Here is a 53,176-nt window from a genome sequence, read left to right on the forward strand (position 1 = left end):
TCCAACCTCCGCCTCAAGCCGAACTGCAAGCGAGCTCTTGTGAAAACGATGCGCAACGGCCCGTTTGCGCCCCGTCCAGTCGAGATTGTCTATGGTTGCGCCGGGCAGCAGTGTCGTGAACACCGGAGATAGACCGTGACTGATCTCGATCGCGACAGGCGCATTTTCAGCGCTTGCCCGTGCGCGAATTTCTTGTCCGAGAGCCCATGCAAAATCGTAGCCGAACCTGTCAAGCTCAAGCTCTTGTTGTTCGGTGGCGAGGCTCTCCAAAGTGTAGGTCATATAATCATCCGTTCACGAGGCATTGATAGGATACGCAACGAATGCAAAACGGGTGCAGTCCGGCGACCAACTGTTGACATTGATTGTCCCTTGCCCCCCGAAAAGACGGGCAACTGTTCTGGGTTTAGACCATTGATTGTCCTCCACCAACCTTAATTCAACCCACAGATCGGCCGGGTGGCCGCGCGTATTAGGAGGGCAGGCGAGGTACACCGCTTTCTGGCCGTCTGGGGAAATATGAGGAAACCAATCAACGGTCTCTTCGTAAGTTAGCCTCTCGGTATCGGTTCCGTCCAGCCGCACCCTGGCGATTTGTGCATGGCCGGAGAAAGCCTCGGTGTTGAAGTAAAGCCATGCGCCATCCGGACTGTATTCCGGTCCATCCGCCGGGACCCCACCAGACGTGATCTGCTGAAACCCTTTACCGTCAGCTTCGAGCTTGTAAATCTCCGCAGACTGAAACGAAAGCCGCCCATCAAATAATTGAGCCTCGACGCCCACGAACGCGAGTTGCCTCCCGTCGGGCGAAACGCCGTGTAGAAAATGTAGCAGGTTGACAGGACCTTCACGGCCGGAGATCTTTACGGCTTCACCGCCATTCAATGGTGCTCGATAGATTTGCCAGTCGTCATAAGTCGAAACGAAGATATGCTCGCCATCCGGGTCAAGCACATGGTCGTTATTCATGCGAGGAAGGCCACTCAGGGGTATGAGTTCCAGACTAGGCGAGGACACGGGTAAACGCCACAAATGCCCATCCCCATTCAGAATGAGGGTGTGACCGTCAAGGCTCCAGTTCGGGGCCTCCAGGAGGAGATTCTTCGTTTCGTACAGCAATCGATTGTTCCCGGTTGCCGTGTCATGGATCCAGACCTGACACATCTGATTTGCCGCTAGCTGTCGCAGTGGAACACTCATGGCAGGATACGTCCTCTCGTTTGCATGAGGCTTTGATCGAGAAGCTTCATCACGCTCAAAGTCAGATAATGGGGAGCAAGGGAACTCTCTTTTTGACCTTCCCGAAGGCAGTTGGCTGCTTTCTCGATCTCCCAGCGGTACCGCTCCCGGCTTGCAGGCTCGGTCAGTTCTTCTGGCTCCCTGTTACCCGAACTCAGAAGAGCCCGGCCTGGATTGAAAAGGTTGTCTGTCACAGAAAGCCAGCCGTCGTCGCCGATAGGCCTGAATGTAGAAATATCTGCGCCTCCGGCTCCCGGAACAAAACCTCCCGACATCACCGCATGCCCCTCAGCGTTACTCATCAGAATTGCTGATGCGCCGTCGACACCGCGATCAGTCAATCGGCCTGATGCCGTGATTTTGGGGGAAGAAAAAAGATTGGGAGCGAGTCCTGCAAGAGTGTTTAAGGGGTAGACCATGCATTCAAGCGTAAGGCTGCCGCCGAGGTCGGGGTCCGATACGCGCGAGTTCCTCGGTCCGCCCATTGGACCGATCAAGGCCGCAAAAGCGCGGGGCGTCCCAATGTCCCCCGCTTCAACCCGAGCAGCAAGTTTACGAAACAACGGATTGCACAAGGTCCACATGGCATCCCTCATGTGGAGGCCTCGCTCGCTTGCCAGTGTCAGAACGTCTTCTGCCTCTCCGGCATTCATCGCAAACAGCTTCTCGACCATCAGTGATTTGTCACCTTCGCGCATGAGCCGGGCATGCAGGTGATGATGGCTGTGCGGGTTGCAATATAAACAATGTCCACATTCGGGTCCGCTGCAATTGCGGCGTTGCCGCCATACGCTTTGTCGATGCCGTACTTCTCGGCAAAGGTCTTTGCTCTGCTAAGGTCACGAGACGCAACAGCAACACATCTTGAACCTGGTGCACACGCCAGATCTTCGGCAACCACGCCATCTATTCAGAGAGGTTTCCTTGAAAGGCAATTTCGATACCAAACGCAACTCGGGGTATAAGGATGAGATCGCCTTCCGTTACCATTTTCCAAAGCAATATAGGGGCATCGCTGAAGCGTTGGTCGGTGATTGGATCATTTCCGGGAGCCTCAACGCGACGGCGGGTGCAGGGCATATGTAGCAAGCGCAAAGGTCGTGACCTTGGAAAACGATCCTGTCAGTCCCGGCCATGACCATGCCGTTATGGAGTAATATCAAGAGTTGACTGCAGCACTACAACGCTGTGCGTCCGCATTCGTCATTGAACTACTGGCCACCGGCAACTGATGCCACTGCGTGGCCTCCCCCAGAATAGCCTTGCTTCAACTCAACGAGTGGCAGCCAGACCCAGTATGCACTAACACTTAACCCGGATTAGCCGACTGGAGTGCCCCCCGTTTCACCGACAGGGATAGACCACTTATTAGGCAATTTTCGCCTATCCAAGACTCTGTACATATTGGCGTAGACCGGTCCCTCGCCACCCTGTGGCGGCACCCAGTTGATGTTCTGGTTGGGATCCTTGATGTCGCAGGTCTTGCAATGCACGCAGTTCTGGGCGTTGATGACGTAGACTTGCCTGCCATCCTTCAGCGTGCCGAAGAAGGAGAAACCGAACAGCTGGTTCGTCCACATGTCCAGACCGCCGAGGCCAAGGCCGAGAGCCGTGCCGAATTTCGACCAGAGCGGCTTGACGTTCCTGACCCGCTTCAGGTCCTTGCCGATATCGCCGTCGCGCCATTCGGCTTCGATCTCGACCACCTCGTCATGGGCGCGGCCGGCAGAGAGGGCCGCAGCGATCTTTTCCGCCGCCAGCATGCCCGAAAGCACCGCATTATGGCTGCCCTTGATGTGCGGCACGTTGACGAAACCGGCGGAACAGCCGATCAGCGCGCCGCCGGGGAAGGTGAGCTTCGGCACCGACTGGTAACCGCCTTCGGTAATCGCGCGCGCACCATGAGAGATGCGCTTGCCGCCCTCGAAGGTGTCGCGGATCGCCGGATGCGTCTTGAAGCGCACCACAAAGCCGACGGCGACGAGGTTAGATCTTGAAATAGAGCAGCAGAATAGTGAAGTCTTGGCCTCAATGAATCACAGGTCCAACCTGCAGCTTCGCCTCCAGCACACGGTCGAGGGACTGTCGGTCGCAGCAGTTTCGTACTATGGGTCGGACTTGTGGGCTACTTCTCGAAAGGGATTGAGGAAGGCGGCCTCCATTTCAAGGCGGCCAGTTTCACGGTGATGTCGGTTCCGGTCTCTTTGTGTGTTGTCATTCGGACAATAAGGAAACGTCATACCGCAGAGTAAATCGCAAGATTTCCAAATTAACTCGTGAAGGGTGACTGCTTGGCCATGCGGAACTGCAAACACGCTCATAACCCGCGCTGGCTCATTCGTCGGAGGGGATGATCCGCAAACGGCAGAAGAAGCGGTTTCGAGGCTCAGTGTTCACCTGATATATTATGGCCAGACGCACCTCCTCTGGGTGATCATAAATGATGATGTTGCCGACGCTCGCCTGATTTGTTCAAACCCAATCTTTGAACGGAGAAGGCACGACCGGACCGTGCGGGTGGTTGCATTGTTGACCTAGGTGAGGCCACCCGGGCAACGGATGGTGAATAATTTTCTTATTTAATCGCGAACGTACATGCCAATTGCTTCTCGACAAGGCGCTCAGCACTTAAGAAGCTGCAGATACTACAGATTTGAGATTCCAGCAGTAAATCCATTCGCGTGTTGTTGGGGGGGGGCGATGCGATGAAGCGTGAAACGGACACTCCATCCTTTGGCGGCCGGGGGCCATTGTACTTTGCCAAGCTAGCCACTAATCTTAGTCCGATCGTTGGAATAATTTTTATAGCAATTTAAACAAGATATAGAACTAGATGGCGATCGGCGGTCCGATTCCCAAGAAGAGCGTTTAGCATGTACATTGCATAGATGTTTGCTGGAGCGCCTTATGCCGCCATCGCTACAGTTTAATGTCGTAGGTCACCCAGGTCGTCTTGCTGGCCACGCGGTCATAAACACCGCGACCCCGGTAATTGTTTTCCGCCGTTATCCAGCGCACAACGGACCACCCGTTTTTGGCCGCAATCTCGCGCACCGCTGCGATTAAGGCGTCGGCGACGCCCAGTCCACGTGCGCTGGAAGAAACGAAAAGGTCGTCCAAGAAGCAGCCCGTCGTCGCTGAAAGCGGACGAGCGAAGGGGCGGAAGTGGGTAAGCCCGATCACTCCCCCGTCTTCGTCAACGGCTAAGAGCCCACGGGATTCTTGTGTTTCGTCGAGCAGCCAGGACCAGACGGTGTCCCGCATTTCGGTCGTCTGGGTGACTTTGTAAAACTCGGCATAGCCCTGATAGAGGCTGTCCCATTGCGATCTGTCATCGACACGAAACGGGCGAATGAAAAATTTGGTCACAGGTTAATCCTAGTAAAAACTCATGGAGCCGCCGGCGCAACAGTTTTCTGTTTTCCGGCAAGACGGATAAGTGCAAGCGCCAGTTCGGCAAGCGTGAGCGACAAGACGACGGCAAGAAACCAGTGGTTGCCAATATGCACGATCAGCCAGCCGCCGAGCATGGGAAAACCGAAAATACCGAAGAAATATGCAATAACGAACCACGTCAGCGCCGCCGAGCGTAGTGGTGAAGGCGCATCATTTACCGCTTGCGTCTGGATAATGGAATAGACCAGCCCATAGCCGAGGCCAAGCGTGATTGCTGAGGCTAGCTGAACAAGGAAACCCGCAGGAAAACCGAAGGCCAAGACGACGCCGAGCGTCATTAAAACCAAAAGAAACACAGCCAAACGGTCCGGATCAGCTTTTGTCAGTGTTGGCGCCAGAAAGAAGCGCGAGGCGACGACCGTTATGGCGTAGGCGCCATAATAAGTTCCGGCCTCCAGTGTGGTTCCGCGGATCAGCGACGTCTGGAAGGTCATGAGACCTGTGAAGACCGAGGCGCCGAGCCCGACCATCAGGATAGGGAACAGCGCCCGACTGCGAACTAAAGCAGGGAGGGCGCGGACCCAAGCAGTCGATTCATGGGTGTTTTGCGCCACGCGCGGACGAGGCGAAATGATCTCGAAGGAAAACAGCATGACCGAAGCCAGGGCGCAGGCGCCAGCAATCACGTTGAAAGCTTCGGCGGTGCTCAGCCCGAGATTGTTGATCAGCGCCGTCGAAGCAATGGGGCTGAGGCCAATGCCGCCCATCTGGAACACGCCGAAGCGAAGAAACCAGAAGCCTCGATCCTGATCCGTCACGCGGCCAGACAGCGCCAGCGGGGCGGCAAGGTAGAAGGCCCCCCAGCCAAGCCCAATGAAGATACCAGCAATGGTCAATAACGGCGAAATGGCGGTCTGCGAGGCGATGACTGCATAGCCGATCGCCACCAGAAAGGCGCCGAGTGACGCCATACGCGCCGCACCCACTCGGCCGCCAAACCAGCCGACCACTGGAACGCCGACGAGCGTACCGACCATGGCGCCGAACAACGTCTTGCCTGTCTCAATCTCGCTTCCGCCAAGCGTGCGGAAATGTTCTGTCATCAAAAAGGTTGCCCCATAACCGAGAGCGGTCAGGAGCGTTGCGGTGAAAAGAAGATACGCATGGGACGAGCGCATGAGAAATTCCTGCTTATATTGAGTGGACCTTTCATTTCGTGTTTTGGGCGCATATTAAAGGTCCACTTCATTAAGGGGAAACGGACCACTCGGCAGGGGCAGATGACTTTGGATGTTACCAGAAGGCGCGAAAGCGCCGCTCACTTGGTCGATGTCGATATCGACCGTGCAAGCAATGTTACCATCGGGCGACAGATCTATCTCGCCTTGCGGCAGGCGATCGTTGCTGGGCGCACGCCGCCCGGCGCGCGACTGCCCTCGACGCGTGTAGCCACTGCCTTATGGAAGGTGTCGCGCGGAAGCGTCGTCGAAGCCTACGACATGCTGCTGAGCGAGGGGTATATCGAAGGTCGTCCCGGATCAGGAACCTATGTAGCCGAGGACGTGCCAATGCGCGGGCGAATCTGCAGGCAAAACAAAGCCACGGATGCGACCGTGGGGCGTGTATCCAGAGCCGCAGCGCTGATGATTTCTACATCCGCACTTGAGCCGCCGCCACAGGTGGCATTCGTTCCCGGGCGAGCAGCGCTGGATGAGAAATCCCGAGCGATTCTGACGCGGCTTGGTCATCGCCATGTTGGCGCCGCCTCGGGCGTCTACGGCGACCCTCGTGGATTGCCGCAGTTGCGCGAGGCGGTTGCGACCTATCTGTCGGCCGCGCGGGGGCTGCGTTGCGACCCCGAGCGAGTGATCATTACGTCGGGCGCACAACAGGCGATCGACCTTGCTGCGCGAACGCTCATCGACCCCGGCGAGCGGGTTGCGATCGAGGATCCAAGTTATCCGCCGGCACGGCTCGCCTTCAGCGCCATTGGCGCAGCATTGACGCCGATCCCGGTGGATGGCTCGGGAATCCGTGTAGACATCTTACAGCAGTCCGGCGTGGATATTCGCGCTGTCTATGTTACGCCGTCGCATCAATATCCGACAGGCAGTGCTCTTTCCATGGCGCGTCGGATGGCTTTGATCGATTGGGCAGCGACTACGAACGCATGGATACTCGAAGACGATTACGACAGCGAATTTCGCTACGATGAACGGCCTCTCAATGCGCTGCAGGGGATAGACGAGCATAACCGCGTCATCTACATAGGCACCTTCAGTAAGGCGCTGTTGCCGGGCTTGCGCTTGGGCTACCTTGTCGTGCCCGAAGCGCTGGTTTCTGCGTTTAGCAGCGTTAGGGCGGTGTTTGACCGTTTCCCGGCAACATTCCACCAGTTAGTGGTCGCTGACTTCCTGACCGAAGGGCATTTTTCCAGCCATCTGCGTCGGATGCGCGAGACCTATAGAACGTCGCGCGATATGCTGTTTCACTTTCTGCAGGTGCGTGTCTCGTCTCATCTGAAAGCGGAGCTTCCGAAGCAGGGCATTCATCTGCTTGCCGAGCCGCTCCATGACCGGGCCGACACCGAGATCGCCGAAACAACTCGCCGGGCAGGTATTACGCTGCTGCCGATCTCACCAATGTCGCTCCTCGAAAAGCCACGACACGGCATTCTACTTGGTTTTTCTGCCTTGTCAGAAAGGGACGCTGATATCGCGACGTTTCGGCTAGCCAAAGTCTTGAGCGCGATTTGACCTAAAGAGCGTGGCAGCCGCCTAGGCTCGGCACAGGTCGAAGAGTTGATTATGCTCAAGGTGAACCATCATTAGACACGGTTGTTTTTGCATAAACGCGTCGCGCTTGGACTGTACACTACAGACTTCTTTGCGGACACTCTTGGCGTGCGAGTGGTGAAAGGTGTGTCGACGGCAGACATTGTCTGGATCATGGCAACAATGAGTATTCCCAGGCGATCGGGCGTTGAGGGCTCCTGCTCATTTCGATTGCCGATCGACCCTGCCTCAGACGACTTGAGGCCCTCGCGAAACATCTCTCGATCGTCATGACCTTTGACGACAATCGCATAATCGTTGCGGGCGACGCTGTGCCACAGTTCGAGGGTGCCGGTCTTGCCGCTACGAGCTACCGTGTCGCGGGCGATCATCATCGCGTAGTCCGGATGCGACATGTCGCATCTCGGCACCTCTTGCGAGCTTACTATCGTCGCGACCGGAATTCCGACCGCGATCGGCAGGTTTGAATCACTGAATCAGACGATGTGTCCTGCCAATCCTTCGGACAGTATTCTCATCGATCCCGGCCTTGCTCGCGTATTGCGGCCAACTCGACAAGACGTCGCGAATACCAGCGACCAATGATTTGGCCCTGGTAGGCTTGATGGAGGCGTTCTCGGCGAATGCAAGAAGATCCTTGAGGTCAAAGCCATCTCGCTTGCCATTCAGACTCATCTGATGCTGTCCCGTCCATTCGCCGCCGGGATTATAGGAATAGTTGACGTTGAACGCGGGGGATAGTTTCCAATCGCCTTCCTGGTTCATCAGGAACGCTATGTTTTTGACGTGGTCATCCTGATTCCTCGCTATGACATTAAAAACAGCCCGAATGAATTGCTGTTCAAGAGCTGGCGCACCAAGACCAAGCTCGCGGATCGTCAGGATCGCCTGCTCGTAGGAGTATCCTCGAGGGTCGTTGAAATCGAAGTGCTGCAACGCGCATAGGGATTGCATATGTAGCTTGTGCGTCACGCCCCTCCTGTCGACCGGCCGGTCAAACCGCCGCGTCATGAAATGGCTTCGACCACCTTCATGGTGCAACCGGGAGGGCATCATCTCTATTCCTGCGTCTATCGCCATCAGGTAGTAAGCGTACTCAATCAACCCAAACCCCTGAGGGTCGGGCTCTTCCTTATCGCGGTTGCTGTCGATACCGTCGAATTTCATCAACCAATGCTCAAAGCCTTCTCCCGCATCGATCTGACCATGTCGGAATTCGCCGGTTTCCTCGTTCCATGCCAGGATCGCTTTGGCACGTGCCCCTCCAGCCGACGTACCAACGCGAAGGATATCGTCGATCGCGGCGAGGTCATTTTTGCCGGCCGGGATACCTTCAAGGTCTGCTTTCTCGCTGAGGACAATATTTGCCAGCCGTACGAGGTTCGCCACTTCGATATTTCGGGCTTTACGATTGGTCCCCAAGAGGGAAGGTCTGAATTCCAACGCTCCCATCCCACGTGTGCCAACGTAACAAAGCCGTTCCACGGGATTGAAACTTTCCGGACCACGACCCTGCTCAGCAAGCCACGTGTTGATGAGCCTGTCGCCATACTTGTCCGGCAGAGCATCGGCCAACATCCCAGGCAAACCCTTGAAGGTAGTCTTGGGAAGTGACGGAAATGAATACGGGTCAGCGCTGAGCGGCATGACAAGAGGGGAAAGCTCGATGCCAGACTGTGCGAACTCGGGATCATATTGAAAAACGGCATAGCCGCTATCAGCAAGCCACGAGACAGCAGCGACTTCCCGCCCCCAGAGAACCACGGAAGCGTCAGTAGATGGCTCAGCCATTTATCATTCCTTTTCCCCCCATTCCCATTTCTTCGGAGGCTTTTGTGAGCTTGTGGGGCGGGACCTTTGGCGTTCCATCCCTTGAATGCGCACGCGTTCGATCGGCCGTACTCGAGAATCGGGGACAAGCAGGTCCAGGTTGCCTTCAATCTTCAGGGCGGTCAGTACCCGGAGCAGCGTATCGAGAGTGGGATTGTCACCTGCCTCAAGCCTCCGGAGCGTTCGCTCGGATATCCCGGCATCAACCGCCAACTGGCCTTGGGTGATGTTTCTGGACAAGCGAAGACGTTCAACCCTTTGCCCGATCTGCTTCGCGAGCATCTCCGGCGATATACGAGTTAAAGCGGCCATATACGACCTCAAATCAAACTAAAGCGCTTTTAATAGGACTCAAATTACCGCCTAACAAGAAGCGAGTTAATATCGTTATAAGCGGACGCTTAGATCCTATTATTGACAATTTAAAGGATAATCGGCCATCAATGACCTTTACGAGTTCGATCCTTCCTGAAGTGTGTACGCGCACCCTTCCATGTCTGTGCGCTGAAGGTCGAAAAGCTGACACTTACATTGATCTTGTCGATCCAATCGTCCTCACATTGACTGGCCGACGATTATGATCACTCGCCACGGCGATGTTGTCGCCTACCGTAGTGCCTTCAAAGCCGGCATCCAGGACTTTCTCACAAAGCCGGTCGATGGCGAAGTTCTGTTCGAGGCGCTCCAGCAGGCCTTCGAAAGCCTGGATGCGCGGCTGGAGCGGTGCGAAGCCCAACGGCAGTTAGCAAAGTTGACGAACCGCGAACGCGAAGTTTTCGAGATGATCGCCAACGAATGGGCAAGCAAGGAGATTGCGGCAGCGCTCGGCGTATCAGTACGTACTGTCGATGCACCTCGGGTAAAAATTTCCGGAAAACCCGGTACCAGTTCGGTAGCCGAGTTCGTGCGGTTGATGCTCACCAGCAAGACGACGCAATAGGTAGTTCTACCTACTCTGTATGGTGGCAACGCGGATTCTGTGATGGAAGTCGATTAGGTACGACTTGGGCCGGGAAAGCCAGACGCTTCTCCAATCAAAAACAGGAACCACTCTGTGATCAAACGTTTTCTCGTAGTAGCATTCGCCTTCAGTTCCACGATCGGCGCGGCCCAGGCCGAACTCCTTACCGAAAAGAATATCCCTTCCGACCTCGCCGTTCAAATGGCCAGCAATGCAGTCGAAGCTTGCGCTGCAGACAACTATAGTGTGAGCGCAGCCGTCGTCGATCGTGCGGGTGTCCTTCGCGCGCTGGTTCGTGCAGACAATGCTGGTCCGCACACCGTTGACTCTTCGCGCGCCAAGGCCTTCACCTCTGCGTCGTTGCGGATACTAACCTCGAAGCTGGCAGAGAATGCCGCGAACAATCCGGGTTCGGCCCAGGTGGTGAACATTCCCGGCTTTTTGGTGCTTGGGGGTGGCGTACCAATCAAGGCTGGCGATGTGGTGATTGGCGCGATTGGCGTCGGTGGGGCTCCAGGGGCGAATCTCGACGAGGCCTGTGCCGTCGCCGCAATCAACAAAGCTTCTGAAGCGCTGAAATAGCCCCGCGCCAAGCGCAACGCTTGCTCCCCGGCCGCTGCCGGGGGGCGATCCTATTGTCCACCTTGCCTGTCCGCCGGTGTGAATTTTGTGAGGACGGCACTCTTTCACCGATAAGCCTTGCTATTGGCGCTGCGGCCGGGTCGCTGTGTCGTGCCGTGTTGACAGTCTCGGACTACCCGCGTTGCTCTCTGCCTACGCAACGGCACGTGGCTATCATGGCGTGGGATTCGGCGGTATTTCCGTTGGTGGCCTCGTTAACAATTACCGCGTCTTCCCACAAATCCCGGCCGATCATCTAAGGTAAACGCACGACCTTGCGCGCAACGCTTTCACGAAGGGAGAGCTTCCCGCGCATGGTGCGGAACTGGCCGACGATCTTGAGCGGCTGGTCGACTCCACGGCGCCGAGACCATTGCAGCCGTGATCTTAGAGCCCGTGGCGGGGTCGACCGGTGTTCTCCTCCCACCAAAGGAATATCTCGAGCGGCTCAAGGCAATCGCGGACAAACACGGGATCCTGCTCATTTTCGATGAGGTGATCAGCGGGTTCGGGCGTCTGGGCTCTCCATTCGCGGTTGATCACTTCGGAGTAACGCCGGATATTATCACCGCTGCGAAAGGACTGATGAACGGCGCCGTGCCGATGGGCGCAGTGTTTGCCAATAGCGAGGTTCACGGCGCACTGATGCAGGGGCCTGAAGGTGCAATCGAACTCTTCCATGGCTACACATATTCTGGCCATCCTGTTGCACGTGCCGCCGGTCTAGCGACAATCGAAATCTATCGCAAGGAACGCCTCCTTACTCGCGCGGCTGAAATCGCTCAGTATTGGGAGGGAGCGGTCCATGGACTGAAAGGATGCAAGAACGTTATCGACATCCGGACGATAGGTCTGGTCGCCGGCGTCGAACTCGCGGCGCGAGATGGAGCGGTCGGCAAGCGAGCCTTCGATGTGTTCGTGGAGTGCTTCCAGAAGGGCGCACTTATCCGAGTGACAGGTGACATCATCGCGCTGTCTCCCCCCGCTGACGATCGAGAAAAGCCAAATCGATGACCTCCTGTCGATTCTGGCCGAAGCGATCGATCACGCCGAATAAAGCAGATGCGGAGCGCGAGGTTGAAAAACGCCAGAGTCGCTTTCGCGCTCCCCCGCACCTTCCGCCGGAAATGGCATTCGGAGTTCTCCACCTAATTTAGGGAAACCGCTATCCGTCGAAATCGGCCCCAATCACCGACCATCTCTTAGGGGCTAACTTCAACCCGCCGGGAATTTTGATTTCGACGGTTGGAGTCGAGGTCCGCGCCGCCGCGGAGGAGGGCGCGGCGCTTCTCCAACATTTAAATCTGACTCACCCGCCTGCATTTTTCAATTCCCGGCACTCTCTATGCGGCGGGTCCTCAGCACCTTTTCCAGCCAGCCGAGTTCCATTTCCGGCACCGATTCCAAGAGCAGGTCGGTGTAGTTGTCGAATGGTGGCGACAGCACCTTGGACTTTGGCCCGAAACGGACCAGCTTGCCCCGGTGCATGACCGCGACCGAGTCGGCGATGGCACGGACGATGGCGATGTCATGGGTGATAAAGACGTAGGAAACAGCGGTTTCCTCCTGGAGCTTCAGAAGCAGATTCAGGATGCCTTCGGCCACCAGCGGGTCGAGCGCCGATGTGGGTTCGTCGCAGAGGATCAACTCCGGTTTCGCCGCGATCGCCCGAGCAATAGCAACGCGCTGCTTCTGCCCACCTGACAGTTCCGCAGGATAGCGGTCGAGGAATCGATCGCCAAGTTCGATCTGTTCGAGCAGTTCCTTTACCCGTTCCGTCTTCTTCGCGCCGTGAACGCCGTAGTAGAAGGTAATCGGTCGGCCGATGATATCGCGCACCGTCTGCCGCGGGTTCATCGCTGTGTCTGCCATCTGGTAGATCATCTGCACGCGGCGCAACTGGTCTTTGTTGCGTGAGTTCAACGCCTTCGACAGTTTCTTGCCATCAAAGGTGATAGTGCCTTCGGATGGCGGGAGTAGGCCTGTAATGACACGTGCGAGCGTCGACTTGCCCGAGCCACTTTCGCCGACGACCGCCAGCGTTTGACCCTTCGGCAGATGCATCGAAACATCGTGCAGTACCTTGAAGCCATTAGCGTAGCCGGCGGTAACGTGGTCGATCTTCAGGAGCGTGTTGCTCTGGTCGACCGCTTCCGTGCGCTTGGTTTGCCGTACGTTGACCAGCGCACGGGTGTAATCCTTCCGTGGCGCTTCGATGATCTGTTGCGTCGTGCCATATTCGATCGCCTTGCCGTGACGCAGTACCATGATGTCGTCGGAGATCTGTGCGACGACCGCGAGGTCATGAGTGATATAGAGAGCGGCGGTACGCGTCTCCTCGATTGCATGCTTTATGGCGGCAAGCACGTCGATCTGTGTGGTGACGTCAAGCGCTGTCGTCGGTTCGTCGAAGACGATCAATTCCGGCTTCGGGCAAAGTGCCATCGCCGTCATGGCGCGTTGCAACTGTCCACCCGAGACCTGATGCGGGTAGCGCTGGCCGAAGATGTCCGGGTTGGGAAGGCCCAGCACTTTGAACAGGTAGAGGGCGCGCTTTTCCGCCTCTTCACGGCTCATGATCTTGTGGCGCAGCGCTGCTTCCATCACCTGCTCGCCGAGTTTGTGAGCCGGGTTGAAGGCGGCGGCTGCCGATTGTGCGACATAACAAACTTTGCAGCCGCGAATGGTACGTACGCCATCACGGCTAAGCGTCAGAATATCCTTGCCGTTGAGTAGGACCTGGCCGCCGGTGATTTTCGCACCGCCACGGCCATAGGCAAGGGCGGAGAGGCCGATGGTCGACTTGCCAGCTCCGCTTTCGCCGATCAGGCCGAGCACCTTGCCCTTTTGCACGTCGAAGGACACGTTTTCCACTAGGGTCACCATTTTGGGCGGTTCCCCAAACGGATAGCTCGTCGCCTCGATCGTCAGATTTTTTACGGAAAGCAGATCAGGCATCGCCGCGTCCTCCCTTAAGGCTCGAGGTCCGTCTCATCAGCCAGTCGACGACAAGGTTGACGCATATTGCCAGGCCAGCAATCGCCCCGCCCGGAACAAGGGCAGCGGAAATGCCGAAGATGATGCCGTCCTTGTTATCCTTCACCATGCCGCCCCAGTCGGCGGCGGGTGGCTGGATGCCGAGACCCAAGAAGGAGAGGGTGGACAGGAACAGAATGGAAAAGGCGAACCGCAGGCCGAATTCGGCTAGCAATGGCGATAGCGTGTTTGGCAGGATTTCCCGGAAGATGATCCAGCCCGTGCCTTCTCCGCGCAGCCGTGCCGCCTCGACAAACTCCATCACCGCGACGTCGAGCGCCACGGCCCGGCCTATGCGAAACACACGGGTGGAATCCAGGATTGCCATGACGAGGATCAGGATCCAGAGCTGTTGCGGCAGAGCTGCCAGCACGACGAGGGCGAAGATCAGGGTTGGGATCGCCATCATCAGGTCGTTGAAGCGTGAGAACAACTGATCGACGAAGCCGCCGGTGACCGCCGCCGTGAACGACAGCAACATGCCGAGTGAGAAGGAGGTAACCGTCGCGGCAAGCGCTACGAAGATCGTTGTCCGCGCGCCGTAGATCAGACGTGACAACAGGTCGCGGCCGAGGTTGTCGGTACCAAGCAGAAAATCACCACCCATCGGCAACCAGATGTCGCCAACCACGTCGCGTTCACCGAAAGGCGCAATCCATGGCGCGAAGATGGCGCAGAACAAGGCCAGCACGATGCCAACGATGCCAACCCATGCACTTAGGGGGATAGAGCTTAATCTCATCGCGGGTGCCTCAATCTCGGGTTGGCAAGAATGGCGAAAATATCCGCAGCCATGTTGAGGAAAATATAGAAGGCGGCAAAGATCAGGCCGCAGGCCTGCACCACTGGCATGTCGCGCACCGTGACCGCATCGACCATGTACTGGCCCATGCCCGGATAGACGAATACCACTTCCACAACGACGACACCGACCACGAGATAGGCGAGGTTAAGCGCAATGACATTGATGACAGGAGCGACGGCATTTGGGGCGGCGTGTCGGGCGATGATACGAAAAGCACCTAGACCTTTCAGTTCAGCCGTCTCGACGTAGGCCGATGACATGACGTTGAGAATCGCGGCGCGGGTCATACGCATCATATGGGCGAGAACCACCAGCACGAGCGTTGCTATCGGCAGTGCAATGGCTGAAAGCCGGGCTCCAAAGCTCATTCCGTCATAAACGGTGGCGGGGAAGGTGGCTACGCCCATTTGCACGGCGAAGAACAGGATCAGGAGATAACCGACGAAAAATTCAGGCAGTGAGATTGCAGCCAAGGAAAAGACATTGATGATCTTGTCCGGCAACCGGTTTCGGTACTGAACCGAAAGCATACCGAGCCCGACGGCCAGCGGAACGGAAACAATGGCGGCGAAGAAGGCGAGAAACAGAGAATTCCCGAGACGATTGCCAATCTGTTCGCGGACAGAATTTTTGCTTGCCCAGGATTTTCCGAAGTCACCCGTCAACGCATTGCCGAGCCAGCTGACATAGCGTTCGGTTATCGGGCGGTCCAGACCGAGATCCTTACGGATGTTTTCAACTGCTTGCGGTGTTGCCGACTGGCCAAGATAGGTGGTCGCGAAATCACCAGGCAGAGCTTCAACGCCGCCGAAGATCATCAGCGATACGGCAAAGAGAAGACCAACGCTCAAGCCAAGCCGCTGGATAATGAGAGCTGCCAAAGGACGGCGCAGGCTGAAACGGCGCAAGAAAGTGCCAGTCACGACACTTGTCTGGGGTGTGGCGGCGGTCGCTGGAACTGGGGCGGGCTGTGAGAGGCTTTCGCCCCTCATAGCCGGTACCGAGGTCAGCGCCGGACCCTTGATCGGTCCAAGGCCAGCCATCAGGCGTTAAGCCAGACGCGGGTTGCGACATAGCCATTCGACAAGTCGCTGCCGATATCGTGAACGTAGCCCTTAACTGCTTTGGTCGAGGCGTTAACAAAGTCGTTGAACATGGGTAATATCACCCCACCTTCGTCACGGACCATCACTGCCATGTCCCGATACATATCCTTACGCTTGGCGTTATCCAGTTCGGAGCGTGCCTCAAGCAGGATTTTGTCGAAGTCCGGGCGCAGGAACCGTGTATCGTTCCAGTCAGCGCTCGACAGGTAGGCTGTCGAATACATCTGGTCCTGTGTTGCGCGTCCACCCCAGTAGGCGGTCGAAAAGGGCTGAACGTTCCAGACATTTGACCAGTAACCATCGCCCGGTTCACGCTTCACTTCGATTTCGATGCCTGCCTTTTTGGCACTTTGCTGATAAAGTACGGCGGCATCGACTGCACCGGGGAAGGCGACGTCTGACGTACGCAACAAAACCGGGCCGCTATGGCCGGACTTCTTATAGTGGAAGGTTGCCTTATCCGGATCATAGGCGCGCTGCTCAATGCCTTCGGGGAAGAACGCATAGGTGTCGTTTATCGGAAAATCGTTGCCGACCTTTCCGTAACCGCCGAGAATAGTCTTGACCATATTCTCGCGATCAATCGAATATTTCAGCGCCAAGCGCAGGTCGTTATTGTTGAGCGGTGCAGCGTTGCAATGCATGTTGAACACGTAATGACCACGACCTGAAGTCGACAGAATTTCAACGTTGGGTGCGCGTTTCAGCAGGTTTACAGTCTTGGGATCGACGCTGTTGATATAATGCACCTGATCGGAAGACAGCGCCGCAACGCGTGCCGTTGCATCGTTCATGTTGATGATTTCGATCGAATCCACATAACCACGATCCGTTCGCCAATCCTCGGTATTTTTCTCCAATGTTGTACGTACGCCCGGTTGGAAACTTGTCAGCTTGTAAGGGCCAGTGCCGATGCCGGCCCCCGGATCGTCGTATCCGCCGCCAGGTTGGATGACGAGGTGGTAATCTGTCAGCAAAAGTGGCAGGTCAGCATTACCTTCGCTCAGAACTATAACCAGATTGTCTCCATCAGCCTTGATTTCCTTGATAGACTTTAGGACGCCGAGCGCACCGGATTCCGACTTCGCGTCGGTGTGGCGCTGTAGGGTCTTTATGGTGTCTTCGATCGTCAAGTCTTTGCCATTGTGGAACTTGACGCCTTTGCGGATTTTGAATGTCCATGTGGCTGCGTCGGCAGACGGTTCCCAGCTTTCTGCAAGAGCAGGAACGGGTGCGCCCGTCAACGGCTCTGTTTCCACGAGCATGTCGCCCCAGCAGCGGCCAACACAAAGCATCACTTGCGAAAGAAATTTTGCTGGATCGTTCGAGTCGGTTGCTGCTCCACCTGAAAGGCCCAGCTTAAGGTGGCCTCCGCGTTTGGGTTGCTGCGCCTCGGCGTTAGGCGCAAAAAGCATACCCACACCTGACAATGCTGCGCCTGCGAGAAGAGTGCGACCCATGAATTCGCGACGGCTAAGGCCCGCGGCTTCAGGAGCGCTGACTGGCATGGTCTTATATTCCATTTTTGATCCTCCCTTGATATGTCAGCGCCGCATATTCCCACCCCCTCCCAGGGATATCACTCGCGGAAATCGCGAGATCGAGCGTTAACGGAGCCATTGGCATTCAAGATAGACGCAAAATCGAGAATGAAAGAACCAACAATAAAGATGCCTATGGCCATATTTATTTTATGAGTTCGGACAGGTTGTCACCACGTATCAATGACCTCAACATTCTCATGGTGTTAAAGCATTTCTGAAAATAGAAAAATCGTCCCGATTCAACCTATAAAAAAAATGCACCCTTAAGCCCAATTTAAATTTCTGGCCCCCGCTTATCCTTGCTCTTACTCGTGTTGCAGGAACGGGATGAACCGCGACTGCTTCGACGCCATCGTCAGGAAGACAAACGAGTCTTGATAAAAGCCAATTGAAATAACCCCCGGACAGTGTCCGATGGGAATGGAGGAAACGTATGACTCAGCCATCTGAACATTTGCCTCTAAAAGGCGTTCGTGTCGTCGATTTCGGTCAGCAGATTGCTGCACCTGCCGTTGCCATGATCCTTGGCGACCTCGGTGCCACAGTCGTTCACATAGATCCGCCGACCGGCCCTCAGTGGGATCATCCCGCAAACGCCATCCTGAACAGAAACAAGCGCGTTATCAATATTGATCTCGACACTGACGAAGGGCGCTCCCAGGCACTTGAGCTTATTGATAACGCAGACGTTGTCATCGAGAGCTTCCGTCCGGGCGTATTGAAATCACTTGGTATCGATTTCACGGACTTGCGTAACGGCAAGCCCGAACTCGTCACACTGTCAATACCTGGCTTCGCCAGCAATGACGACCTTCGCCGTGAATGGAAAGCGACCGAAGCGATTGTGGCGGCCACGGCAGGTGCCTTCACAGACATGGGCTTCAATCGCGTACTCATGGGATTAAACCCAAGCTTCTCGCCTCTACCACTGGGTTCGGCCTATGCAACTACTCTCGCAGCTGCCTCCGTAGCTCTTGCGTTGCAATCCCGTGTGTTGACAGGTCGCGGTGATGCGATCGAAGTGCCTATCATCGCAGCATTGATGGAGGGACTGTCATACAATTCTTACGTTATTGAAGGCCTTCCTGATCGTTATAAAACAATGCGGGAGCACGAGATCGAACATCGCAAGGCCAATGGTATTGAGATGGATTTGAGCTACGAAGACCTGCAAGAATATCTGGATCCGTTTTACCGAACCTACAGATGCGCCGACAACCGCCTTTTCTATTGCGTTTGCCCATCTCATCGAAACCACGCCAAAAGAGCGCTTACTGTCCTCGGGATTTACGACGAACTCGTTGCAGAAGGGCTTCCGGAGGTGAATGACCTTCACCTGCCCATTAAGGAATGGAGCGGTGAGACTTCTATCGGCGTTTATCCGCTCCCCAAAAAATGGGCGGACATTATCTCTGCCAAGATGAAGAAGGCATTCCTGACAAAGACTTCGGAAGAATGGGGACGTATTTTCGGCGAAGGCCAGATACCAGGGGCGCCGCACCGCACTACGGCCGAGTGGGTCAAAGACGAGCACACCAATACCGCAGGGCTGATGGTCAAGGTCGATGATCCGGTTTATGGCAGGATGACACAGCCTGGACCCGTTGTGTGGTTTGAGGCGAGCGCGGCCGCAATGGTAAATCCTACTCCACGGTCCGCTGTTTCGTTCATTGACGCCCTGGCAGCTTTACAGGCGGCGAGCGATGGAGAATCGAGACACTGTGCCAAGAAATCGTCTCAACCTGCAAAGGAACGAGCCGGTTGGCTTGACGGGGTAAAAATACTCGACCTCACCAATGTTATCGCGGGTCCGCATTCCACTGCCTTCCTGTCGCGCTTCGGTGCGAAGGTTATTAAGCTCGACCCTGTTCGTCCCCTTTATGACCCGCTGATCGGCACATTGTTCACGTTCCAGACGGGCATGGGGAAAAATAGCGCCCTCGTGGATATCATGAAGCCGGAAGGCCGTGAGGTTTTCAATCGCCTTGTGCGCTCGGTCGATGTGGTCGTTATCAACGCCCCCGAACGCCAGCTCGAGTCGTTGGGACTGGACGAAAAAAGCCTTCTGGCCATTAACCCTGCTGTCATCTTCAGCCGTCTCGATTGCTTCGGGGGACCCCTCAAAGGTCCTAAAACGAATTACATTGGTTATGATGACATCATCCAGGCAAACAGCGGGATTATGAGTCGTTTCGGTGGAACGGAGACGCCCGAAGAGCACGCCCATCTCGGTACGCTGGACGTCAATTGCGGCTTCGCTGGCGCTCTCGGCATTGCAGTTGCCCTGTATCACAAACACAAAACAGGAAAGCCGTCGCGTTCAAGAACTTCGTTGTCGGCGATAACGAACCTCGCACAAATTCCGTTTGCGTTCGATTATGAAGGGCGCGCGCCATTCGACGAGCCATCGGGTCGTGGTGTACTTGGATATAATGATCTGTCCCAGTTCTATCGTACGGCAGATGGTTGGATTTACCTTGACTCCACGAATGACGAAATCGGTAAACTTAACATCGTCGAGGGGCTGGAGGGCATCGATCTTGCTAATGATATCGGCGCATTCCTTAAGAATGCCATCAGGGCAGCGCCGTCCAGTGCATGGGTAGATCGTCTGACCGCCGTGGATGTTGCCGTCGCTCAACCGATGTCGATCGAGGAACTGCGGGATTCTTACAGCCGGGAAGCAGATGGGAAAGCGGGTACCGATCTTGGAAGTTTCGCATTTTCCGTGCATCGTGATCACCCCAGCGGCCACGTCCTCATTCAGATCGATCACTATGCTATTCGTCCGACAGACGCTCGAATTTCGTCGCCGTCTCTCCCCGAACGATGGGGTCACTCGACGCGGGAGGTTCTCAAAGAGGTCGGTTACGATGAGAGCGCCATCCAGTCGATGCTGGACCGTTATATCGCTTCTACCGGATGGGCGAAGGAATTCCTGCCGAGCTGAAGCCCGCTTGGCGTACTGCGGAATCAAGCGATGATTATCCGACGCGCCAACGAAAACAGGAGCTTCGGGCGGCGCGACCGCCCGGGAAAGTGGTGAGGAGGATTTTCGATGAAGAGCCAGTTTGATTCGGAATTCGATTACATCGTCGTGGGTGCGGGCACAGCGGGATGTATCGTCGCCAACCAGTTGTCGGCTGATCCGCGAAATCGAGTTCTCGTTCTCGAGGCGGGCGGTAGAGACAACTGGATCTGGTTCCATATTCCTGTGGGCTATCTGTTCGCCATCGGTAACCCGCGGGCAGACTGGATGTTCAAGACGGAGATAGAGAGTGGGCTCAATGGGCGAGCTCTCGCCTATCCGCGTGGCAAGGTAGTCGGCGGATCTTCGGCTATCAACGCCATGATCGCTATGCGGGGTCAGGCCGCGGACTATGACCAATGGCGCGACCTTGGCCTGCCGGGTTGGGGGTGGAGCGACGTTCTCCCGCTCTTCCGAAAAATGGAAGATCACTTCCTCGGTGAAAGCGAAGTGCACGGAGCGGGTGGGGGGTGGCGAGTAGAGCCCCCGAGATTGCGATGGGACATTCTGGACGCGGTCCGCCGGGCGGCGCAAGAAATGGGCATACCTGCCAGTGAAGATTTCAACACAGGCGATAATGAGGGCGCAGGCTATTTCCATGTCAATCAGAAGCGCGGGCGACGCTGGTCCTCCGCGAGAGGTTTTCTTAAGCCGGTCCTGAAAAGACCGAATCTCAATCTCGTCACCAACGCGCAGGCGGAAACATTGTTGTTCGAAGGCAATAAGGTTGTTGGTCTACGCTATCGCCAAGGTGCAAAAATTGTAACCGCCCGGGCACGCGGCGAAGTCGTGCTCAGCGCTGGCGCGATCGGTTCTGTGCAGGTTCTTCAAAGGTCGGGAATCGGACCGAAGGAATGGCTGGCTGCAGCGGGAGTGGAGACCATTCTGCACCGCAGGGGCGTCGGAAGCAATCTCCAAGATCATCTTCAGCAGCGTGCGATATTCAAGGTATCCGGTGTTCGTACCCTCAACGAAACATACTCCTCGTTATGGCGACGGGGAATGATGGGGGTTGAATATGCTCTGCTTCGGCGCGGACCTTTGACAATGGCCCCGTCCCAATTGGGCATTTTTACCAGATCAAGCCCTGAACACGACCGAGCGAATATCCAGTTTCACATACAGCCACTTTCGCTTGAAAAATTCGGTGAGCCGCTCCACCGATTTCCGGCGATAACAGTGAGTGCATGCAATCTTCGTCCGACATCCCGAGGCTATGTCAAATTGAGAAAAACAGACCTGGAAAGCCCTCCAATCATCGCTCCAAACTATCTGGCGACAGAAGCCGACCGCGTGGTTGCCGCCGATGCCATACGGGTCACACGAAAGCTGATGGCCCAGAGTGTGCTGAAGCGCTATTCGCCGGTTGAAGCTCTTCCAGGGCCATCGGTGTCAGATGATGCGGATGCCCTCGCAAAGGCGGCTGGCGACATCGGCACCACCATTTTCCACCCTGTTGGTACCGCGAAGATGGGCCGCCAGGACGACGAAACGGCCGTTGTTGATTCGCGGCTTAGAGTGATCGGGATTCAGGGATTGAGGGTCATCGACGCTTCGATCATGCCAACGATTACCTCCGGCAACACCAATACTCCCACAGCGCTCATCGCGATGAAAGGAGCAACCATGATGCTTGAGGATGCCAGGTCGAGATGAACATAGGGACATCGTCCTGTTTCTGAACTTTCAACGCGAATGAGGTACGCATGGTGCCTGTGGATGGCTACGCCGGGTCATTTTGGCCCGCCTCGACGGTAAGCCAATTCCAGAACGCTTCCATCTGCGGCGTCGAGTTTCGGTGAGTTGGACGAACTGCATAGAAGGCTTCGGTCGTCGGGACGCGTTCATCGAAAGGTGCTATCAGACGTCCGCTTTCTAGAAAATTAGCAATTAATGATGTTCGACCCAATGCAAACCCGTGCCCTAAGGCTGCCATTTCCAAAGCGCTGATCAGCGTATCGAACTGCAGGCCACGCGACACGTCAACGTCCCAGTATTCACGTTGCTTCAACCAGTAGCCCCAACCCTCTTCATACCCGATGACGTGCAAAAGGGTGTTGCGACCGAGAGCGACGGCTGCGTTCTCGAACGTGCCGTTTGACATGATCGATGGGCTGCATACTGGAACGAGCTCGTCTCTGGTCAGACGTTCGGCTAGGAGGCCGTTCCAGCGACCACTCCCGTATCTGATTTCGATATCGACTTCCCTCTTCTCGTCCTCAACCCAGATGTTGCTGCTGAAGTGTAACACGATATCGGGGTGCATTTGGCGGAAACGCATGAGTCGTGATGAAAGCCAGGTCATAAAGAACACAAGGTTGACCCGCACAGTCAGCACGCGTGTAAGTCTCCCGCCGAAAATTTCGTTTGTTGCGACGCTTAAACGCTCGATGCTTTCTCTTACCGCCGGCATATAGGCCCGGCCAGCATCCGTAAGTTCGATGCCGCGAGCCTTTCGCTTGAAAAGCGGCGTCCCGAGATGGGTCTCGAGCCCCTTTATTTGTTGGCTGATGGCGGCCTGGGTTAGATTAAGTTCGTCTCCGGCTATGGTAAAATTTAGCGAACGGGCAGCTGCTTCAAAGGAACGAAGCCAGTTTAGCGGTGGCAATTTTCTTTTCATCTGATGCCGGGTACCTTGTACTCTGTCTATGATGAAATCAGAAGAAGGGGACTATATGACGCTTTTGGTTAAGATATTGATGAACGGGATACGCCATATAAATTGAGCTAATTTAGTATCACCGTCCCCATTGGACGAAGTGTTTTCCACTATATCGTTCAAACACTCAGGGACTGAACTGCACCCCATTTCGACCGGACAGTTGAATAGCCCCGAGATTTGTAGACGCCTTCTTTCCTAAATTTGAGGCAAGAAGAGCATCATGAGAAAATCGAATTTCAGCGGAGAGTTCAAGCGCGACGCGGTGCGTCAGATCACGGAACGGGGCTATCCGGTTGCGGAGGTTTCGCAGCGGCTGGGTGTGACCCGCACTCGCTTTATGAGTGGAAGAAGAAGTTCTCTTTGGCGTCTGGGAACCAGGGTAACGACCAGTCCGAAGAGATCAGGCAGCTTAAAAAGGAGCTGGCGCGTGTCACCGAGGAGCGCGACATATTAAAAAACGATCACGGGCTTTGGTCCGCCTGTGCGCGGTAGAAACGGGTCGTGCTACGCTGCCGGTCGGAGGGGAGTTGCCGACTGCTTTTTGGAGGCGTTTACCCCGTTAAAAAACGTGGCACATGGGCTGTTGTGGACTTGAGAATGGTGACGCGGTTTAGGCGGCGATCCCGGTTAGGAAATTGACGAACTTGCTCGGCCCAGCCCCTCCCGATTCAAAGGAGGAGAAGCCGTGCCAAAGACAAGTTCATCAATGCCGCAGAACCTCACCCGCTTGAACCCTGGAGCGGCGGCCATCGACATCGGGTCCACGATGCATATGGCTGCGGTCAATCCGGATTGTGCCGATATGCCAATTCGTTCTTTCGGGACCTTCACCCACGATTCGCATGATCTCGCCGCTTGGTTCAGATCCTGTGGCGTCACCAGCGTGGCGATGGAATCGACTGGTGTTTACTGGATCCCGGCCTTCGAGATCCTTGAGCAGCACGGCTTCGAGGTGATCTTGGTCAACGCGCGTTATGCAAAGAATGTCCCGGGTAGGAAGACCGACGTCAGCGATGCGGCATGGCTTCGCCAGTTGCATTCCTATGGCCTGCTGCGCGGGAGCTTTCGGCCGAACGCACAGGTCGCAACGCTGCGTGCTTACCTGCGCCAGCGAGAACGGCTGGTCGAGTATGCGGCAGCTCATATCCAGCATATGCAGAAGGCTTTGATGGAGATGAACTTACAGCTCCACCATGTTGTCTCCGACATCACAGGCGCGACCGGCATGAAGATCATCCGTGCGATCGTCGCCGGCGAACGCGATCCCGACGTTCTGGCATCGTTGCGTGATGTTCGTTGTCATTCCTCTGTCGAGACAATCAGAGCATCGCTGATCGGCAACGATCGTGATGAGCACGTGTTTGCCCTGTCCCAGTCACTGGAGCTTTACGACTTCTACCAGGCGAAGATGCTCGAATGCGACCGCAAGCTTGAAGCGTCGATTGCGTTCATGACCGTGGGCCCTGAAGCGCCGCTCCCGCCGCGACCAAAGGTCCGGACGAAGACCAAACAGACGAATGCACCGTCCTTCGATGTAGGAGCTGCACTCTACGGTCTCACCCGGACAGATTTGACCCAGATTCATGGCCTGGGCTCCTCGCTTGCGCTAAAACTCATAGGCGAATGCGGAACGGATCTGAGAGCATGGCCCTCTGCCAAGCACTTCACATCGTGGCTCTGCCTTGCACCCGGCAACAAGATCTCCGGCGGCAAAGTGCTTTCGTCCCGGACCCGTCGATCCTCTAGCCGCGCGGCGGCGTTGTTGCGGTTGGCTGCCACCACAATTGGGCGAAGTGACACCGCCCTCGGCGCGTTTTACCGACGGCTGGCAGGGCGTATCGGTAAGCAGAAGGCAGTGACGGCGACGGCCCGCAAGATTGCAGTCCTTTTCTACAATACCCTGCGATTCGGGATGGCGTATCGCGATCCAGGCGCTGCGGCCTACGATGAACGGCATCGTGGCCGCGTCGTAGCCAACCTCCAGCGGCGCGCCCGGTCCATGGGCTACGAACTGGCACCCATAACGGCTGGAGACTGTGTTTCTTAGGAAGCAGCCGCGTATTTCGCCAGGGATGCAAAGTGAAGTACGCGTTCGTTGCCCAGCATCAACAGCGGTTTTCGGTGCGAATGATGTGCCGCCTGTTCCGCATCCATCCCAGCGGCTTTTACGCCTGGCTCCGGGTGCCCTTGAGTGAGCGGGCTTGTGAAGACGAACGGCAATCCGGCTTCTGCGGAAAGCCTGGGAGGAAAGCGGCAAGGTCTACGGTTATCGCAAGCTTCACGACGACCTGCACAATCCCGGTGGCGCAACCAGCCAACCATCGTGATCAGAGCACGAGCCGGAAAACTCCAGCTTCCGGCGATTCAAGGTTTGGTCTCAGAGCACATCTCTTCAAGACTCCCGTAATGTTAAATACGAAGGAAGATCTCCTGCGGCTCTCATCATTTGGCGGATGCGCTCGATTAACTCGTCAAGGACAGCAATTCTCTGCGCGCCAATTGGCCGTATCGCGTAGTAGGACACTTCGATCTTAGGTTCGAATGGTATCGCCACCACTTCGGCACCCGCAGAACGAAGGCTGGTATGATCCACGATGCCGACACCCATGCCCGCCGATGCAAAATGGCAGCAGTTCAGCATTGACGTTTCCATCGTGCTTATCGGCTGGTGGTCTTCGATTGAGAAGGCGCGGTCAAGTGCGAGCCTGAGCGGAGAATTGCGGCCGGGAATGAGTACTCGTTCATCGAGAAGGTCATTTGGCGTGACGACCCGGCGGGATGCCAAGCGATGATCTGCCGTCATTGCGGCGACGGCATAGGAACTGTGTAGAGGCGTGGCGTTCTTGTCCGCCATTCTGGGAGAACCGAAAACCAGCCCGAGATCGTAGCGGTTCTGGTCGACCATATCCCATATATGCCGGCTGTTTTCGACGTCGATCACCAGCGGAATATCCAGCCGGTCGCCAATGGTTTCGACAATCGCCCGGTGCAGATAGGGGCGAACCAGCGATGTCACGCTGCCAATGCGCAGAACGGTATTCTTGTGCGCGCGTATGTCATCGGCGGCCTGAGCAATCTGGTCGAGGCCGAGATAAAGCCGCTCGACCTCCCGATAAAACTGTGTGGCTTCGGCGGTTGGAACCAACCTGGCACCGACCCGTTCAAACAACCGCATCTGCACGATATCTTCGAGATCGCGGATGAGACGACTGACGGCCGGCTGGGTGACGTTCATGGCTTCGGCGGCGGCAGTAATGCCACCGGTCATCATCACGGCTCGAAACGCTTCGACCTGCCTCGGTTTCAGCCTCACTTGGTTTCCTCCATAACATTGCGGCATGGTTTAAGTACAAAATGCAATTTTTCTTTTGCCAGGTAAAACGTTAATTCGTCTTTTACCCGCAGGGAGCGCGGGTTGGACAACCCGGAGGAGTCCCCGTTATGAAGTTTTCTGTTTTCGCAGCCGCAGTGGCAGCGTCCGTTTTTGCCATGCCGCTAGCAAGCCAGGCGAGGGATCTGACCGTTGGCCTGTCTGCCTCAACGACATCCATGGACCCGCAATTTTATGTCGTCGGCCCCAACAGTGCGATGGCGCGCAATATTTTCGATGGCCTCGTCAACCAGGATGACAAGCAGCAGATCCAGCCGGCGCTTGCGGTTTCCTGGAAAATCGTCGACGACACAACCTGGGAATTCAAGCTGCGTGAAGGTGTGAAGTTCCACGACGGTAGCGATTTTACCGCTGAAGACGTGATCGCCAGCATCAGGCGCATTCCACTTGCCTCGACCAACAGCCCAAGCTCGTTTGCCGCTTACGTGAAGGCCATCACCGAGGTGGAAGCGGTCGATCCGCTGACGGTTCGTATCAAGACCGCCGGTCCGACACCGCTTCTTCTCAACAACCTCAGTCGTATCGCCATTCTTCCGGCCGAAATGGAAAAGGTCGCGACTGGAGAAATGAACACAGGCAAGGGTGTCATCGGCACTGGCCCGTTCAAGTTTGTTTCCTGGTCGCCGGACGACAATGTCGTTGTTGCACGCAATGATGCCTATTGGGGCGAAAAGGCCGCATGGGACAAGGTAACCTTCCGCGTCTTCAAGAACCCGAGCGCCCGCGTTGCCGCGATGCTTTCTGGCGATGTCGACATGATCGAAAGTATCCCGACGGCCGATACTCGCCGGTTTGAGGCGTCAGACAAGCTAAAGGTTGTCAATATTGCGGGCAACCGCATCATGTATCTGCACATGGATCAGGCCCGCGAGGAGTCGCCGTTCGCCAAGGGACCTGATGGCAAGAACCCACTTCTGAAACCGGAAGTCCGTCGCGCATTGTCGCTCTCGATCAACCGTGAAGCACTTGTTGATCGTATCATGGACGGACAGGGTGTTCCGGCCGGTCAGGTCGTCCCGGAAGGTTATTTCGGTTACGACCCGGCAATCAAGGTCGATGCCTATGATCCGACAAAGGCCAAGCAGCTGCTTGCGGATGCTGGTTATCCGAACGGTTTCTCGCTGACCTTCCACGCCTCGAATGACCGTTATCCGAATGACAGCAAGGTTGCGCAGGCCATCGGCCAGTTTTTCAGCCGTGTCGGGGTGAAGACCGAAGTCGCCACCCTGCCGGGCAGCGTCTATTTCACACGTGCCTCGAACCTCGAGTTCTCGTTCATCATGGGTGGAGCGGCCGTGGAAACCGGCGAAGCCTCCGGCGTTCTTGGCCCGATCCTCGAGACCTACGGCGAAAAGGCCGGTCAGGGCAATCGCGGTCGTTATTCCAACCCGGAATTCGACAAGGCCCTGAACGAAGCCCGCTCGACGCTCGACGACGCCAAGCGTGAGGAACTTCTGAGGAAGGCCACGGAAATAGCGATGACGGATCTCGGTGTCATTCCCGTTTTCTATCTCGCCAACACCTGGGCGGTGAAGAGTGATATCAACTATGCGGGTCGTTCCGACGGTTACACGCTTCCCTACTACGTGAAGCCGAACTGATCGAAGAAAAGGAGCGGTCTACCATGTCGTTCAGCGGTGTATTTCCCTATCTCGTTTCCCCGGTCGATAGCGCCGGTGAGGTGATGCAAGGTGTGCTGACGGATCTGGTGGATCACCTGGTCGACGCAGGCGTGCATGGTCTGACGCCGCTCGGCAGCACGGGTGAATTTGCCTATCTCTCCCAGGAGCAAAGACGCCGCGTCGTCGATACCGTAATCTCGGCCAATCGCGGCCGGGTTCCCGTAGTCGCCGGCGTGGCGTCGACATCCACTGCCGACGCCGTTGCCCAGACGGAATATATGGTCGCGGCCGGTGCCGATGGCATTCTGGCGATCCTCGAAGCTTACTTCCCGGTCAGCGACGAGGGTGTGGAAGCCTATTTTACTGCAATCGCCAAGGCAGCCAGGGGCCGACCGGTGGTGCTCTATACCAATCCGCAGTTCCAGCGTTCCGATCTTTCGTTGCCGGTTATCGAGCGACTGAGCCGGGTCGATAATATCCGCTACATCAAGGATGCCTCTACCAATACGGGGCGCCTGCTTTCCATCATCGAGCGGACCCGCGGTCGAATGGAGGTATTTGCAGCCTCCGCGCACATCCCGGTTTGCGTGATGATGATTGGCGGCGTGGGCTGGATGGCCGGTCCGGCCTGCATCGTGCCCAAGCAAAGCATTGCGCTCTATGAGGCAGCCAGGGCCGGTGACTGGACGCGTGCGATGGACCTTCAGCGGCCGATGTGGAAGGTCAACGAGATTTTCGCAAAGTATTCGATCGCCGCCTGCATCAAGACGGCGCTCGATCTGCAGGGTTTTGCCGTTGGTGCGCCGATGCATCCGCAAATGCCGCTTGGCGACGCCGCGCGAGCGGAAATCGCCAGTATGCTGCGCGATGTCGGCGCGCTCTGAGTTTTCTGATCCCACACATTGAAGGCAGTAAGAATGAAGCCGATTTCGATCATCGTCGATTGTGATCCCGGTATCGATGACACGATTGCCCTGTTGACGGCATTCGTGTCGCCGGAACTTAGGATTCTGGGCATCACCCCGGTCTGTGGCAACCAGCCGTTGGAGCGCACGGTGCGCAATGCGCTGCAGGTCTGCGAACTCGGCAATCGTGCCGACATCCCGGTCTATGCAGGCTGCTTCCGGCCGATGTTGCGTGAGGCGATCCATGGCCAGTTTCATGGCAAGACCGGCCTCGGCAACACCGTATTGCCGGAACCCGTGAAGACGGCAGAAGAGACGTCCGCCGTCGATTTCCTGATCGACGCGCTGGGCAAGGCCGCCGAACAGGGCGAGCGTATCACGCTCTGCTGCCTGGGACCGTTGACCAATGTTGCGGTTGCCTTGCGCATGAAGCCACAGATCGCCGAAGGTATCGAACGCATCGTCATGATGGGCGGCGCTTATCGCGAACCGGGCAACCGCACCATGACCTCGGAATTTAACGTTCTGGCCGACCCGCATGCCGCACACGTGGTGTTTTCGAGCGGCATTCCGCTTGTTGCCCTGTCGCTGGATGCCACGCATCAGGTCATGTTGAAACCGGAGCATGTCGCCGAGTTTTCGCATGTCAGCGGCCGCATCTCCGAAACATTGGCCGAGTTAATGGCGTTTTGGGATCGCAACGATGTGCGCCGTTATGGTTCGCGTGGCGGCCCGCTGCATGATCCCCTGGTCATGGCCTATATTCTTGCGCCGCATCTGTTCGAAACCCAGAGGGCACGCGTTTTCGTCGAGTATGAAAGTGAGCTTTGCATGGGCCAGACGATTGCCGACTGGTACGGCAAGAGCGGCCTGGAGCCGAATGCCGATATCGTCACCAAGGTCGATGCGGAGGGCGTGATCGCTTTCTTCCTCGAGCGCCTGTCGCGTTATGCCGAGAAGGTTGTCGCATGAAACCCCACAAGGTCATCATCGATGCGGATCCGGGCGTGGACGATGCCGCCGCCATTCTGATGGCGCTTGCCTCGCCGGAAATCGAGGTTCTGGGACTGTCCATTGTCGCCGGCAATGTGCCGCTTGGCGATACCGTCACGAATGCCTGCAAACTGGTGGCATTGAGCGGTCGCCGCGACGTGCCGGTGCATGCCGGCGCGAGCGGTCCTCTGGTGCGCGAGCAGGTCTACGGCAAATATGCCCGGATTGGTTCCTTTGACGACACGCTGGTCAAGGCCGGTGACATCGTGCCGGCCGAAGAAGGTGCGGTTCAGTTTATCGTGCGTTCGGCGCGCGCAGCCGCAGCCGGGGGCGAACAGCTAACCATCTGTGCCATCGGACCGATGACCAATGTGGCGCTGGCGTTGATCCAGCATCCGGATGTTGCCCGTGGCATTCGCCAGATCGTTTCGATGGGCGGCGCATTTACGGCTCTCGGTCACCGTACACCCTGGGCAGAGTTCAACATCTATGCCGACCCGCACGCGGCGGAAATCGTCTTCCAGTCCGGCGTGCCCGTTGTGCTGATGCCGCTAGACATGACGTTTCAGGCGCTGTTTACCGCCGATCATTTCGAACGTTTTCGGGCAGGCGGCGAAGCGGGTGCGGCGCTCTATAATCTTTTCTCTACCTTCGACCGTAGCGATGAAAAACGCTTTGGCCGGCCGGGCGGACCGATCCATGATGCGACGACGATCGCCTGGCTGATCCGGCCCGAACTGTTCACCAGCCGCGAGGCTTTTGTCGGCGTTCAGGTCACCGGCCTCACGATGGGTTATACCTATGCCGATTTTTACAAGAAGATGAATCGGGCGGCGAATACCACCGTCGTCACCGATGTCGACGAGGCCGGTTTCATCGAATTGCTGATCGAGCGCATCGCCCGCCACGGCGGTGCAGCGCTCGGCAGAAAAACCCTGGGAGGCTCAAACTCATGAGCGGATATCTTCTAAGCCGGTCGCTACAAACCGTGCTCACGCTTTTTGTCATGTCGGTTCTGGTCTTCGCCGGCCTCTATTTCGTCGGCAATCCGGTTGACGTGCTGCTGAGCCCGACTGCGACACCGGCGGAACGCCTGCAGGTCATCCAGTCCTTCGGCCTCGACAAGTCGGTTTGGGAACAATACTGGCTGTTCCTCACCCGTGCGCTTTCCGGTGATCTCGGCAATTCGTTTGTGTTCAACCAGCCGGCGTTGACCCTGATTTTGAACCGCATGCCGGCAACGCTGGAACTTGCCTTCGTCGCGCTTTTCATGGCGCTTGTTATCGGTATTCCGCTCGGCGTTTATGCCGGCCTGAAGCCGAAGGGCTTTGTTTCCAAGTCGATCATGACCTTCTCGATCCTCGGTTTCAGCCTGCCGACGTTCTGGATCGGGCTCGTCATGATCATGCTATTCAGCGTCTATTTCGGCTGGTTGCCCGCATCCGGTCGCGGTGAGACTGTCAACGTACTTGGCGTGCCGCTCAGCCTGTTCACGTTCGATGGTTTGACGCATCTTCTGCTGCCGGCCTTCAATCTGGCGCTGTTCAAGATTTCGCTGGTCATCCGTCTTACCCGCGCCGGCGTGATGGAAACCATGCAGCTCGATTTCGTTCGTTTCGCCCGCGCCAAGGGTCTGCCGGAACGCCGTATCGTCACCGTGCATGTGCTGAAGAACACGCTTATCCCGTTGATCACCGTCATCGGTCTGGAACTTGGCTCGCTGATCGCTTTCGCTGTCGTCACGGAAACGATCTTTGCCTGGCCGGGCATGGGTAAGCTGATCATCGACGCTATCGGCGTTCTCGACCGTCCCGTCATCCTCGCCTACCTGATGATCACCGTGGTGATGTTCAGCATCATCAATCTTCTGGTCGACATTCTGTACTCCATCGTCGACCCCCGCGTTCGTCTTGAGGGGAATTCGTGATGACCGACAACAACAGTTCGACCGTTTCGGTTCATGCCGCCGCAAACAGCGGCGCGAAATCCACCTCGCGTTCGCCCGCGCGGGAAGTCGTCCATGGGCTGCTGCACGACAAACTCGCGCTCGTCGGTATCATATTGGTGACGATCTTTATCGTGGCGGCCATTTTCGCACCGGTCATAGCGCCGCAAAATCCGTATGATCTGGCTCAGCTTGACATTCTCGACGGTCGACTGCCGCCGGGTTCGGAAAGCATGTCGGGCATGACCTATCTGATCGGTACCGACACGCAGGGCCGCGACCTGTTCAGCGCCATCCTCTATGGCCTGCGTACCAGTGTCCTCGTCGGCCTCTCCAGCGCGGCGATCGCACTCGTCATCGGCGCATCGATCGGCCTCACCAGCGCTTATGCCGGCGGCCGGCTGGACTCGGTGCTGATGCGTATCGTCGATATCCAGCTCAGCTTCCCCGCGATCCTGATTGCGCTGATTTTCCTCGCCGTTCTCGGCCAGGGTGTCGACAAGATCATTCTGGCGCTGGTGGTGACGCAATGGGCCTACTATGCCCGTACGATCCGCGGTTCGGCGCTGGTCGAGCGCAAACGTGCCTATGTCGATGCCGCCCGCTCGATGGCGCTGCCGGACCGCAACATCCTGTTCCGGCACATCCTGCCGAACTGCCTCCCGCCGCTGATCGTCGTCGCCACCATGCGCGTCGCTTATGCCATCATGCTGGAAGCAACGCTTTCCTTCCTCGGCATCGGCCTGCCGGTGACGGAACCGTCCCTTGGTCTGCTGATCTCGAACGGCTTCGAATACCTGCTTTCCGGTGACTACTGGATCAGCTTATTCCCGGGCATCGCCCTTCTGTTGCTCATCGTCGCGATCAACCTGATCGGCGATTCCCTGCGCGACATCCTCAATCCGCGTCGTGAGGGCTAAGATCATGACCAATCCAGTTCTTTCGATTTCCAATCTCAACACGGCCTTCCGCGTCGGTGGCGAGTGGCGCAACGTCGTGCGTGATGTCAGCTTCGATATCGCGCCGAAGGAAACCGTCGCCGTTGTCGGTGAATCCGGTTCGGGCAAGAGCGTCACGGCGATGTCGATCATGCGGCTTCTGTCGCCCGGCAATTCGCGCGTGAGCGGAAAGATCGAGTTCGAGGGCGAGGATATTCTGTCGATCCCGCTTGAAGACATGCAGAAAATCCGCGGCAATCGCATCGGCATGATCTTTCAGGAGCCGATGACCTCGCTCAACCCGGTGCTGAAGATCGGTGCGCAGATCACCGAGGTCCTGCGCCAGCATCGCGGCATGACGGAAAGCGAAGCTCAGGCGGAAGCCGTGCGGCTTCTGGAAAAGGTCCGCATTCCCTCGGCAAAGTCGCGCCTTAACGAATATCCGATGAATTTTTCGGGCGGCATGCGTCAGCGTGTCGTTATCGCGATTGCGCTTGCCTGCGATCCCAAGCTGCTGATCGCCGACGAACCGACGACAGCGCTTGATGTGACCATCCAGGCGCAGATCCTCGAACTCATCAAGACACTGCAGGAAGAGGAAGGTATGTCCGTTCTCTTCATCACCCACGACATGGGCGTTGTTGCGGAAATATCCGACCGGACGGTGGTGATGTATCGCGGCGAGCAGGTTGAGACCGGCACGACGCATGATCTCTTTGCCGGCGCCAAACATCCCTATACCCGTACGCTGTTGTCGGCAGTACCACAGCTTGGCTCGATGACTGGCAAGGATCGTCCGTTGCGGTTCCCGCAGGTGGACATGGCAACCGGGAAAATCCAGCCGGTCAAGCCGACCGAGGATACGGTGAGGCACGATCACCCACCGATCCTCAAGGTCGACAACCTGGTTACGCGCTTTCCGATCCGGAAGGGCTTCCTGCGCAAGACCGTCGGCTGCATCCACGCGGTCGAAGGCGTATCGCTGGAACTGCGTCAGGGGGAAACCCTGTCGCTGGTCGGCGAATCCGGTTGCGGTAAATCCACCACCGGCCGCTCGATCATCCGTCTTACCGATGCGGTATCCGGTGAAGTGCAGATTGGCGGCAGGAACGTACTCACGGCCGGCAAGAGCGATCTCGCCGATATCCGCCGTGAAGCGCAGATGATCTTCCAGGACCCGTTCGAAAGCCTCAATCCGCGCATCCGCGTCGGCCAGGCGATTGCCGAGCCGATCATCACCCATGGCCTGGCGCCGGCCTCGCAAGCGCGTCAGCGCGTTGGCGATCTTCTGGAACGTGTCGGGCTTTCCGCCTCGATGGCGGATCGTTTCCCGCATGAGTTTTCCGGCGGCCAGCGTCAACGCGTCTGTATCGCACGCGCCTTGGCACTGGAGCCGAAGCTCCTGATTGCCGACGAGTCGGTGTCGGCGCTCGATGTTTCGGTGAAGGCACAGGTCATCAATCTGATGCTGGACCTGCAGGAAAAATACGGCCTCGGTTACCTCTTCATCAGCCATGACATGGCGGTTGTGGAGCGCATCAGCCACCGCGTCGCCGTGATGTATCTCGGAGAGATCGTCGAGATAGGCCCGCGTCAGGCCGTCTTCGAAAATCCGCAGCACGAATATACCAAGCGGCTGATGGCGGCGGTCCCGATCGCCGATCCGTCGCGCCGACAGACACGCCGTATTTCCAATGACGAGATCAAGAGCCCCTTCCGCCCTGCAGATTACGTGCCTCCGAAGCGCATCTACGAAGAAGCCGGCGAAGGTCACTTCGTTCAGATCGCGTAAGGAGACCGCGTCATGATCATCACCTTCGGCTCAATCAATGTCGACTTCGTTTATGAGGTCGAGGACATGCCGCAACCGGGCCAGACGCTGCTTGCCAAACGTTTCCGCACGGAAGCCGGCGGTAAAGGCGCCAACCAGGCGCTTGCTGCGGCCCGGGACGGTGCCGAAGTGGTGATGGTGGGGGCTGTGGGGCAGGATGGTCTGGCCGAAATCGGCTTGCAGAACCTGAAGACGGCAACGGATATCAGCCGCGTCGCCTCTCTTGGCGAACCGACCGGCAATGCCTCGATCCATATCGACGCCAAGGGTCGGAATATGATTGTGGTGGCAGCTGGCGCCAACCTTGCGGTTTCTTCGAGTTGCGTGGAAGAGGATCTGTTGCAGCGGGCCAATGTCGTGCTCATGCAAATGGAAAACGATGTGGCCGAAGTGGAAAAGCTCATCCGCCGCACGCATGCCTCCAAGGCCACCTCGATCCTCAACCTCGCACCGGCATTTCCTTTGTCGGAAGAGGTTCTGTCTTTGTGCGATCTGATTGTCGTCAATGAAGATGAAGCCGAGGTTTTGGCGGGTTGGCTCGGTTGCGACGCATCGGCGGAGGCCCTGTCTGTGCGTCTTGGCGCCGGCGTTCTGCGCACACTCGGCGGTGATGGCGCGGAAGCCTGCGCGTTTGGCGAGCATGTTCGTATCGCGGCCATGTCGGTCGACGTACAGGACACAACGGCAGCGGGCGATTGTTTCGTCGGGGTGCTTGCCTCAGGATTGGACTGCGGCTTGCCGCTCAAAGCGGCCATGCAGCGGGCGTCGGTCGCCGCGGCGCTGGCATGCTCACGAAAAGGTAGTCAGAGCAGTATCCCTGAGCGTCGGGCTACGGATTCCGTCGATAACAGGTGCAACTAGCTTAGCGGCATGAGGTTGCCAGTACTTTCTCATCTGGTTCGGATCAGCTTTCTCGATCGTATTAAACTCATCCGCCAAACTACATGGTTGATGGTTCGAATCCGTTCAAGACCGATCTCGCCTGTCGCCTGTCGCCAGGCCGTCATGCCACCCTCAGCCCTAACTGCGACACGAGCTCCGCCGCCTGCGCACGCGAAATAATAGCGCCCTTGAACCGTCTCGCGTCGCTCAATTTGATCCCACCGAGATCGGCTCCTCGAAGGTCGGCGTTTTCGAAACGGCAGTCGACCAGGTTGGCATTGCGAAGCGACGAGTCCTCGAAGACCGCATCACGGAAGTCGCAGGTGTGAAGATCGGCATCGCTAAGATCGACCTTTCTCAGCACGGCCTTGCGAAACGATGTCTTGGGAAGCTTTGCGAGCGAGAGCATGACCTCCTCAAGTGCGAGGTTGAGCGTCTTGGCTTCGGTGAAGTCCGCGCCCGTCATCTTGCAGCGCATCAGCCGCGCATGCCCGAGCGATGCCCGTCGGAACACTGCGTTGTTGAAGTCCCCACCGTCGATGACAACCTGGCTGAGGTCAGTCCCGACGAAGCTGGCAAAGGCCGCACGGCATGACCGGAACCCTGCTTCCTCCAGAGCGCATCCATCAAACTCGGCACGGGTCATCCGGCATCGCTCGAACTGCCACCGCCGGAGTTCCAGACGGGAGAGGTCTGCAGCCTCCATGTCGCAGTTGATGAGCTTCACGCGTTTGCCCGCGTCGGCGAGCGGCTTGATATCCTCGTGCGTGAGGGATCTGTCCTCAATGATATGGTCGAACGGTTCCGTCATGATCCCGTTCCTGTCTTGACCTTCACAGGCGTTGTCTTGGTCAGCGAACCCGATGGAGCGCGTTGCCCTGACCATCCTCCTCCAAGCGCCTTGTTGAGCGCGATGTAAGCGTTGGTTACGGCAAGCTGGCTTTCGATCAGGGCGCCTTCTGCAGTATAGAGCTGGCGCTGTCCGTCAAGGAGGTCGAGATAGTTCAACGACCCGGATTCGTACTGGGATCGCGAGGCTGCATCTGCCCGACGGTAGGCGTCGACCGCGGATGCCAGCTTTGCGCTTCTTCTGCGCTGCTGTGACAGGGAGACGATAGCGTTCTCCACTTCTTCCATCGCGGTCAGGACGGAAGCCTCGTAGGTTGCGAAGGACTGGTCGCGCCGGGCCTCGGCGACGTTGACCGCGGACTTGAGCTGGCCGCCACGGAACAGCGGCACGTTCAATGCCGGACCGAACGCCCAACCGATCGTAGAGCTCCTGGCAATGTCGCTGAGGTGAAGCGCTGAGGATGCGATGTTTCCGGTGAGGCTAACGGAAGGATACCGGGCGGCCTCGGAAGCTCCGATCCTCGCGGTCGACTGCGCAAGCTGGCGTTCCGCCAGGCGCACGTCCGGACGCGACAGGAGGACGTCGGCCGGAATGCCGACCGCAGGCGTGATCCGTGGCCGTGGGATAGGTTTGGACTTCGAAAGCTCGGCCGACAGGGTGGCGGGCGGAAGACCGAGCAGAACTCCGAGACGGTTCACTGCGCTGGTGCGGGCGATCTCATACGTCGGAAGGTCGGCTTCCGTTGACGCTGCCAACGCTTCGGCTCTCGCCACATCCGCCGTGGTGCCTGAGCCACCCTCGAGCTTCGCCCGAGTGAGGGCGGCGGACTGACGTTGGGATCGTGCCGTTCTTGCGCCCAGCGCAAGTCTCGCCTGAGCGGCGCGGACCTGCGCATAGTTGGAGGCGACATCGCCAACGAGCACCAGCATCGTGTTGCGGAGTTCCTCCTCGGCGGCATCCAGCCCATACTTCGCTGCCTCCACGCCACGACGCTTGCCGCCGAACAGGTCAATCTCCCAGCCTGCGTCAAAGCCGCTCCGATATTGCGTGAACACGTCATCCGCCCCGATTGTTGTCGCGACTTCGGCAGTCTTGGTGCGGTTCACGCTGGAGGTACCACCGAGCGTTGGCGCGAGCTTTCCTGTTTCCTCGCCAAGCGTGGCGCGGGCTTCACGAACGCGGGCCTGCGCGACGGCGACCGAACGGTTCCCCTCTATCGCCCTCGCGATCAGTGAATCCAGTTGTGGATCCTTCATGGTAGACCACCAGTAGGCAAGCTCGGCGGGACGGGATGCTGTCTTGCCGTCTGCGGTCGACCATGTTGCAGGGACGTATAGGTTCGGTCGTTCGTAGTCCGGCCCGACCATGCAGCCGGCGAGCAATGTCATGAGTGCAACGGTCGGTGTCAGTGTCGCTATGCGGCGAAGAGGGCTGGTCTGGCGAGGTATGGTCGGCATTTTGAACTTTCTGCGAGGCATGGGCTTGATGAAGAGTTGCCCCACCCCGGCAGAGGGTCGTGGGGTGGGGCTCTCGTCCGGGTAGGGCTGCCCGGACGAAGTTGCTGTTATGACTTCATATCATGCACGGGTGAGGCTGCCGTACCCTGACTCTTCGCCATCGGCTGCTTCCTCCGAAACAGTTTCATAACGAAGACGAAGAATGCCGGGACGAAGAACACCGCAAGGATGGTCGCCGAGATCATGCCGCCGAGTACCGCTGTGCCGATGGCGTTCTGGCTGGCGGCGCTGGCACCCGAGGCGATGGCCAGCGGCACCACGCCGAGCGTGAACGCCAGCGAGGTCATGATGATTGGACGGAACCGAAGCTTTGCCGCCTCGATCGCCGATTCCAGCAGAGGCTTGCCCTCGGCATAGTTGTCCTTGGCGAACTCGATGATCAGGATCGCGTTCTTTGCCGACAGGCCGATGATCGCGATCAGGCCCACCTTGAAGTAGATGTCGTTGGGCATGCCTGCCGCCATGACAGCCAGCACGCAGCCGATGACACCGAGCGGCACCACGAGCATGACCGAGAACGGGATTGACCAGCTTTCGTAAAGGCCTGCGAGCAGCAGGAACACGAAGAGAAGGCTGATGCCGAACAGGAACGGAGCCTGCGAACCGGACTTGATCTCCTCAAGCGACTGGCCTGTCCATTCGAAGCCGATGCCTTCGGGCATCTCACCTGCAAGACGCTCCATCTCGGCGATCGCAGCACCCGACGAATTACCGGGGGCAGACTCGCCGGCGATGCGGACGGACGGATAGCCGTTGTACCCGACGATCTGGGGCGAACCCTTCTGCCACTGCGCGATTGCAAAGGAGGAAAGGGGAACCATTCCACCGCTCGCATTGCGCACGTTGAGCTTGAGCAGATCCTCAATCTGAAGACGGCTCTGGTCTTTCGCCTGCACGATTACGCGCTGCATGCGACCCGCATTCGGAAAGTCGTTGATGTAAGACGATCCGAGATTGGCGGTGATCGTGTTGTTGATGTCGGAGAAGGTGACCCCAAACGTGTTTGCCTTCTCGCGGTCGATGACCAGTAGAACCTGCGCAGCGTCCGGCAGACCTTCGACGCGCATGCCTGCGAGGACCGGGCTCTGGCTGGCCTTCGCCATCAGTTCTGCTCCGGCGGCGGACAATGCAGCCTGCCCGATGCCGTTTCGGTCCTGAAGACGGAAAGCGAAGCCGCCCGTGGAGCCGAAACCTTCGATGGCCGGCGGCGACAACGCGTAGCTGGTCGCATCCTTGAGGCCGAAGAGAGACATGTTCACCCGATCGGCGATTTCCTGTGCGGAATTGCCTTCGCCACGTTCACTCCAGTCCTTGAGCGTGACGAACATCAGGGCAGCGTTCGCGCCGCTTCCGGAGAAGCTGAAGCCCTGAATGGCGATGACATCCTTGACAGCAGGTTCGGCTTTGAAAATCTCCTCGATCTGTTTGACCGATGCCGTGGTGCGGTTGGCGCTGGCTTCCGGCGGCCCCTGAATGTCGACTATCAGATTGCCCTGGTCCTCGGCCGGAACGAATGCGGACGGCAGGTTGATGAACAGGTAGCCAAGGCCGACAACGAGCGCCAGATAGATGACCATCATCCGGCCGGCGCGACGCGCCATGCCATTGGTCACCTTCGTGTAACCGTTGGTCAGGCCATCGAACTTGCGGTTGAACCAGCCCGCCAGCCCCTTCTTCTCATGATGCCCCATCGGGATCGGCTTGAGGAAGGTCGCGCAGAGTGCTGGCGTGAGTGACAACGCCAGGAAGGCCGAGAACAGGATCGAGACGACCATGGTCAGCGAGAACTGCCGGTAGATGATGCCTGTCGAGCCGGGGAAGAAAGCCATCGGAATGAACACGCAGGCGAGAACGAGCGTGATGCCGAGGATGGCTCCGGTGATCTGGCCCATGGCTTTGCGCGTTGCATCGACCGGAGAAAGACCTTCCTCCGCCATGATGCGTTCGACATTCTCGACAACGACGATCGCATCATCGACAAGGATGCCGATGGCGAGAACCATGGCGAACATGGTCAGCACGTTGATGGAGAACCCGGTCGCATACATGATCGCGCAGGTGCCGAGCAGCGCAACCGGCACCACGAGGGTCGGAATGACGGTGTATCGGAAGTTCTGCAGGAATACGAACATCACGACGAAGACGAGCACGACGGCTTCGAGCAGCGTGTGTACCACCTTTTCGATGGACGCGGACACGAATGGGCTGGTGTCATAAGGCGTGGCGTATTCGACCCCCTTGGGGAAGAACTGCGCAAGTTCGTCGAGCTTCTCCTTGACGGCCGTTGAAGTCGCGACCGCATTGCCTGTCGATGATAGCTGGATGCCGACGGCGGCGCTTGGCTGACCGTTGAGGCGGCTGGAGAAGTTGTAATTCTCGGCGCCAAGTTCGATGTGAGCGACATCCTTCAGAAGCACGGCGCTACCGTCGGGATTGGCACGAAGGATAATGTTGCCGAACGCCTTGGGATTGGAAAGCTGGCCCTGGACGAGAACGGTTGCGGTGAGATCCTGGTTGACAGGATTCGGCGCAGCACCGATCTGGCCGGCAGCGACCTGCGCATTCTGGGCGGTGATCGCAGCGTTTACGTCAGCGGCGGTCATATTGAGGCCGACCAGCTTGTCCGGATCAATCCACACGCGCATGGCACGCTGTGCCGCGAAGAGCTGCGCACGCCCAACACCGTCGAGGCGGCGTATTTCGCCGAGCACGTTGCGGTTCAGATAGTCGCCGAGCGCGACTTCATCCATCTTCCCGTCGGTCGACGTCAGCGTGACCATCATGAGAAAGCCGGAGGCGGCCTCCTCGACGGTCACACCCTGTGAAGTTACGGCGGAGGGAAGACGGGACTCGACGCGCCTGATGGCGTTCTGCACATCGACGGACGCCTGGTCGATATTCGTTCCGGCTTCGAATGTGGCATTGATGCTAACCGAGCCCGAGGTATCGGATGTGGATTCGAAATACATCATGCCGGACACGCCGTTGAGTTCCTCCTCGATCAGGCGTGTCACGCCCTGATAGATTTCCTGAGGAGACGCTCCGGGGTAAGCCGTCGAGATGGTGAGCTGCGGAGGCGCAACCTTGGGGTATTGCGCGATAGGAAGAAAGGGTAGGGCGATGATACCTGCAATCGAGATGAATAGCGCGAAGACCCAGGCGAGGATCGGTCTGCTGATGAAGAACTGAGCCATTTTACTACCTTACCGGCCTGTCGCGGATGGAGCGGTTTCGCCGCCCGACTGCTGTTTAGTTTCTGCGGTCCAAGGTTCGGGTGCGACCTTGCTGTCCGGCTGCACCTTCTGCACACCATCGACCACGACGGTCTCGCCACCCTTCAGACCGCTTTCGACAACCCATTCCTGACCGAGCGACTGGCCGAGCACGACCTCTCTGAGCTGGGCGGTGTCTTCGGCTCCAACGACATAGACCTGGGCCTTGCCGTCTGGCGTGCGCAGGATTGCGCGCTGCGGGATGGTGATCGCGTCCTGCCTGACGGCCTGCTCGACCTTCACGCGGACATACATGCCCGGGAGCAGATCGCCGCTGGCATTGGGGAACTCGGCACGAAGCGTCACCTGGCCTGTGGTCGCGTCAACATTGGCGCTGGAGAACAGCAGTTTGCCCTTCTCGCCATAGGTGTCGCCGCCATCGAAGACGAGTTCGACGCTGGCCTCGCCGGGAGCGGGGCTCGCGAGCTTGCCTTCGGTCACAGCACGCCTCAGGGCGAGGAGATCCTGAGCCGACTGCGTGAAATCGGCGTAGACCGGATCGATCTGCTGGATCAGCGCGAGGTTGGAGGTGCCGTCGGCGGTCACAAGGGCCCCTTCAGTCACAAGCGCGCCACCGATTACGCCTGTGATGGGCGCGCGGACTTCCGTGTATTCGAGATTGATCCTGGCTTCTTCAAGTGTCGCCTGCTGTAAAGCTACATCGGCCTCTGCCTGGGCCAGATTGACGGCCGCAGTGTCGTACTCAATGCCGCTTGCAACATTGCGTTCGCGCAACGTTTTCTGGCGATCGAGCTGAACCTTCGCATTGTCACGCGTCGCTTCCGCCCGGCGAAGCGTCGCTTCGGCGCTTGCGACACGGACTTTGAAAAGCCGCGGATCGATGCGGTAGAGCACATCTCCCTGCTTCACCAGCGCACCCTGCTCGAACACGCGCTCCTGCAGGATGCCGGAGACGCGGGCGCGGACCTCGGAAATCCGGGTGGCGGCAACGCGGCCTGGGAGTTCGCTGACGACCGGGATGGGATGGGCTTTCAGTTCGATCACGCCGACGGCGGCCGGGGGCATCTCTCCCATGTCCTGCGCAAGGGATGAAGTCGCCGTGAGAGCGAGAATGGAGGTAGCTATAAGGCACGCCTTTAGGCGCGGCAGTTGGCTGCAGCGGTACATGATGTTTCCTTGGATGTTCAGGTCAGGCCGGGAAGGCCGGGTTGTTATGGATCGGGGTAGGTCGCGTAGATCGTTCGCACACCTTCGAGGATTCTGGTCCGCTCTTCCTCGGTCCATTGGTGAAAGGCAAAGAGTTCCGTGACATAGACACCTGACAGGGCCAGGTAGGCCATCAGGGCGGCTTCAGGCTTGGGTCCGCTGGAGATCGCTTCGAGGTCGACCCGCGTCCATTCGCGCATCAGCTTCTGGACCTTCTCGTCCTGCGAGACGGAAGCGCTGATGGCCATCGAGACAGCACGGTCCGCATCGCTAATGCTTTGCTCCGCGGCCTTGATGCGACCGAACAGCTCCGGATGCGGCGTATCGACAGCATTCGCCACCTCCTGCGCCTGCCGATCGCTCTCGATTTTCATGCGACGATCGATCAGGGCTTCGAGGAGCGCGCTCTTCGACTTGTGATCGTAGACCACAGTCGACTTGCTCACGCCCGCTTCCTGCGCGACGGCATCGATCGAAAGACCGGCAGCGCCGAGCTTCACGACCACCCGCTCCGCGGCATCGAGGATGTCGTCTTTCATGATTCTGCGAATACGACCCACGTCATTCTCCAATTGTCACTTGTACAGTTTACGAACGGTCGTATATAAAAGCAAGTAGGAAAACGATCGTTCGAATAAATTCGTAAATCAGGTGAAAGCATGCCCTCCGCCAATCGCTGGCTTATCCTCGTCGCCTTCAGTCGCCGACGTGAGGGCAAACGCGACGCTGGATGAGAAAAGCGCCAGGCTTCGCTCGATCCCCGGCGTCGGTCAGGTGACGGCGCTCACGCTCATGGCTCACATGCCGGAGCTGGGCGACAGCTCTCCTGGCGGCATGGCAGCCCTTGCAGGACTTGCTCCCTTCAATGCCGATAGCGGCATCCATCGGGGCCAGCGCCATATCCAAGGCGGTCGAAAGCGTGTGCGCGATGCCCTCTACATGGCAGCCCTTGTCACCTATAGAATGAGATCGCCATTCGCATGCCTCATTCAAACCATGCAGGCCAAAGGCAAACCGTTCAAGGTCATGATCATCGCCATCGCCCGCAAACTGCTCGTTATCGCAAACGCCATTCTTAGAGACAAAACCACTTTCAGAACAACTTGAAACAACACGGATCAATACAGTTGCTAGGGGTCGGGTCGTGCTGCGAATTCGTAAAAGCAGTCAAAATCGGCCTTCGCAACGAGTTTCTTGCCCCCGTGGGTTGCCGTATAAAACTTGATTATAGTAATCATGTTCAATAATATCGTGATCCGGTCCATTATTTTGCTAGGGCGGATGAATCTCAGAGTGGAACGGTGCGTAGTCCGATCAGGACGACGCCGGCCGCGCGCGGCCAGGGGAGCGAAAGACGTGATGGATATGGCCGGTGCGGAGGCGCATGATTTTGCCGGCTCGCTCGAGGACGTCGGCACTCTGGAGGAACCGCTGGAGATGCAGGGCGATGCACGGCACTGGCGCGAGGTCAGCCCCGGCATGTTCCTCGGCATCACCGATCTTCGCCTCGACACGCCGCTTGCCTATCAGAGCCACACCTTTCCGGCGATCTGCCTTTCCGTCGTACTGGAGGGCTTTGCGACCAACACGACCGAGGGCATCGAGGGCGGGTTCTGCCCGGACGAGGTCTGGATCACCTCCACCGGCGAAAGCCAGCGGACGAGCATGACGATCCATGCGGATCAGCCTGTTCGTGTGGTGGAGTTGTTGCTGACGCCCGCCTGGAGCGAGCATAATCGTGCCGTCATGGATTGTGATCCCACCTATCAGGCCATGCAACGCGCCATGTGCCAGCCGGTGATGATACGCCGCCATTCGCTTGATGCGCGGCTTCGCCAGATCGCCTGGTCCGTGTTGAACCCGCCGGCGCATGGTGCCTTCACGACCGTACATCTCGATGCCAGCGCCATGAGCCTTCTCGGCATTCTTGCGGAAGCGTTCCGTCCTTCCGAAGTTGCCGCGGCGGCCAACCTCACACCGAAATCGCTGGAGCGCATGCTGGAGATTCGCCGACATATCGAAGCGAATGCCGCAGCGATAGATTCGCTCGCAGCCCTTGCCACCCGCTTCGCTATCAGCCAGAGCAAGCTCAAGCAGGATTTCCAACGCGCCTTCGGCATGAGTGCCCGGGAATACCTTCTGGAACGGCGATTGCTGATCGGTCGGAACGCCATCCTGCGCGACGGATTGAGCATAGCGGAGGCGGCCTACAAGGCCGGCTACCAGCACCCTGCAAACTTTACATCTGCCTTCACCCGGCATTTCGGCTATCCGCCTAGCCGATTGAAATCTTGAATGATTTAAAACTGGATAATAATCGTAAGCTTTTTGCCGAAACGCATAAGCCAAGCGCCTCGACCCTTCTTCCATCCGCCGCGATAATCCGCGCCGAACTGGGGTCCGGGGATTGATCATGAAAACTGCCATACGGTTTGCCACGCTTCTGGCAAGCACTAGCCTGCCTGTCATTGCTCTTGCACAGGAGGCGACGGAAACGACCGTGCTGAAACCGATCATCGTCACGGCGCAGAAGCGCACGACGGAAAGCAAGGACGTGCCTGCGAGCATTGTGGTGGAGAGCGGCGAGACGCTGGCGCTCCAGAAGACAAAGCGCCGCGATGATGCCATCGCAGCCGCGCCTAATGCGCAGACCGGTGCCGTTACGGCGAAACTCTATACCTCTTTCACCGCGATCCGCGGCGTCGGCTCTGCGCTTATCGAGAGTGACCCGTCGGTCGGCGTCTATCTCGATGGTGTCGGCATCGGTAGCGCACAGGCCCATAGCGGCACGTTGCTCGACGTCGACCGTATCGAGATTCTGCGCGGACCGCAGGGTACGCTCTATGGCCGCAACAATATTGCCGGTTCGGTCAACATCATCTCCAACCTGCCTGATCCCGACCGGACCGGCGGCGAACTCGGAGTCGAATATGGTCGCTTCGGCACGGCGACGGCAACCGGCATCTTCAATACGCCGATTGGTGACAATGGCTGGGCAGCGCGCGGCGCCCTTTCGGTCTCGAAGACCGACGGTTCCCTCTATTCGACCATCAATGACGATGATCTCGGCGGCGGCAAGGATGTGCATGGTCGCGTCAGCGTTGCCGGCGACCTTACCGATAACCTCGAATTCCTCGGTATCGTCGATATCGAACGCCAGATGCTGGACGGCGAGATGCTTGGTATGCCAGAAGCGGATTTCCTCAAGGGCAGGCGGGGAGTTGCGATTGACGATCCGATCCGTATCGAAAGCGATCTCGCGACCGTCTCCGGCCAGCTCACCTACCACCTCGACAATGGCGACAGGATCGTCTCGATCACCGGCTTTCAGAAAAGCGCGGTGGATGTCGGCGGCAACGGCTTTCCGCTCGGATATTTCGCGGCCTATGACGCACTTTTCCAGTCCTTCGGCTTCCCGAATTTCCGCTACCGCGCGGACAACCCGTTCGACGGCAGCTATCGTCAATGGTCGCAGGAGGTGCGTTATGTCTCCGAGGACAACGAGCGCTTCAACTGGGTCGCCGGACTTTACGGCGAGTTCTCGGAGGGTTCGCGCACCTATGGCGCCAACAGCACCTTCACCGGTGGCGCTGCGACGCTTTCCACCCGCGGAGATACGGACACGGTTTCGCTTTCGGGCTTTGCGGATGGAACCTACGCGCTCAACGACCAGTGGAAAATTTTTGGCGGCCTGCGTATCGGCCATGATCGCAAGTCCTTCGACTACGACTTCACCGACAACAAGACCGCTGAACTGCTTGGCCTGACCGGAACCTTTGCGCGCGGTTACAACGCCCGGCTTTCCGAAACCTACGTTACACCACGCATCGGCCTGCAATTTACGCCGATGGAGGGGCTGAACCTCTATGGCGGTGTCTCGAGCGGGTACAAATCGGGCGGCTTCAATTCCGGCTTTGTCGGCCTTGGTGATGAAGGGGCCTACGCTTCGGAAAGCGTCACCAGCTACGAGGTGGGCCTGAAGTCGGCGACGCTGGACGACCGGCTGAGGGTCGAGGCTTCGTTGTTCTACATCGACTGGCGAGACCAACAGGTCCAGGGCTTCAATGGGCTGACGGGCGCCACGCCAATTTCGAACGCGCCACAGAGCCAATCATTCGGCGGCGAGCTCTCAGCAGCCTTCGACATTGACAATCACTGGTCGCTGACGGCCGGCGCTGGCTACGCGGATGCGACTTACAAGGAATACCGCAATGCGCGTGCGCTCGATGGATCGGGTGCGGTGGATGTCAGCGGCAACCAGCAACAGTTCGTTTCACGTTTCACCGGGTCGGCCGGTCTCTCCTACCAGTGGGAAACAGGTTTTGACGACCTCGTCGGCAAGGTCGGCGTGAACTACCGTTATCGGTCGAGCTACTATTTCGACGTGCAGAACACGATCCAGCAGAAAGGCTATGGCCTCATAGACGCCTATGCCGGACTGGAGAATGACCGCTACGCGGCCTATGTGTTCGCCAAGAACATCGGCGATACCGACTACCGCACGGTCGCCGCAAATCTCGGTGTCGGCACGCTGGTTTCGCCGGGTGACCCGCTGACCTTCGGCGGCAGCTTCAAGATCAAGTTCTGAGCCCAAGATGGCGAAGAATGCATTAGCCGACATGCCCGAAGAGGCCGGGCAGGGAGACGACGTTGCCGGCGGTGGGGCTGCCGGCCATCTCTGGCGACTAACGAAGGGGTATCGTGGCTGGATGGGTATCGTCATCGCGGCGTCGATCCTCTCCGCGGTGCTTGAAACCGCTGTCGCCGTGCTGGTCGCATTGGCGGTCGCGGCACTCATCGCGGCAGATCGCGACGGCGCGATCTTTTGGTCGGCCGGGCTTCTGGGATCGATCGTGCTGTCCTGCCTCCTGCAGATGGTATCGAACCTACTGTCGCATCGGGTGGCGATCGACGTGCAGGCGTACACGCGGCTTGCGATAGGCCGGAAACTCTGGTCCACGCCGCTCGGTGCTCTCCAGCGCTTCGAGGTCGCCGATATCCGCCGCACGCTGATGGAGGATGTCGAGCGTATCGAGGATGGTATCGCACATCTCATCCCCGATCTCGTCGCTGTGATGATCGCGCCGCTTGGCATCGGCATTGCCATGCTGTTCCTCGACTGGCGACTGGCCATTGCAGCATTCCTGCCGGTTCTGGCCGGCTTTATCGCTTTTTCCATGATCCTGAGGCGTGACGGAGGGCTGTCCCGCCGGTTTGTCGCGGCGCAGACGGCGGTCGATGCTGCTTTGCAGGAGGCGATCCGCATGGTGCCCGTCATCAAAGCCTATGGTATCGGCCCGGGCGATCTTCGCCGGGCGGAGGCATCTTTCCAGGAAGTGGACGACGTGGTTGGCCGCTGGCTTTCCTTCTCCGCGTCCAGCAACAACTGGTTTTTCCTTGCCATCACCTCGACGCTTTTGATCGTTGCGCCATTTGGCCTGTGGCTCCATCCGCTGCCGGACGGCTATTCTGTACTCGTCTTCTTCCTGCTTGCGAGCTTCGCCCTTTCTTCGCTTGGCGCGCGGCTGTTCGGCGCGATGGGGCGGCTGCGCATCCAGCAGGCCTCGCTGGCACGCGTTGATGCACTGCTCCGGTTGCCAGACCTTCCGGTTATTGAGGATCGACCACAAAACGGGCAGGATATCCGCGTCGAAAAACTTGGTTTTGCTTATGAAGATGGTTTCGCGCTGGAGGATATAGACCTGGATATCAAGACCGGTCAAAGCGTGGCGTTTGTCGGTCCGAGCGGTTCCGGAAAGTCGACCCTTGGGCGGCTCCTGCTCCGTTTCTTCGATCCCGATACCGGCCGCATCACGCTCGGCGGCCGCGATATCCGCTCTTTCCCGCAGCATGAACTTGCTCGGCAATTTTCCCCGGTGTTTCAGGAGTCGTTCCTGTTTTCACAAACGATCCGCGCCAATATCGCGTTCGGCCGGCCAGGGGCGACGCAGGACGAGATCGTCGAAGCCGCACGTCTTGCGCAGGCGGATAGTTTCATAGTGGCAATGCCTGAGGGTTACAACACGATACTCAACCGCGGCGAAGGGCTCTCCGGCGGGCAAAAGCAGCGCATCGCTATAGCCCGGGCCATCCTGAAGAACGCGCCGATTCTCGTGCTGGACGAGGCAACGGCTTATCTCGACCCGGACAGCCAGTATGAGATCCAGCAGGCCCTGGATGCGTTGGCAAAAGGCCGGACCGTCATCGCGATCGCCCATCGCCTTTCCTCCGTGCGCGGGTTCGACCATATCGTCTATCTGGAGAATGGCCGTATCCTGGAACAGGGAGACCACGACACGCTGCTTGCCCTCGACGGCGCCTATGCCCGACAATGGCGCTCGCATATCGCGGCGCGGTCCTTCATCCTCGAGAACGGTAGGGTGCGCTGATGGCGGACCGCAATGCTCTCTTGTCCCGGGGTTTTCGGTTGGATGCGGCTTCGCTCGGGCGCATGCTTGATGGCCTGTTGCTCGCCGCTCAGCCGCTTCTTGCTGCGGTTTTCCTGTGGCGGGCTGCCGATGGACGTCCGGGACGTTCCGCTCTCTGGTGCGCCGGCATCCTGCTCCTGATCTTTGTTACCCGGCGTCTGCTGCTTTGGCCCGCCTCGCGAAAACTCTATGCTAAAGCTTATGGCGGCGGACTGCGTCTGCGACGGGCGATCCTTGCACATTTGATCCGCATGCCGTTGGGCGCCTTCCGGGCGATCGAAGGCGGCAAGCTTATCCAGGCCGTGTCGGAAGACGTGCTCTGGCTTGAAAACCATGCATCCTATACCCGACCGGAGATAGGCGCCAATGCAGCAGCACTCTGCGCCTGCCTGATCGGCGCGCTCCTCTTCTGGCCAATCGCTGGTCTCACAGCAGTCGCGACCATGATTACGGGATTCGTCGTCCTCGTTTTCGCGCAACGCCGGCTGGCCATCGGGTTGGAGCGCCGTGCGCGCAGCCTGGCTGCCGTTTCGCTGGCGATGCAGGAGCAGGCGGAGGGCGTCTCGGTGCTGCGTGCTTTTTCAGGTGAAGGCGATATAGGGGAAGACTTTGCCCGGAATGTCGCCCAACTTCGTCACGGTGCCTGGCGCGGTATCCGTCAGATGACGCCGATCGCCATCCTGTTCCGCATGACGATCGAGCTCTCGGCCGCCGTCGCCATGCTCATCGCCGTTCTCACCTTGGGCGAGACGTCGGGCGCCGATACCATTCGCAAGGTGGTCGCCTTACTATTAATCGTTTCGGCGATTGTCCCGGCGCGGAACTTCGCAAGCCTCACCGCCATGCTGGTGCTCGCCCGCATCGGGCGGCGGAATGTCGATGCCATCTTTGCTGTGCCGGTGCTTGCGCCGGGTGCGGACAGCCGTCCCGATGCCTTCGACATACGCTACGAGAATGTCTCTTTCACACATGACGGTCGGCATTCGCCGACACTCTCCGACGTCTCCTTTTCGGCGAAACAGGGGGAGATGGTCGCGCTGATCGGTGCGAACGGCAGCGGCAAGACCACCTGCCTGCAACTTCTCATGCGCTTCTTCGAACCGGATGCCGGCACGATCTGCATCGGCGGTCGGGATATCCGGGAAATCGATGATCAGGTGCTCGCTTCGATGATCGCGCCGGTCTTTCAGGAAACCCTGCTTTTCAACGGGACTATCGCCGACAATATCCGTATCGGTCGGCGATCCGCTTCCGACGCCGAGGTTGAAGCAGCGGCAAGGGCGGCCGTCGTGCACGACACGATCGTGGGTTTCGAGAACGGCTACGACACGACGGTCGGCGCGCTCGGCGCCCGGCTTTCGGGCGGCGAGCGCCAGCGCATCTGCATCGCCCGGGCAATCCTCAAGGACGCACCGATCATCATCCTTGACGAAGCGACCTCGGCCGTCGATCCGGAAAATGAGGAGGCGATCCAGCAAGCAATTTCGGCTCTTGCCATCGGCCGCACGCTCTTCGTCATCGCGCACAACCTGCCCTCAATCATCGCGGCCGATCGCATCATTCTTCTCGATGCCGGTGCGATGGTGGCGAGCGGCACGCATGAAACTCTTCTGCAAGAGTCAGCGGATTGCCGCCGGCTTTGGAACCGCTCGACCGTCATGCAGAACTGGACGATGGCGATACACCGATAGTCGTTCCTGCAATGTTACATCCAACTTAGTGCAGATACAGCGAGTGTTCTCGAGAGCTTCTCACTCTTACAGGTATTTAGGTGATGTAAGTAACGAAACGACAGTTCATATCCAATCAAGAGCTGGGCGGCACGAGGTCGTCCCTGCACCCGAAAAGGTCGAGCGCGATCTTTAGCCCGCCGCTCCGGTCTGCAACAGCATCGTCGTGCTGAGCCCAACCCGCCCGAGGCGGGCTGGGAAATCTACGATTCTCGATCAGAGGACTGAGACGTTCTCAGCCTTCGATTTTCCAGTCTTGCGGTCTTGCCCCAGCTCAAAGCTGACCTTATCGCCTTCGCGGAGCGAATCGCCGCGTTGCAAGGCAGACACGTGAACAAATACATCTTGTCCGCCATTCTCAGGCGTTATGAAACCGAAGCCCTTGTCGTCGTTGAAGAATTTAACCGTACCCGTTGGCATGAGAGACTTATCCCCTGTGTCGTTCGTCGCAAATTGCGAAGCGGAAACTACAGCGGGGGCGCTTCTCTAGCAACTGTGAGCATGCAGTTGGCTTGCTTTGTGGGTGAATGTCGATGGATCGATTCCGGTGAGCTTTGCTGACCTCGAGGATGGGCTTTGCCATATCCGGGATCTCATCTGTCCCAAATCACAGTAGGCGTTCTCGTGCGGCCACTAAAGTTTTCGAGCCATCCGGGAACAAAGCTAGATATTTAGGACGAGAGAGCCGGGTTCGAATCCCATCAAGGCGGACGAGACGATGATGGAATCTGATTGCTATCTCATCCGGCGGAAAGGTCTTGTGTTCAATCCAGCAACGGATGTCGCTCAATAAGTTCGCGAGCTTTATTCCAATTCCGATAGGTCCAGCCGGCCTCTTTCAGAGTGATGACATCGTGCTTGGTCCTAAGTTTTTTATGTGGAGCGGAACCCCCAGCTGCAGCGTGAGGGTCGCGGAGTCGAGTGGACGGACGCTTGTCCGTCCGATCCAAAACCATGGGTCGCTGTGTTCCCGCCAGATGCTGCAGATGCGACAATGTGAAAGTCCGCGAGCTCGTAGATCTGACACGGAAGCGCTCTCCCGATAACACGGTCTTGGAACACGTGGATTGGTATCAGTCCGACGAGATTATCCGGGCAAAGCCCAACTCGATCGTTGGCGGAACGAACGCGAGGGCATGTGCGGTGTGGAGGGGATGGAATTTTCACAACGAGTGAGCCGCGTGAACAACCACGCGGCTCCTTTGCATTCATGCCTGATCGAAGAATTCGACGGCGCCGCTGTCGAGGTGATAGTAGGCGCCGACAATCTTGATGCGGCCTTCCGCCAGCGGTTTGAGCAGGAGAGGATCGCTTTCCTCGCGCAGATTGCGCACGACGCGGCGAANCTTGGAACACGTGGATTGTATCAGTCCGACGAGATTATCCGGGCAAAGCCCAACTCGATCGTTGGCGGAACGAACGCGAGGGCATGTGCGGTGTGGAGGGGATGGAATTTTCACAACGAGTGAGCCGCGTGAACAACCACGCGGCTCCTTTGCATTCATGCCTGATCGAAGAATTCGACGGCGCCGCTGTCGAGGTGATAGTAGGCGCCGACAATCTTGATGCGGCCTTCCGCCAGCGGTTTGAGCAGGAGAGGATCGCTTTCCTCGCGCAGATTGCGCACGACGCGGCGAACATTCTGTTTGACGGCGTTTTCCAGCGCATCGCCCTGCTGACCTCTCGCTTCAAGGACTGCCGGAATGATCGGCTCGATCATGTTGTCGATCTGACCCGGGAAGCGTGCATTCTTTTCCACCACTGACATGGCGGCCTTCACCGCTCCGCAGCTTTCATGCCCCATGACGACGATGAGCGGTACGCCGAGTTCTGCGACGGCATACTCGATCGAACCCATCGCCACCGTGTCCACGGTGTTGCCGGCATTGCGGATGATGAACAATTCGCCAAGACCACGGCCGAACAGGAGTTCCGGTGGTACCCGGCTGTCTGAGCAGGAGACGTAGGCGCAGAACGGTGCCTGTCCTTTCGCCAGTTCAAGGCGGCGCGCCTCGCTTCGATCGGGCACGATGATCTCGTCACGCAGGAAGGCTTCATTGCCGCGCTTGAGGAGGTCGAGAGCGCCATCAGGCGTCAAGGCCGACTTGCCGTCCTTGACGGGGGCGGGTTCAAGGGCCATTGCTTTGCCGCTTTTGGTTTGAGCCTGTGTAGTGGCAGGCAGTACCGCGACAGCTGAAGCAGCGGTCGCGGTCATGAAAAGGCGACGGGAAACATTACACATCGAAAATTCTCCGTTAGACGGCACATTTGCCGTCGGGTTGAAAAATCAACGAGCATGTTCGGAGAGATGGACGTTAAACCCCAAGACTGCACCGAGCACGCTCGATGCGGTCCGACATCAAAAAGGCAAGCCTTGATCAGAGGGGCCCGGTCCGCAGCCACGATGTAGGGCATGTAAATTGAGTTTCAATAGCAGTATTCGAACGGCGTGCTTTTGAGCAGATAACGTCGTGCAACGGGAAAAAAAGAAAAGATTCTGGGTGCCAGGCTCTTGAAGGGGAAAAACAGCGTTCCCAATTGTTCGCCAACCCGCTGGTCCGGGCCCCTCTGGTGAGAGCCGTCGGCGCTCTCGCGATGTCGGACCCTTTCGACATCGCGCGCCGACAGAGGCTCAGTTTCTTGGAAACATCATTTTTGTTCGTGGAGTGGCTGGGGAAGCCT

43 protein-coding genes and 5 pseudogenes (1 of these 48 running past the window's edge) are annotated in these 53,176 nt (G+C 57.9%); 23 read left to right on the forward strand and 25 right to left on the reverse strand.

Annotation, left to right across the window (positions count from 1 at the left end; translation table 11 throughout):
• The 5 genes and pseudogenes from O8B93_RS24810 to O8B93_RS24830 all read right to left on the reverse strand — a co-directional run.
• Positions 1 to 282, reverse strand: the 5' portion of a protein-coding gene (locus O8B93_RS24810; protein ID WP_269712477.1) for a heme-degrading domain-containing protein. It extends 180 nt beyond the left edge of the window; 282 of the gene's 462 nt are visible here — the first part of the coding sequence; the start codon lies at positions 280 to 282; its stop codon lies beyond the left edge, outside the window.
• Positions 283 to 294: 12 nt separating this feature from the next.
• Positions 295 to 969, reverse strand: coding sequence for a TolB family protein (locus O8B93_RS24815; RefSeq protein ID WP_269712478.1), 675 nt, complete (start codon positions 967 to 969; stop codon positions 295 to 297).
• A gap of 227 nt (positions 970 to 1,196) precedes the next feature.
• Positions 1,197 to 1,913, reverse strand: coding sequence for a Gfo/Idh/MocA family oxidoreductase (locus O8B93_RS24820; protein WP_269712479.1), 717 nt, complete (start codon positions 1,911 to 1,913; stop codon positions 1,197 to 1,199).
• A complete protein-coding gene (locus O8B93_RS24825; protein WP_269712480.1) occupies positions 1,913 to 2,140 on the reverse strand; it encodes a Gfo/Idh/MocA family oxidoreductase in 228 nt (75 codons plus the stop codon). Before O8B93_RS24825 ends, O8B93_RS24820 begins: the two co-directional genes overlap by 1 nt.
• Before the next feature lie 499 nt (positions 2,141 to 2,639).
• Positions 2,640 to 3,227 (reverse strand): annotated as a pseudogene (locus O8B93_RS24830) (NAD(P)/FAD-dependent oxidoreductase); the annotation flags it as partial.
• Here O8B93_RS24830 and O8B93_RS24835 point away from each other — a divergent pair.
• Entirely contained in the window at positions 3,148 to 3,426 is a 279-nt protein-coding gene (locus tag O8B93_RS24835) for a DUF3422 family protein (protein ID WP_269712481.1), read from the forward strand. The pseudogene O8B93_RS24830 and the gene O8B93_RS24835 overlap by 80 nt on opposite strands.
• A 732-nt stretch (positions 3,427 to 4,158) precedes the next feature.
• On the opposite strand, the gene O8B93_RS24840 is transcribed toward O8B93_RS24835, so the two are convergent.
• On the reverse strand, positions 4,159 to 4,608 hold the full coding sequence (locus tag O8B93_RS24840) for a GNAT family N-acetyltransferase (RefSeq protein WP_269712482.1): 450 nt from the start codon (positions 4,606 to 4,608) through the stop codon (positions 4,159 to 4,161).
• A 20-nt stretch (positions 4,609 to 4,628) separates the two neighbouring features.
• A complete protein-coding gene (locus tag O8B93_RS24845) occupies positions 4,629 to 5,813 on the reverse strand; it encodes an MFS transporter (protein WP_269712483.1) in 1,185 nt (394 codons plus the stop codon).
• Between the two features lie 102 nt (positions 5,814 to 5,915).
• On the opposite strand from O8B93_RS24845, the gene pdxR reads away from it, so the two are divergent.
• Positions 5,916 to 7,391 (forward strand): MocR-like pyridoxine biosynthesis transcription factor PdxR, encoded by a 1,476-nt coding sequence (gene pdxR / locus O8B93_RS24850; RefSeq protein ID WP_269712484.1) that lies wholly within the window; start codon positions 5,916 to 5,918, stop codon positions 7,389 to 7,391.
• 71 nt (positions 7,392 to 7,462) lie between these two features.
• On the opposite strand, the gene O8B93_RS24855 is transcribed toward pdxR, so the two are convergent.
• The 3 genes from O8B93_RS24855 to O8B93_RS24865 all read right to left on the reverse strand — a co-directional run bounded on the left by O8B93_RS24855 (position 7,463) and on the right by O8B93_RS24865 (position 9,572).
• Positions 7,463 to 7,825 carry a hypothetical protein gene (locus tag O8B93_RS24855; RefSeq protein WP_269712485.1) on the reverse strand — a complete coding sequence of 121 codons (363 nt, stop codon included), beginning with the start codon at positions 7,823 to 7,825 and terminating at the stop codon, positions 7,463 to 7,465.
• 73 nt (positions 7,826 to 7,898) lie between these two features.
• The gene (locus O8B93_RS24860) at positions 7,899 to 9,221 is read right to left on the reverse strand and encodes a type II toxin-antitoxin system HipA family toxin (RefSeq protein WP_269712486.1); all 1,323 of its coding nucleotides are present in this window, start codon (positions 9,219 to 9,221) and stop codon (positions 7,899 to 7,901) included.
• A gap of 3 nt (positions 9,222 to 9,224) precedes the next feature.
• On the reverse strand, positions 9,225 to 9,572 hold the full coding sequence (locus tag O8B93_RS24865; protein ID WP_269712487.1) for a helix-turn-helix domain-containing protein: 348 nt from the start codon (positions 9,570 to 9,572) through the stop codon (positions 9,225 to 9,227).
• A gap of 265 nt (positions 9,573 to 9,837) precedes the next feature.
• Between O8B93_RS24865 and O8B93_RS24870 the strand changes: the two genes are divergently transcribed.
• From O8B93_RS24870 to O8B93_RS24880, 3 genes and pseudogenes are all read left to right on the forward strand, one after another.
• Complete coding sequence (locus O8B93_RS24870) at positions 9,838 to 10,200, forward strand: response regulator transcription factor (protein WP_269712488.1); 363 nt, start codon at positions 9,838 to 9,840, stop codon at positions 10,198 to 10,200.
• A gap of 114 nt (positions 10,201 to 10,314) precedes the next feature.
• The gene (locus tag O8B93_RS24875) at positions 10,315 to 10,803 is read left to right on the forward strand and encodes a GlcG/HbpS family heme-binding protein (RefSeq protein ID WP_269712489.1); all 489 of its coding nucleotides are present in this window, start codon (positions 10,315 to 10,317) and stop codon (positions 10,801 to 10,803) included.
• A 205-nt stretch (positions 10,804 to 11,008) separates the two neighbouring features.
• A pseudogene (locus tag O8B93_RS24880) lies at positions 11,009 to 11,899 on the forward strand (aminotransferase class III-fold pyridoxal phosphate-dependent enzyme); the annotation flags it as partial.
• 269 nt (positions 11,900 to 12,168) lie between these two features.
• On the opposite strand, the gene O8B93_RS24885 reads toward O8B93_RS24880, so the two are convergent.
• The 4 genes from O8B93_RS24885 to O8B93_RS24900 are packed head-to-tail and all read right to left on the reverse strand — an operon-like array spanning position 12,169 to position 17,312.
• Positions 12,169 to 13,800: an ABC transporter ATP-binding protein gene (locus O8B93_RS24885; protein ID WP_269712490.1), complete on the reverse strand. Its 1,632-nt coding sequence runs from the start codon at positions 13,798 to 13,800 to the stop codon at positions 12,169 to 12,171.
• Positions 13,793 to 14,620, reverse strand: a complete 828-nt coding sequence (locus O8B93_RS24890) for an ABC transporter permease (protein WP_269712491.1) — start codon at positions 14,618 to 14,620, stop codon at positions 13,793 to 13,795. The genes O8B93_RS24885 and O8B93_RS24890 overlap by 8 nt, the downstream gene beginning before the upstream one ends.
• A complete protein-coding gene (locus O8B93_RS24895) occupies positions 14,617 to 15,675 on the reverse strand; it encodes an ABC transporter permease (RefSeq protein WP_405049091.1) in 1,059 nt (352 codons plus the stop codon). Before O8B93_RS24895 ends, O8B93_RS24890 begins: the two co-directional genes overlap by 4 nt.
• A 50-nt stretch (positions 15,676 to 15,725) precedes the next feature.
• Entirely contained in the window at positions 15,726 to 17,312 is a 1,587-nt protein-coding gene (locus O8B93_RS24900; RefSeq protein WP_269712493.1) for an ABC transporter substrate-binding protein, read from the reverse strand.
• Positions 17,313 to 17,766: 454 nt separating this feature from the next.
• Between O8B93_RS24900 and O8B93_RS24905 the strand changes: the two genes are divergently transcribed.
• Complete coding sequence (locus O8B93_RS24905; protein ID WP_269712494.1) at positions 17,767 to 20,283, forward strand: CoA transferase; 2,517 nt, start codon at positions 17,767 to 17,769, stop codon at positions 20,281 to 20,283.
• Positions 20,284 to 20,391: 108 nt separating this feature from the next.
• Positions 20,392 to 22,017, forward strand: a complete 1,626-nt coding sequence (locus tag O8B93_RS24910) for a GMC family oxidoreductase (RefSeq protein WP_269712495.1) — start codon at positions 20,392 to 20,394, stop codon at positions 22,015 to 22,017.
• Between the two features lie 67 nt (positions 22,018 to 22,084).
• On the opposite strand, the gene O8B93_RS24915 is transcribed toward O8B93_RS24910, so the two are convergent.
• On the reverse strand, positions 22,085 to 22,981 hold the full coding sequence (locus tag O8B93_RS24915) for a LysR substrate-binding domain-containing protein (protein WP_269712496.1): 897 nt from the start codon (positions 22,979 to 22,981) through the stop codon (positions 22,085 to 22,087).
• Positions 22,982 to 23,243: 262 nt separating this feature from the next.
• Here O8B93_RS24915 and O8B93_RS24920 point away from each other — a divergent pair.
• The 3 genes and pseudogenes from O8B93_RS24920 to O8B93_RS24930 form a co-directional block, all read left to right on the forward strand.
• Positions 23,244 to 23,479: pseudogene (locus tag O8B93_RS24920) on the forward strand (transposase); the annotation flags it as partial.
• Positions 23,480 to 23,729: 250 nt separating this feature from the next.
• Complete coding sequence (locus O8B93_RS24925) at positions 23,730 to 25,070, forward strand: IS110 family RNA-guided transposase (protein WP_405049092.1); 1,341 nt, start codon at positions 23,730 to 23,732, stop codon at positions 25,068 to 25,070.
• Positions 25,071 to 25,072: 2 nt separating this feature from the next.
• A pseudogene (locus O8B93_RS24930) lies at positions 25,073 to 25,326 on the forward strand (IS3 family transposase); the annotation flags it as partial.
• An 89-nt stretch (positions 25,327 to 25,415) separates the two neighbouring features.
• Here the strand turns inward: O8B93_RS24930 and O8B93_RS24935 are convergent.
• Positions 25,416 to 26,336, reverse strand: a complete 921-nt coding sequence (locus O8B93_RS24935; protein ID WP_269712498.1) for a LysR family transcriptional regulator — start codon at positions 26,334 to 26,336, stop codon at positions 25,416 to 25,418.
• 128 nt (positions 26,337 to 26,464) lie between these two features.
• Between O8B93_RS24935 and O8B93_RS24940 the strand changes: the two genes are divergently transcribed.
• From O8B93_RS24940 to O8B93_RS24975, 8 genes are read left to right on the forward strand one after another with little or no spacing between them, the layout of a single operon-like run.
• Complete coding sequence (locus O8B93_RS24940; protein WP_269712499.1) at positions 26,465 to 28,015, forward strand: ABC transporter substrate-binding protein; 1,551 nt, start codon at positions 26,465 to 26,467, stop codon at positions 28,013 to 28,015.
• Positions 28,016 to 28,038: 23 nt separating this feature from the next.
• Complete coding sequence (locus O8B93_RS24945) at positions 28,039 to 28,920, forward strand: dihydrodipicolinate synthase family protein (protein ID WP_269712500.1); 882 nt, start codon at positions 28,039 to 28,041, stop codon at positions 28,918 to 28,920.
• Between the two features lie 33 nt (positions 28,921 to 28,953).
• A complete protein-coding gene (locus tag O8B93_RS24950; RefSeq protein WP_269712501.1) occupies positions 28,954 to 29,913 on the forward strand; it encodes a nucleoside hydrolase in 960 nt (319 codons plus the stop codon).
• Positions 29,910 to 30,890, forward strand: coding sequence for a nucleoside hydrolase (locus tag O8B93_RS24955; RefSeq protein ID WP_269712502.1), 981 nt, complete (start codon positions 29,910 to 29,912; stop codon positions 30,888 to 30,890). The genes O8B93_RS24950 and O8B93_RS24955 overlap by 4 nt, the downstream gene beginning before the upstream one ends.
• Positions 30,887 to 31,861: an ABC transporter permease gene (locus O8B93_RS24960; protein ID WP_269712503.1), complete on the forward strand. Its 975-nt coding sequence runs from the start codon at positions 30,887 to 30,889 to the stop codon at positions 31,859 to 31,861. The genes O8B93_RS24955 and O8B93_RS24960 overlap by 4 nt, the downstream gene beginning before the upstream one ends.
• The gene (locus O8B93_RS24965; protein ID WP_269712504.1) at positions 31,861 to 32,799 is read left to right on the forward strand and encodes an ABC transporter permease; all 939 of its coding nucleotides are present in this window, start codon (positions 31,861 to 31,863) and stop codon (positions 32,797 to 32,799) included. Before O8B93_RS24960 ends, O8B93_RS24965 begins: the two co-directional genes overlap by 1 nt.
• A gap of 4 nt (positions 32,800 to 32,803) precedes the next feature.
• Entirely contained in the window at positions 32,804 to 34,609 is a 1,806-nt protein-coding gene (locus O8B93_RS24970) for an ABC transporter ATP-binding protein (protein ID WP_269712505.1), read from the forward strand.
• 12 nt (positions 34,610 to 34,621) lie between these two features.
• Complete coding sequence (locus O8B93_RS24975; protein WP_269712506.1) at positions 34,622 to 35,509, forward strand: ribokinase; 888 nt, start codon at positions 34,622 to 34,624, stop codon at positions 35,507 to 35,509.
• Positions 35,510 to 35,651: 142 nt separating this feature from the next.
• Here the strand turns inward: O8B93_RS24975 and O8B93_RS24980 are convergent, their stop codons facing one another.
• The 5 genes from O8B93_RS24980 to O8B93_RS25000 form a co-directional block, all read right to left on the reverse strand.
• Positions 35,652 to 36,341: a pentapeptide repeat-containing protein gene (locus tag O8B93_RS24980; RefSeq protein ID WP_269712507.1), complete on the reverse strand. Its 690-nt coding sequence runs from the start codon at positions 36,339 to 36,341 to the stop codon at positions 35,652 to 35,654.
• The gene (locus O8B93_RS24985; protein ID WP_269712508.1) at positions 36,338 to 37,837 is read right to left on the reverse strand and encodes an efflux transporter outer membrane subunit; all 1,500 of its coding nucleotides are present in this window, start codon (positions 37,835 to 37,837) and stop codon (positions 36,338 to 36,340) included. The genes O8B93_RS24980 and O8B93_RS24985 overlap by 4 nt, the downstream gene beginning before the upstream one ends.
• A gap of 107 nt (positions 37,838 to 37,944) precedes the next feature.
• Positions 37,945 to 41,091 (reverse strand): efflux RND transporter permease subunit, encoded by a 3,147-nt coding sequence (locus O8B93_RS24990; protein WP_269712509.1) that lies wholly within the window; start codon positions 41,089 to 41,091, stop codon positions 37,945 to 37,947.
• A gap of 9 nt (positions 41,092 to 41,100) precedes the next feature.
• Positions 41,101 to 42,297 carry an efflux RND transporter periplasmic adaptor subunit gene (locus tag O8B93_RS24995; RefSeq protein WP_269712510.1) on the reverse strand — a complete coding sequence of 399 codons (1,197 nt, stop codon included), beginning with the start codon at positions 42,295 to 42,297 and terminating at the stop codon, positions 41,101 to 41,103.
• 44 nt (positions 42,298 to 42,341) lie between these two features.
• Positions 42,342 to 42,896 (reverse strand): TetR/AcrR family transcriptional regulator, encoded by a 555-nt coding sequence (locus tag O8B93_RS25000; protein ID WP_269712511.1) that lies wholly within the window; start codon positions 42,894 to 42,896, stop codon positions 42,342 to 42,344.
• A gap of 148 nt (positions 42,897 to 43,044) precedes the next feature.
• Between O8B93_RS25000 and O8B93_RS25005 the strand changes: the two genes are divergently transcribed.
• The 5 genes from O8B93_RS25005 (at position 43,045) to O8B93_RS25025 (ending at position 50,455) form a co-directional block, all read left to right on the forward strand.
• Positions 43,045 to 43,443, forward strand: a complete 399-nt coding sequence (locus O8B93_RS25005; protein WP_269712512.1) for a transposase — start codon at positions 43,045 to 43,047, stop codon at positions 43,441 to 43,443.
• Between the two features lie 252 nt (positions 43,444 to 43,695).
• Positions 43,696 to 44,631 (forward strand): AraC family transcriptional regulator, encoded by a 936-nt coding sequence (locus O8B93_RS25010; RefSeq protein ID WP_269712523.1) that lies wholly within the window; start codon positions 43,696 to 43,698, stop codon positions 44,629 to 44,631.
• Positions 44,632 to 44,749: 118 nt separating this feature from the next.
• Complete coding sequence (locus O8B93_RS25015) at positions 44,750 to 46,924, forward strand: TonB-dependent receptor (protein ID WP_269712513.1); 2,175 nt, start codon at positions 44,750 to 44,752, stop codon at positions 46,922 to 46,924.
• A 7-nt stretch (positions 46,925 to 46,931) separates the two neighbouring features.
• Positions 46,932 to 48,725, forward strand: coding sequence for an ABC transporter ATP-binding protein (locus tag O8B93_RS25020; RefSeq protein ID WP_269712514.1), 1,794 nt, complete (start codon positions 46,932 to 46,934; stop codon positions 48,723 to 48,725).
• A complete protein-coding gene (locus O8B93_RS25025) occupies positions 48,725 to 50,455 on the forward strand; it encodes an ABC transporter ATP-binding protein (RefSeq protein WP_269712515.1) in 1,731 nt (576 codons plus the stop codon). Before O8B93_RS25020 ends, O8B93_RS25025 begins: the two co-directional genes overlap by 1 nt.
• Before the next feature lie 255 nt (positions 50,456 to 50,710).
• On the opposite strand, the gene O8B93_RS25030 is transcribed toward O8B93_RS25025, so the two are convergent.
• From O8B93_RS25030 to O8B93_RS25040, 4 genes and pseudogenes are all read right to left on the reverse strand, one after another.
• Positions 50,711 to 50,914, reverse strand: coding sequence for a cold-shock protein (locus O8B93_RS25030; protein WP_269712516.1), 204 nt, complete (start codon positions 50,912 to 50,914; stop codon positions 50,711 to 50,713).
• 283 nt (positions 50,915 to 51,197) lie between these two features.
• Positions 51,198 to 51,308, reverse strand: a pseudogene (locus tag O8B93_RS27900) (mobile mystery protein B); the annotation flags it as partial.
• Positions 51,309 to 51,702: 394 nt separating this feature from the next.
• Complete coding sequence (locus O8B93_RS25035; protein ID WP_269712517.1) at positions 51,703 to 51,828, reverse strand: carbonic anhydrase; 126 nt, start codon at positions 51,826 to 51,828, stop codon at positions 51,703 to 51,705.
• 167 nt (positions 51,829 to 51,995) lie between these two features.
• Positions 51,996 to 52,634: a carbonic anhydrase gene (locus tag O8B93_RS25040; RefSeq protein ID WP_269712518.1), complete on the reverse strand. Its 639-nt coding sequence runs from the start codon at positions 52,632 to 52,634 to the stop codon at positions 51,996 to 51,998.
• Positions 52,635 to 53,176 lie beyond the last annotated feature (542 nt).

This window comes from Martinezella rhizogenes, assembly GCF_027460065.1.
Classification (GTDB): domain Bacteria; phylum Pseudomonadota; class Alphaproteobacteria; order Rhizobiales; family Rhizobiaceae; genus Agrobacterium; species Agrobacterium rhizogenes_C.

Bases quoted from the DNA above. Each gene is read 5' to 3' on its own strand.
- O8B93_RS24815 (WP_269712478.1), bottom strand. From the start codon at position 969: ATGAATAACGACCATGTGCTTGACCCGGATGGCGAGCATATCTTCGTT.
- O8B93_RS24820 (WP_269712479.1), bottom strand. From the start codon at position 1,913: ATGGTCGAGAAGCTGTTTGCGATGAATGCCGGAGAGGCAGAAGACGTT.
- O8B93_RS24835 (WP_269712481.1), top strand. From the start codon at position 3,148: ATGCGCTTGCCGCCCTCGAAGGTGTCGCGGATCGCCGGATGCGTCTTG.
- O8B93_RS24845 (WP_269712483.1), bottom strand. From the start codon at position 5,813: ATGCGCTCGTCCCATGCGTATCTTCTTTTCACCGCAACGCTCCTGACC.
- pdxR (WP_269712484.1), top strand. From the start codon at position 5,916: ATGACTTTGGATGTTACCAGAAGGCGCGAAAGCGCCGCTCACTTGGTC.
- O8B93_RS24855 (WP_269712485.1), bottom strand. From the start codon at position 7,825: ATGTCGCATCCGGACTACGCGATGATGATCGCCCGCGACACGGTAGCT.
- O8B93_RS24860 (WP_269712486.1), bottom strand. From the start codon at position 9,221: ATGGCTGAGCCATCTACTGACGCTTCCGTGGTTCTCTGGGGGCGGGAA.
- O8B93_RS24865 (WP_269712487.1), bottom strand. From the start codon at position 9,572: ATGGCCGCTTTAACTCGTATATCGCCGGAGATGCTCGCGAAGCAGATC.
- O8B93_RS24870 (WP_269712488.1), top strand. From the start codon at position 9,838: ATGATCACTCGCCACGGCGATGTTGTCGCCTACCGTAGTGCCTTCAAA.
- O8B93_RS24885 (WP_269712490.1), bottom strand. From the start codon at position 13,800: ATGCCTGATCTGCTTTCCGTAAAAAATCTGACGATCGAGGCGACGAGC.
- O8B93_RS24890 (WP_269712491.1), bottom strand. From the start codon at position 14,620: ATGAGATTAAGCTCTATCCCCCTAAGTGCATGGGTTGGCATCGTTGGC.
- O8B93_RS24895 (WP_405049091.1), bottom strand. From the start codon at position 15,675: ATGAGGGGCGAAAGCCTCTCACAGCCCGCCCCAGTTCCAGCGACCGCC.
- O8B93_RS24900 (WP_269712493.1), bottom strand. From the start codon at position 17,312: ATGGAATATAAGACCATGCCAGTCAGCGCTCCTGAAGCCGCGGGCCTT.
- O8B93_RS24905 (WP_269712494.1), top strand. From the start codon at position 17,767: ATGACTCAGCCATCTGAACATTTGCCTCTAAAAGGCGTTCGTGTCGTC.
- O8B93_RS24910 (WP_269712495.1), top strand. From the start codon at position 20,392: ATGAAGAGCCAGTTTGATTCGGAATTCGATTACATCGTCGTGGGTGCG.
- O8B93_RS24915 (WP_269712496.1), bottom strand. From the start codon at position 22,981: ATGAAAAGAAAATTGCCACCGCTAAACTGGCTTCGTTCCTTTGAAGCA.
- O8B93_RS24925 (WP_405049092.1), top strand. From the start codon at position 23,730: ATGCCGCAGAACCTCACCCGCTTGAACCCTGGAGCGGCGGCCATCGAC.
- O8B93_RS24940 (WP_269712499.1), top strand. From the start codon at position 26,465: ATGAAGTTTTCTGTTTTCGCAGCCGCAGTGGCAGCGTCCGTTTTTGCC.
- O8B93_RS24945 (WP_269712500.1), top strand. From the start codon at position 28,039: ATGTCGTTCAGCGGTGTATTTCCCTATCTCGTTTCCCCGGTCGATAGC.
- O8B93_RS24950 (WP_269712501.1), top strand. From the start codon at position 28,954: ATGAAGCCGATTTCGATCATCGTCGATTGTGATCCCGGTATCGATGAC.
- O8B93_RS24955 (WP_269712502.1), top strand. From the start codon at position 29,910: ATGAAACCCCACAAGGTCATCATCGATGCGGATCCGGGCGTGGACGAT.
- O8B93_RS24960 (WP_269712503.1), top strand. From the start codon at position 30,887: ATGAGCGGATATCTTCTAAGCCGGTCGCTACAAACCGTGCTCACGCTT.
- O8B93_RS24965 (WP_269712504.1), top strand. From the start codon at position 31,861: ATGACCGACAACAACAGTTCGACCGTTTCGGTTCATGCCGCCGCAAAC.
- O8B93_RS24970 (WP_269712505.1), top strand. From the start codon at position 32,804: ATGACCAATCCAGTTCTTTCGATTTCCAATCTCAACACGGCCTTCCGC.
- O8B93_RS24975 (WP_269712506.1), top strand. From the start codon at position 34,622: ATGATCATCACCTTCGGCTCAATCAATGTCGACTTCGTTTATGAGGTC.
- O8B93_RS24980 (WP_269712507.1), bottom strand. From the start codon at position 36,341: ATGACGGAACCGTTCGACCATATCATTGAGGACAGATCCCTCACGCAC.
- O8B93_RS24985 (WP_269712508.1), bottom strand. From the start codon at position 37,837: ATGCCGACCATACCTCGCCAGACCAGCCCTCTTCGCCGCATAGCGACA.
- O8B93_RS24990 (WP_269712509.1), bottom strand. From the start codon at position 41,091: ATGGCTCAGTTCTTCATCAGCAGACCGATCCTCGCCTGGGTCTTCGCG.
- O8B93_RS24995 (WP_269712510.1), bottom strand. From the start codon at position 42,297: ATGTACCGCTGCAGCCAACTGCCGCGCCTAAAGGCGTGCCTTATAGCT.
- O8B93_RS25010 (WP_269712523.1), top strand. From the start codon at position 43,696: ATGGATATGGCCGGTGCGGAGGCGCATGATTTTGCCGGCTCGCTCGAG.
- O8B93_RS25015 (WP_269712513.1), top strand. From the start codon at position 44,750: ATGAAAACTGCCATACGGTTTGCCACGCTTCTGGCAAGCACTAGCCTG.
- O8B93_RS25020 (WP_269712514.1), top strand. From the start codon at position 46,932: ATGGCGAAGAATGCATTAGCCGACATGCCCGAAGAGGCCGGGCAGGGA.
- O8B93_RS25025 (WP_269712515.1), top strand. From the start codon at position 48,725: ATGGCGGACCGCAATGCTCTCTTGTCCCGGGGTTTTCGGTTGGATGCG.
- O8B93_RS25030 (WP_269712516.1), bottom strand. From the start codon at position 50,914: ATGCCAACGGGTACGGTTAAATTCTTCAACGACGACAAGGGCTTCGGT.
- O8B93_RS25040 (WP_269712518.1), bottom strand. From the start codon at position 52,634: ATGGCCCTTGAACCCGCCCCCGTCAAGGACGGCAAGTCGGCCTTGACG.